This is a genomic window from Acinetobacter soli, from assembly GCF_000760595.1.
Classification (GTDB): domain Bacteria; phylum Pseudomonadota; class Gammaproteobacteria; order Pseudomonadales; family Moraxellaceae; genus Acinetobacter; species Acinetobacter soli.
Window position 1 is genome coordinate 288,357 of the sequence record NZ_BBNM01000003.1, and the last position, 43,994, is coordinate 332,350.

Sequence of the window (43,994 nt, forward strand, 5' to 3'; positions counted from 1 at the left end):
ATTTGCAACTCTCGGCACGTAAAAGACTTGAAACATAAAACCATTGCTTCATGCCTTTTATATTTTCTTTAAAATAGAACTCATACAATCCATAATAAATTGAGTCTATCGCCAAAAAGTCATATAGAACACCATTTGGCTTCTGTTCTTTAAAATTAGAACGAATAGCATCTATTCGTCTTGCTATTCTTCCATCTGCAACTTTATTGCCATTTTGAACGATGTTTTTTTTATTAATATCTATTATCATTTTACATTATTCCCTAAATTAATTGTTAAAGCATACTCTTTACTTACAGTAGCTACGACTTCATTAATTTATTTATTCAGATAAAAAATTATTTTTCAGCAAAACATATAGTTCATGTTTCAAATTATCAAATTCTTCATTTTCATTATATGGTATCTCTCCATTTTTTTGAAGAACAAGATCATTGAGTGACCCCATACCCGCATACCAAGATAGTAAATTATCTCTTACATCAATTGGATTTAATTGAATTTCTTTTGCTGCTTTTTCAAATATTATTGATTCATCTTTATAATCAAATAATCTCATCAATTCAGCCATTCTCTTTAATATTGCTTGGACATTTTTCATTTTAAACTACTCGACTCAACAACTTTTACATCCTTTATGGTCCAAGGTTTAGGAACGACAATTTGTTGCGTTCCCCCTAAATAAAAATCACGTTGTGTACCAACATCACCAACATATATTTTAGTACCTGCAGGAATCTTAATTGAATAACTTGTATCTAAAGGAGATTTAGCTCCATTTGGCCATTCAGGTAGAATTGCCTTATCAATTCTTGTTTGAATAACTGATTTTGGTTTTTCAAGACTAAAGAATTGCCCTAACGGCTGTCCCTCAATACCAGCCCTATATAATATAGTATCTTTGTCTAAAGTAATTACAGCATATTTACCACCTGCAAAAGTTTCAGCTAGATTATTTGCCAATGGACCTGAACTAATCGCAGAATATTTCCCTTCAATTTTACCTAAATTTAGTTTTTCTATTTCTTTTACAAAATCATAATTCTTACTATTTGCTAATTTATCAATCGCAGCACCGCCATATTTTGTAACAACCTTTCCTCCAACTATTGCAAGTGCTGCCTCTCCTGCTGTTACTGCTAAATCTATTCCATCTTGCGTCAGTGCTGAATTGCTATCTGTTCTATTCGGGTTGTATGAATCTAAAACTTTTTTACCTTCGTTAGATTCATAAGTACCTAATACTCCTTTAACTCCATCCACTGCTTGTTTTGCAGATAAACCAGTACCTGCACCTGTTACTACTGCCCCAGCACAGGCTATTCCTGTTCCTGGACATGCCAAAGCCAAACTGCCAGTAGCAAGAGCTCCTCCAACTGTTCCTACTGCGCCTATCACTGCTTGTCCAGCATTTTTTCCTTTACTCACAATTTTATCGTTATTTGTCCGAAAATCATTTGCTATATCCCAGTCCGAATAGGTAAATAGCCCAGTTGCTTTTAAAGCATTTTTCTCTTTTGTGTAGGTTTCGCCTAATGCTTCAAATGCTTTTAAACTTTTATAATTCACATCACTTTCTGGAACACCTTCTGAACATTTGACTAGTGCGCAAGCCGCTGCCCTTAGTCGGTCCTGCTCTTGTTTGCTTTTCCCTTCTGTTAATTTCTTCAGTACCTTAGCTTCATCAACATGTAACTGTCGATTATTTGAATCCACATTGATGGCTGTTGCTGTACTGCCTGTATTTAAACCTGCTGCAACTCCTGCACTTGCAAGGGTCAAACTGGTTACACCACTTGCAACAGCTTCCGCTGCTTTTTCACTCATACCCGTATGAGTTAAAGCCTGAGCTACACTGTTTTGGAAATCATTTATTTTAGGTGCTGAAGCTGCAACCGTGCCTGTCGTAATCGCACCTTCAAGTGTACCCGTACCTAGTGCTCCCAAGGCGGTATGCATCGCGATACGATATACACCTCCCTCTTTCCATTTCTCTGCTTCTTCTAAATTACCTTGCGCTTGTAGTTTTAGTACTTGTTGCTGGGCATAATCGGCAACAGCTTTTGGTGCATTTTCACCAAATTTTTGAGTCACTGAAACTTGAGTATTAATCTCTTTTAGAACTCTATCTTTATCAAAGTTGTTTTGCAGTGCTCCACTATTCTCACGTGCGGTATCTGTTGTTACAGACGTCAATATCTCAGATTTAATCTTTCCGGCAGTTTTACCTGTTAAGGCTTGCTGGCCTTGTTCATCTCGAATTGTAATGTTTTGAGTATTCACACCACTCTTGGTCACACTACTGTCTTTATCACTGTCTAGACCGAACCCAACAGATTTACTTACCCCTACTGTAGTTGAAGCGTGTTGATCAATTTTGTTTGGCGTCGAAAGTACCGTGTCAGGTTCTTTGTTACCTGCCGTACCACTTTTTCCGGCATTAAAACCACCACCTACAGAAATGCCCTTAGCATCATATTCAGTCACGTTTTGAATGTTAGAAGATTTTAAAGTGCCTGTACTGAGGCTGTTTTTATTCAAGGTTTCCGCAAGTGGGTTTGAGGTGATGATCGCGCCTTTTAAATCGGTATTGTTTTTCACATTGATCTGATAGCCGTCATCGCCTGCATATATCCCTGCCTGATCTTGTACCGAAGCATAGTTAGCATTGATATTGGTTTTATTCGCACTTCCTGAGGCCGATGCGCCTCCAAAGCCGACCGTAACTTGGCCTTCTATTTTTTGTTGTGTGCTGTTGTAGTTGGCTGTGTTTTGCAGGCTTTCGATATTCAGTTCTTTAGCATCGACTTGTACGCCTTTGCCTTGCACCTGTCCACCAATGATGTTTGTGGTATTACCACTCTGAATAGTGGTCTGGCTGTCTTTTTTTAGTTAGTACTCTAATAACTTTTATTGGTACTAAATTACTTTTAATATTCCCATAAGTTAATAAAATTATTAAAATATAAGAAACTCTAATACTCTATACCTATGAACGAAAAAGCAATTAGCCAATATTTAAGTTTTATTCTAAGACACAAACCAGAAGAAATTGATCTGATATTAGATCGTGAAGGTTGGGCAAATATTGAAGAATTAATTTCAAAGTCACAACCAATTAAAAATGTGGCTTTAGATGAAGAAATTATTAAGAACATTGTGAATAATAGCGATAAAAAACGCTTCCAAATTTCTGATGATGGTAAATTTATTCGCGCTGTACAAGGCCATTCAACTGTAAGTGTCGACATCACACTTAAAAAGCTTGTGCCACCAATTTCTCTTTATCATGGTACGGCCCAAAGATTTGTAGAGTCCATTAAAGAACAAGGTCTAATCTCTAAAGAGCGTCAATATGTCCATCTAACAGAAAGCAAAAACACTGCCCTATCTGTGGGAACACGTTATGGTAAACCACATATTTTAGTGATTCGTGCTTTAGAAATGCATAAGAGTGGATTCGAATTTTTCCAAGCTGAAAATGAAGTCTGGTTAGTTAAACATGTACCGATAGAATTTATTAGTTTTTTAGTAGAATGAAAATTTTGCTTCCACTCATAGGTGGAAGCCTTATTCAATAATTAAAAAAATTAAAATCAGATAAAATAAATTATCTCAATCATATTAATACAATAATTAGATTTCACTAATGATGAATTTTAACCATTCATCAAAATTCTTTTTCTCATAATGATTTTCTCTATTTCCAAGGGTGTACAAGAAAACTTTAGGATTACCACATAATCTGTTGTATCAAAACAAGCTGTCCTGTAACTATCTATAGATCGTGTAAATCGACTATTTTTTTAATAAAATTAGTGGGAATTTTTATAATCTGTAATTCGTGTACTTATGTAATACAATTTTCAAAGTTTGAAAAACTATTTAAAAATATGTTAGAATATTTATCACTTATATTTTTTAAATTAAAAAATGACTATATCTAATAATCAAATTAGGGCTTACTATACTGATGAAACTATCCGTATATATCAAGCCTACTCAGATATGATTGCTGACTCTGCTTTAGAAAATGGTACTTTCGTTTCACCGCCGTTCAAAACTGATAGAATGACTTGGATAAAACCTTCTTTTTTATGGATGATGTACCGCTCAGGTTGGGCTCAAAAAGATGCTAATCAAAAAAGAATATTAGCTATTGATATTAAGATAGAAGGTTTAAAATGGGCTTTGATGAATAGCTGTTTGAGTCATAAACCTAAACATTTAGATAACGAAGAATGGAAAATCAATAAGATTAAATATCCTGTTAGAATTCAATGGGATCCTGAAAGAGATATATTTTTACAATCATTACCCTATAGAACTATTCAAATAGGCTTAAGTGACAAGGCTGTATTAAAATACATAAATGAATGGATTGTTACTATTAACGATATTACTAATGATGCTCTCATGATTAAAAATTTAATAGATAAGGATGATATAGAAAAAGCAAAAAAAATGATTCCTGTTGAGAAAATTTTTCCTTATTACTTTAATTAAAAATAATAATTAATAAATTAAAAAACACCCCAATTTCACTATAAAAAATGGGGTGCTTGAGTAACATTTAAAAATCAATTAAAACCACTAAAAATACCGTATACAACTTTACCATTTTTAATTTCTTTTTCAAATTCTGATTGACTTAACATCTGATTTGATAGAGATTTATATTGCTCTTTAATATGTGATTGCCAACTAGTAACAGGCATCTCGTACACAGGAGATTCAATTTCATCCAAATATATTCCATCATTTTTAAACTGATTCAAAATTTTATTTACAGCTTCTTCATAGGAGGAAGCGTTAATATAACAATTTACGAAAGCTTTACTCATGGTTAAAGGCATGATTGTTTCAGCTACAGCATGAACTTTGCATAATATTATAAAAACTTTCATTTTTTAGGTACCTTGTTGGGGTCTAGAGGAATTAAACGTACGCTCTTAGGATCTAAAGCCTCTCTGAACATTTGAATCTGTTCAGGTGTTCTTAGTCCATATTGATCAATTGCTTTATTAACGTCTACTACAATTGGAGCAGTAGGACTTAATTTAGCTGCATCACTCTTATAATATATGGATGTCTGTCTAAGCTTTTCTAACAGTTTTTGATCTACATCAACTGCTGTAATAGTAGCTTCACCTTTTCTGTTTATTATTGCAAATTCATGAGCTCTTGATTCATCACCAAAATTTAAAAATAAAGCACGCTCATTCCCACTTTTAGTAGTAACAACAGACACTTCACCATCTAAATTAATCCTAGGATTGAATTGACTGTCATCAACTCTAAATACTGTTATTTTCTCCTCAGGATTGATTTTACCAAACCACTCTTTTACCGAACCAACTAATTTAGACCAAGCGCCTGAGTCCTTGGCAACTACAACGATTGGCTCTAATAATTTTGCTGCTCCCCATGAAGCTGCAGCTGTTGCTACCGCTTCACCTCCTTTTTCTAATATCTCTTCTTGAGTTGCATAACGCTCACCTTCTCTTAGTGCACATGAAAATCCTGCAACTTTTACACAGACAATAAAATCTCCATCAGCATTAATTTTATAAGTATTATTATCTTTAATAGCCTGTAACTGATCTTTTGCATATTGACCATTCTGATCTTTTTTAATTTCATCAATTTCATGGGGTAATAACACATTTTCTAGTGCATTATTCTCCACCGCATTCTGCGCAACCTGCCCACTTTGTACTTTACTTACGACATCACCCGTCGTAGCACCCAATGCTGTGCCTGCCAAACCGACAATAGAACTGATCGTAGATTTCTGCTCTGCTGTAAGGTCTTTGGCTTCTTTTCCATACAGGAAACTCGATAATACTGGTGCCGCTGCCTCTGCTCCTCCTGCTGAAAGTCCTGCAGTCAACGCATTATTTCCACCCGCTGCGGCAACTGCTGCGCCAAGTACCGTATGCGCTAACTCCTGCACTTGCAAGGGTCAAACTGGTTACACCACTTGCAACAGCTTCCGCTGCTTTTTCACTCGTACCCGTATGAGTTAAAGCCTGAGCTACACTGTTTTGGAAATCATTTATTTTAGGTGCTTAAGCTGCGACAGTACCTGTAGTATTGAATTATTTATTAACTTGGGTAACTATCAGATCGGGTTTGAGCTGGTACATTTTATGCAAAAAAGCCCTTTCGATATGCAAGTTATTCTTCATAACTCTCTAATTTACTATTCAGTAGAGATAAGAGAATCATATATTCCTTCTAATTAAAAGCTGCATTCTCAATTTCATAAACTATCTTTTCTAATTCATTTTTCTTAATAAAGCACTCATTTATTTTATACTGTTCTAAATCTTTTAGAGAGAAATATGTATTAGCTATTTTATAAGAAATTAACCTTATCTCATCTTTATATCCAATACAAAATAAATCATATCTATCCTCTCCAAACGAACTACTTTCTAAATTGGCACTATATACAAATTCATTATAACCATAATTAATCCAATCCTTATCATTGTATTCACCTTCACTTTCAGCTATAAAATTTAAATAGCGATATAAAAGCATAGATTTAAAACATTCATCCAAATCCATATGGTAATAGTCACTATTATCAACAATATGATTTAAAGCTCCTTCTATAATAGATTGCCTTTGAACATTAAACATTACAGACACTTCAGAAATATAATCATTATCATTTATAAAAAAACCACAAAGACAATCATAATCATTCACTCCTTTTATATAACTAATTGGATTCATGACTAGAGCTAATTTTTCTTTATTACCAAAAATCATTATTTATTTACCTTCTTAGGATTAATACCAAAATGTTGAAATACTTCATTTGGAATCTTATTTACTTTCATTATCTGCTGAGGGTTTTGATCTATCCCTGTTCGTCCTGCCCAATGATAAATATTAGAACCGGTTCCTTAATAAGTAAATTGATGAATATTTCCTTTTGAATCAACAGAATAACGCTTATTAGAATCTCCAGAAACAGGAATTGATTTATTAAATAATGCTAGAGAATTTTTTGGCTCAATTCCTGCATTTAGTCGATTTCCTTCCCCGCCCAGGGTATGTTTAGGATTGGATTTATAGATTAAACCATTATTAGCAACTGTCGGTGTTGAAACAGGTAATCTTTTATCAACATTAGCTGATACTTTTCCTTTAATAATTTTACCACCAATACCAATACCCGAAGCAACTGATACTAAATAAGTTGCCTGTTCATCGGTAAGATTAAATTTTTCTTTAAATTGATGCGCTAACTCCGTGTTCCATACCATTCCTTCGGCATCTATTTGCTGTTTAAGTAAACCTTGGGAATATATTGCAGGTAGGTTATTAGCTTGATCCAATACTTTTTTAATATCATTTCTAGAAGTAACAATAAATCCATACTTCTCTTTGCAAAGAACAGTATTCATAGAACATACTGCTGCCATTACTGCTTGTTGTTCTATAGATAAATCTTTATATTTCTTCTCAACTTGCTCGCAATTATTATTCTTTTTACAATCCACCATTTCCTTGTTAAATTTAAGTATTTGTACTCTAGTTAAATAATTATTCTCCACTGCATTCTGCCCAACCACACCTGCAAGCTGCGCATTAAACGATGAATCTCCTACCGTACCTCCAACTACTGCGGTCAAATCCCTGATCTGAGTCTTCACATCTTCGGGAAGAAGATTTGGAACAAATTCACCCTTTTCATTTTGGTAAGCTGGATCAGGATGATCTTTATAGTATTGATTGGTCAAATACGTTGCCGCCGCTTCACTCACAACTGCTGCACTTCCTCCTGCCGTTGGGTTGCCATTATTCACATACGCCAGTGTTGCACCTAAGATCGCATGGTTCGTCATTTGTGCTGCGGTGTTTTTATCTTCACCGTGTCCAAACTTCTCACCAATCTGCTGTGCTGCGTATGGTGCAAATGTATTCACTGCAACTTGTAAGTCAGTTTGTCCTCCCAATGCATCTGTCACTGCCATGGTCACTGCATTTAAGGCACGGCTCTTGTCTCCTCCCATGGCCCATTGTGATGTCACTGTCTTTTCTTTTGTTAAGGCGGCATCATACACTGCACTTTCTGCGAAGTATTGATTCTTTTACTATCCAATGCTGGCATTAATATTACCAATTTGGGTTTAATCCATGTTTTTTGTTGCTAATAATGCTGATACTGACTTGTGCAACTTCAGCAAGATTGCTTACATTACTCCCAGCATCTTTTATGTTCGACTTTGTTGCACAAGCTTAGTATTAAAGCTTATTCTTTTTCTTTCATAAGAAGTTAATAAATACTTGTACACTTCTCATAGGCTAAGCGTACCGCTTGCCCTAATTCTTCATCCGTTGCATCATTTGGAAGCATAATTTCATTATCTTTGATTAAACCTGAAAAACTATAATCTAACCCATCTTGATGTGAGGGTGAAATTTTATAGGTATCATTGATATATGTTATGCCAACATTTCTCATATATTTGAATAATGCTTTTTTTGATTTGTATCCAAAATCTGCCATTAATTTTTTTATCTCTTTCTTTCATTAGTTTATCTAACTCTGGAGAGAATAAAATACCTTTAACATCTTCGGGCGGAATACTTTTTCCCGCATTTAAAGCAATTATAATTGACTGACCCAATACCTTATTAGACACATCTAAGGACAATATTACACGTTCAAAATCTAAATTTAAAAGCCCACTTCCTTGATGCCATGATTCAACTTCAAGATATTGATCATTAAAATTTACTGCTGCCATCTTCATTTTATTTCACCTTAGTTACGTCTATTCTGATACCTTTACTATTCGCATATTCAATTGATTTTTGAATAGCATCTTTATAAAGTGTTTCGTCAAATTTGTGGACAACCCCAGACTTGTCCACATATCTCAAGAATAATAACTAAAAGTAATCTATAAATTAATAAATACTTGTACACTTCTCATAAGCTAAGCGTACCGCTTGCCCTAGTTCTTCGTTCGTTGCATCATTTGGAAGAATAATTTCATCATCTTTACTTAAGCCTGTGAAACTATAATCTAGTCCATCTTGATGTGATGGTGAAATATTAACTTTACTGTCCAATTCAATATCGACAGATCTCATATTCTTAAATAGAGCTTTTTTTGATTTATAACCAAAATTCTCCATTATTTTCTTATTTCTTTCTTTCATAAAATCAGCTAATTCTGATGAAAATAAAAATTCTTTAATACCCTCAGGAGGGATATTAGATCCAGCAGATAATGCTTTCATGATCGCCTCACCTAAAATATGGTTATCAATTTCAATTTCAAAAATCAAAGGAATGAAATTTATATTAAATACAGACATTCCACCATAATTCCATGAAATGACTTCAATATATTTATTATTGAAGTATACTGTTGCTCGTTTCATATCACTTAACCTTTGTTACCTTAATTTTAATACCTTTACTATTTGCATAATCAATTGACTTTTGAATAGCACCCAATTGGCTTTTACTTGTGTTAGCAGAAATAGCCAATTGCATTTCTTTTGATTTTATATCACTATTTTTTATTTGTAATGTCTCTCTACCATCTTTAGTAAAATTAGCCATTTGATCAACATACTTATTAATCTGAGACGTAATTTTTTTAGGGTCTTGATAAGTCTTGGCCGCTGTATTTAAAGTTTTATCACTTGTAGCCAAACCTGTTGCAGGATCCCAGTGATCAAATGCCTTAAAATTTGACTTAATCGAATTTAAATCAATTGTTGTTGCAGACGACGTAGATTGAATATAATTTTCCTACGGTTTCCCCTGTTCATTAATACCTTTCCCCCACGTCATCCCCACAGTATCTGAACTAAGGACTTTACTATCCTTTAAGAATACCACTCCCGGTAAAACACTGCTTACCCCATCAACCGCTGATAATACCCTTTGACCAGTGGATAGTTGAGTACCACTTAATAACGTTTGTCCTGTTGCTGCTCCATAAATCCCTAATACCGAGTTAGCCCCAGGACTAAAGAATGACATATCTTCAATTGACTTTGAAAGCTCCTGTTTATGCGTTACGTAGTAATAAACTTGATCAGCGGCAGGTAAAATTTCTGCTTTAAGCACACCATTTTTATTTACTACAATATACTTAAGGCCCGATCCATCAGATTTTGGGTCAGGGTTAGATATGATATCTCCAGGTTTATAATTTTTACCATTTAATATGAGTTCTTTTTGCGCATATTTCATGGCATCCAATGCATTTTCAGTTAGTACAGTTTTTAAACACTGTACATTACCTTTACATGCAAATTCTCTTTGGAAATATTCATTATTCTTTTGAGGCTGTCCTTTAACTCCAAATATATTATTCTCTACCGCATTCTGCGCAACTTGCCCACTCTGAACTGTAGAACCAATATCACCAGTCGTTGATCCAACTGCACTACCCGCTAAACCTACAATAGAACTAATTGTAGATTTCTGATCTGCTGTGAGGTCTTTGGCATCTTTTCCATACAAGAAACTCGATAATATTGGTGCCGCTGCCTCTGCTCCTCCAGCTGAAAGTCCCGCAGTCAACGCATTATTTCCACCCGCCGCCACAACTGCTGCACCAAGAACAGTATGTGCCAATATATGCACTATACTTCCTTCGGCATCTTTTCCTTTAAAATACTGACCGATCTCATAACTGATTTTTGGACTCAATGTGGATGCTGCAATGCCAGCATCAGTAACATACTATCTCAAGCACAAATCATACAAATCACTTCTTAATGTTGAAAGTTTTTCGTTTTTATCAAAAGGATAGACTCCATTCTTTGTTAAAAAAATATCATTAAACGATCCCATACCGCCATAATTTCTAAGGATATCAAATTTTACTTTCTCTAGATTTACCTCAATATTTTCTAGAAATCGATTAAATACTTTCGACCAATCGAATAATTGAAACTCATCAAATAATTTTATCAACTCAATAATGATAAATTTTATAGATTTAAGTTCATTGATTTTAAAGAACTCTCGCTAATTACTTTTACCCCAGGAATTTTCCACGGTTCAACGACAACAATCTGCTGTGTTCCTCCAAGATAGAAACCATTTTGTGTACCAACCTCGCCAGAATAAATTTTTGTACCCTTTGGAATTAATATACCATAAGTTGTATTTAATGAAGATTTAGCACCATTTTTCATTATATTTTCATTTAATCTTTATTCATCTTTTCCAAAAAAGTTAAAAACATTAGGATAAGAGACAAAATAAATCCAATTGATAAACATATAAAAATACCAAACTGAATGTTATCAAAATCAAGATATCCTAAATTAAAATAAATTTTAGTAGCTATTAATAGAAAAGCAACTAAGCCAGCAATAATACCTTTAATAAAACTAATTAAATAAGGATGATTCTTAGCCTCAAAATTTGCAATAAAAAAAGAAATAATAATCTCTATAAATGCGGTTAACATTATTTTCTCTCCTGTTGCTTTTGATTTTCATTTGAAGTTAAATTTTTAACAATCTTTCCACCAGCTTGGTTTAGTATTTGTTGATTTCCAAAAATAACTAGACCTCCCACATTTTTTAAATTAGTAGGAAGATTTAAGAAACCGACTTGTGTAACTCCTGCTGAGGAAGCCAATCCAGCACCATATAGTCCAGTTACAGCACTTGAAAAACCAATTCCTATATTTTGTTGATAATTGAATGAACAAGTTGGACAGGTCCAAATTTGGTTAGCAGCATCCATACCACTTCCTATAATTCCACTTTTAACAGCAACCTGACTAACTGGTGAGATAATTTGATAGGTTGCAGCTCCCTCAGCAACTAAATAGGGTGCTGTAGAAATAGCAGCTCCAGAAATAGTTATTTTTCGCAAATTACCTTGTTGCTTTAATGCATCTGCTTGATTTTTATCCTTAACAAAATTACTAATAGTTGTTGGAATCATCAACTCTAAAAGTCCATTCTCCTCCACCGCATTCTGCGCCACCTGCCCACTTTGTACTGTAGTTGCGACATTACCCGTCGTAGCGCCCAATGCTGTGCCTGCCAAACCAACAATAGAACTGATCGTAGATTTCTGCTCTGCTGTGAGGTCTTTGGCCTCTTTTCCATATAAGAAACTCGATAGTACTGGTGCCGCTGCCTCTGCTCCTCCTGCTGAAAGTCCCGCAGTCAACGCATTATTTCCACCAGCCACGGCAACTGCTGCGCCAAGTACCGTATGCGCTAGAATATGTGCCGCTTCTTGACCACTCGTCAGTTGCCCATTTGGATTATTATTCGCTTGTTCTTTGAAATATTGACCAATCTTATAACTTGCCGCTGGGCTGAGTGTCGCGGTTGCTATTCCTAGACCTGAACTTGTCGGAGCGGATAAGCCTGAGGTCACTGTATCGATCAGCAGGCCTAAGTTTTTGTAATTTTCCCGTTTGGCTTGATATTGTGCTTCTGTAATCTCACCCTTTTCATATTGTTCTTTGGCTGCATCCGATAAAGTATTAACTTCTTGTTTGGCTGCCTGTCTATTTTCGTCAAACCGCTTCGTCACTGCGATCTGTGTGCCGATCTCTTTTTGTACTTTGTCCTTGTCAAAGTTATTCGCAATTGCTCCGCTGTTCTCCTTCGCATTTTCTGTACTGGTTGTGGTGTAGATATCTGCTTTGACTTGTTCTACTGTTTTGCCTGTCAGTGCCTGCTGGGTAATGGTTTCTGTTATGGTGATATTTTGAGTATTAACACCACTCTTGGTCACGCTGCTGTCTTTGTCACTGTCTAATCCAAAGCCCACTGATTTGTTGACGCTATTGCTTGGTCGTCCTTCTTTATTTTTTCCACTTCCATCCCATCCACCTTTCACATTTACGCCGCCACTTACTCCTAGGCCTTTGGCATCGTATTCGGTCTGGTTGTGAATATCTGTATAGGTGAGCGTGCCTGTGCTTAAACTATTTTTATTCAAGGTTTCCGCAAGTGGGTTTGAGGTGATGATTGCGCCCTTTAAATCGGTATTGTTTTTCACATTGATCTGATAGCCGTCATCGCCTGCATATATCCCTGCCTGATCTTGTACCGAAGCATAGTTAGCATTGATATTGGTTTTATTCGCACTTCCTGACGCAGCTACTCCTGTTCCAATACCGACCGTAACTTGGCCTTCTATGTTTTGTTGTGTGCTGTTGTAGTTGGCTGTGTTTTGTAAACTTTCGATATTCAGTTCTTTAGCATCGACTTTTACGCCTTTGCCTTGCACCTGTCCACCAATGATGTTTGTGGTATTACCACTTTGAATAGTGGTCTGGCTGTCTTTGCTTCCTATTTGGCTGGTGAGATAGCTGGTTTCACTGCCACTACTTTTACCCTTGCCAACATTACCTCCTGCCGTCACGCCAGCCGCACCTCCTTGTGGCCCGTAACTTGCTGCGACGCCCACATTCCAGCCTTTACTCTGGTTTTTACTTTCTTCTGTGCGGGTTTGTTGCGCTGCTTGAATATTGACGTTGTTTTGCGCTATGAGCTGTGTGCCTTGTTGCCCGATAACGTCTGAGCCAATAATATTAATATTGGATTGATCCCCTGCGCCTGTCGCGTTCAGGTTCACTTTACCACCTGCATGGATCTGGCTGGCGCTGGCGTTGGTACTCTGAACTTGGGTTTGATCGGTATTCTTTTGTTCTCCGTAGGTAATGCTAGCACTGACCTGTGCAGCCTCTGCAAGATTGCCTGCACTGCTCGCCGCATCTTTCAGTTTGGATAGGGCTTGTCCTGCTTTATAGCTATCAAATGCACTATTGGCTGCTGCCATGGCATTCACACGATCATTCTTGCTCTGACCCACTTGCTTGGTCGACTCAACCGCACTTTGTACCGCAGTCACTACGGGTACATTCACCGCAATGGTCAGACCTTTCTGCTGCATCTCATGTTTGTATAGGCTGTCTTGTTGTTCTTTGGCCGCTTCTACATTGATTTGCTGTGCCTGTACATTTACATCACCTTTTTGCGATGAAACTGTACTGCCTGTTTGTTGATAGGTCTTACCTGCAATAATATTGGTATTGCCATTTAAGCTGCCCACCTGAGAGGCACTATTGGTAAGTTGTTGGCCGGTCTGTAAAGTGGTGTCTTGCTTTTTACCTAAACTAAAACCAATACCGCCTGTAGACATAAAACCTGATTTTTTAACAACACTATTGGTTTCACTGTTGTACTGGTTTTGTGCACCTTCAATCGTCACATTTTCTTTGGCTTGTATCTGGGTCAACTCATCAGACACTATATTGCTGCCACGGACATTGATATTTTCTGCATCCAATAGCACTTTTTTGCCTTCAACAATACTGCCCACCGCAATATCTGAACTACGATGGCTAAAGTCGCTGGTCGTAGAGCTGCTCAGTTTACCTTTCTTGGTAAAGCTTGACTGATCTTGTTGATCAAGTTTGTTTCGACCCTCTTCAATCTGGAGTTGCTCTTTAGCTTGTAACGCGGTTAGGCCTTCTGAACTACTGATTTGTGAACCATGAATCTGGATATTATTGCCTTGTAAGCTTAAATCGCCTTGGCTCTTAATTTGGCTGCCGACCTCAACTTGTCGTGTATCTAAATGATAAGCTTTTGAGCTACCCACCACATTGTTGGTCACTTGCGTATTCAGGCTACCGACTTTAAGGTCACCGCCTGTACGAATAATCGTTTGTCCACCGCTATTATTTTGGATATTTGCCGCCAATATACGAGTGTCACCCCCAACGTTCATCACTAAGCTTGGCTGATCATTCAACGCTTGCTGTTGTGCTGAACCGACGTAAAGACCCGCAATTCGATCTATTCCTGTCCAGCTATAGTTGCTCTGGCCTAATGCATTTTGGCTGCTCTGTGTGGTGGACTGAATATTCAGGTTACCTTTTACCTGCAAATTCATGGCTTGATCGGCCTGAATCATACCACCAATATTATTTAAATCTTTTTCTGTACCCAGACTAACTACGCCACCACGGATGTTTCCAGCAAGGTTGTTTAAATTCTGGCTATTAATTTGAATAACTTGTCGTCCTGCAATGGTTCCTGCATTGGTCAAATCTTTACTTAAATTGAGCTGAATACTATCGGCACTAATTAAAGTGCCATCGCCTTTTAAATCACCCACACGCGCTTTAACATACACCTGTGGCACTAAAGCTTTGGTTTTTGTACCATCTGGTAGGGTAGTTTCTTTTTCGACCAACCACACAATATCACTGCTTAACTGCGCCATTTGTTCTGGCGTGAGTGCAATACCGGGGCGTAAGTTGTACTGTTTTGCATAACTCAGCCCATTGTTCATGAGCGCTTTATACTGTTCCTCATCGGAAGCATATCCTTGTAAGAAACGGTAGCCAGTGAGTTGAGCAACTTGGTCCTGTACCATACGTTGTTCATAGTAACCATCACCTAATCTTTTTTGTTGAAGTGCTGGATCAAGCCCTAATGCATTCAACATATAATCTGAAGATAGCCAGTTGCGATAGTTACTAAACGCTGGGTCTGTTTCCACAAGGTACTGAGCACGGCTGTCTGGATTTTTACTATATAACGCATTATTTGGAACTTTAACGTTGGCATTGTTGGTACGAATTTCAAAACCACTGCCATCAATCTGTGCTGTTTGCCCCTCAACAGATGTCGCTTTTGTCTGATTGTTTTGAATTTGATCGACTGCGCTACTATTCAAGGCTTTATGATCGGTCGTGTTTGCCCCGACTACGCCTTCAAGCTGTGCCTGTCCTGTTTTCACTTCATTTGATTGAATACGATCAGATTGAGCTGTCGTTTGTTGAACTGCTGCGGTTTGATTCGTCTGTGTAGTTTGCTGATCAATCACATTGGCATTATGGTTTTGACTCAGCGCCTGTTCAGTCAAATTATCTTTGTTGACTTGCTGGGTTTGGTCTTGCACTTTAACAGGCGTCGCAGTGGTCGGATTTTCATAGATAAATAAATCTACCCCTTTGGTCACATCTGCTGGGTTATAAGCCTGTTCACCAGAAGCCCAGACACGATCGTGCCCCTTGCCGTCATAACTGCCCGAACTCGGCGTTACCGTTCCTTCTTCATGCGTAATTTTGGTGCCTTTGGCATCGACATTGTGAATTGCTTTGGCATCTCCAATCAGCTTTTGACCTACCATAATTTGGCTTTTGTCATTATTGATTGTGCCTGTGAAACTTAAATTGCCTCCAGCACTGATCACAGCAGGCGCTGACTCATCTGCTACCGTCGTCGTGGTCGTTTGAGTACTTTTCACATGTTCATAGTGGTCAGTACTGTAAAGTTGTCCGTTGTAAACCACATAACCTTTAAACATATTGCCAGCCGAACTGTCTCCACTGTTACTGACAATAAAGAAGCGGCCTTCTGGACGGCTTAAATAATCCTCCATCGTGGCATTATAGTATTGTGTTACGGTTGGGTCTGTGGCCTGTAACTTGCTAAACAGATCTGGATTCTGGCTATAAATTTCCTGCGTAATTAAGAACTGATAACCAGGGTTATACCTTCCGGCACGCGAATCTGAAATATACATATTCCAGTAATCAAGTTGCGCTGTAGTCTGCTGTTGTTTGGTTGTAAAAAAGACATTCTGGTTATTCACCGTATCAACATTCAAGTCGATATTGCCATTGGCATTAATCACAGAACTTCGGTTATTGACTTGCTGCGCAGTTCCTTGCGCATGCCACTGAGAGTCAAGCGAACCTCCTATACGCAAGTCTCCCATGGCAATAATTTGCGACCCACTTTGATGATTAAGGTTATTTTCCAGATTGTTTAAAACCTGTACCCCCAGATCCAGATCACCTCTTGAGGCAATGACTGGCGCTAAACCATTGAGGCTTTGGTTATTTAAAGTATTCGCCTGAATTGCAATATGGTCACCATAAATACGTCCAGCAATATTATTGAGTTGGCCTGCCTGAACATATGTATTTGCACCATTAATGAGTCCATAGTTATTGAGTACGCCTACAGCTTTAAGTTGAGTTTGCTGGCTTTCCAAACTGCCATCTACAGCGTTTTCAATTGTATTTGCTGAAATAGATAACTGTCCGTTGCTTTTGATCGCGCCATGATTGCTCACTTTACCTTTAGAGCGCAGGTTTAAATTTCCCTGTGCCTGCAACTGACCTTGAGCATCTTGTACATAATCATCATTGAGCTGAAGATTGAGCTGTCCCTGACTTAAGACCTTACCGTCGCCTGTTAAACCTTTGGCTAGAATATTTAAACCTGCAGTTGATGAGCCTTCTTCACCTGCAATAATCATCCCTTGCTGATTGTTTACAATTAGACGGTTATTGTCTTGCTGACCTTGTATTGTTAGTTGATCAAGACTACTAATTAAGCCTTTGGTATTATTTAAATTATCCGAAATATTTAAATTCAGTTGCTGCTCAGCAGAGATGCGCCCAGCACTATTATTTAAACTACTTGCAGCTATTTCTACTTGCCCTGCCTGAATACCGTAATTCTGGTCATTGTCTGAATTATCAATATTTTGACTCGCAATTTTGACTTGCTTTGCCGCACTAATCAGGCCCTGCTGACTATTATCGAGTTGGCTTCCAGCCATCAGGCCTGTATTGAGGCTAATGTTTTGATTCGCACTGATTTTGCCTTTCTGATTATTAATCGTACCTGCTTGTCCAACACTATCGATCAGTAAGTTTTGTCCACTGGCGAATAAGCCCGCATTACTGTTATTCACCTGAGGCGCTTGAATGGTTAATCCATTACCAGCAATAACCTGACCTTGTTCATTATTTAATTCTGAAGTTTGTAATAAGACTTGCCCTAAAGATTGAACACCTTGAGCCAACTCTGTCTGGGTGGAATTTGAATTAGTTTTACGGTTATCAATGAGTTGCACGGCGTTTATACCAAGATCACCCTGTGCAGTGATGAGACCTTGCTGATTGTTCAGACTATCGGTACTAATCTGTAAGGTATTCCCGCTGTTCATATGCCCATTTTGGTTATTCAGGCTCTGCTGGTGAGTATCAATCTGAATGTTGCTTTGGTCACCTTTAGTACTACTAATCAAGCCTTGCTGGCTATTATCAAGCCCCTGTACATCGAGTTTAATCGCTTGATTCGCCTGAATCTTACCACTTTGATTATTCAGTGCTTGCTGAGTCGTCTGGATCGATATGCCCGCATCGACCGACCCAATTTGACCCGCTTGGTTATTTAAGGCGGCACTTTGAATCATTAATTGTTGTTGTGCTGCGATTAATCCCGCTTGGTTACTTAAGGTGTTTTGGCTATTTAGCTGAGCATTTTTTGCAGCAAGAATTTGTCCCTGATCATTCAAAATATCTTGTGCATTTAGATTGAGATCACCACTCGAATGAATATTTCCAGACTGGTTATCGAGTTGTGATGCTGTATTGAGATTAAGACCTGCTGTACCTGCGGTGACAATACTGCCCGCATTGTTTTTTAACGCACCAGCCTGAATTTCAAGATTATGATTGGTCTGAATCTTGCCATTACTATTATTTAGAAGATTTTTAACAATGAATTGATTAACAATATTGTCTGGTGTTCCAGCCTCAACAATTTGACCCGCTTGATTGCTAAGCTGCTGTGTATTGATGTTAAAGCCATTGAAGCTAAGTAGCGTTCCAGCGTCATTGTTTAACCCGGAACTTTTGGTTTGCAAACGACCAGCAGTTTTGATATTGCCCTGATTATTATTGAGCGTATTGGCAATTGCGAGTATTAGTTGGCTGTCTGCTGTGCCAGACTGGATCAGACCATTCTGGTTATTTAAATGATTGGCATTGATCTGTAGTTTTTGGCCTAGACTGTCAATTTGCCCGTTTTGATTATTTAAATCACCTGTCAACGAAATTTGAGTATCATCTAAACCTGTTTGCTGGATATGTCCTGACTGGTTATTTAAGTCTTTAGCATTAATTTGAACTTTATTTGCCTTTAAGTTGGCGTGTTGGGTATCTAGCGTATCTGGAGTGGTTAAATTAAGTTGCTCTGCGGCCTGAATCGAACTCTGTTGAGCGCTCAATTGACCAGATTTACTGCCAAGCGAAATATTTTTTGCTTGAACAAGGCTTTGATTTAACACATGGCTCGCGGCCTGACTCTTCAAATCACCGCCCGCGATGAGTTGCCCCTGCGCATTTATAGCACCTGTAGCATCGATGCCAAGATTACCCTGATTTGCTAATGCGCCCTCTGATGTTAAACCAGCAATCATGCTCCCTGCAGAAGTCTGGGTCAGTGTAGCCGTCTGTATATTTAAGTTATTTTGAGCAGCGACCTGTCCAGCATTGTTAAGATTTTGAGCAACTTTGAGTTGTTGATTTTGGCCAGCGTAAATCAGACCACTATTGTCTAATCGCCCAGTCTGCACATCTATATTTTGTGCTGCCTGAATAATACCAGCCGACTTAGCTTGCTCAACACGACCATTATTGAGTTCATTATTAATATTGAGTGATACATCACCCGTTTTAGCCGCAATGACTCCTGAACGATTATCTAAGTTTGATGCAGAGAGCTTAATCTCCTTCGCTTGTATCTGCCCTGACTGGTTATTAATTAACTGATCTGTTTTAAGCTCAAGCGCATTCGAACTAACGATACTACCCTGTTGGTTGCTTAATCCCTTTCCAGCTTTTAGTGTAAGCTGGCCTTCACTCACAATATTACCCAGATCATTTTGAATATCATTTTGGCTGACAATATTGAGCTGAACAGGTTGTGAAGATGAATCATTTTGAGTGACCAGAATGGTTCCGTTTTGGTTATTCAGCGAACCTGCTTGAATGTCTAAGTTGTGATGACTTTGTAATACACTGCCTTGATGTTGATAGTCACTATTTACACGAATTGAACTTTGGCCATTTGCAGCACTCAACAGCATTTCACCATTACGGTCAGTCAATTGGTTGGCTTGAATATTGGCTTGAGTAGCAGACACTTTTGATTGATCTAATCGTGCTTGATTGGTCGTAAGTTTGAGTGCGCCGTTCGTTCTCAATTCAGCCTTTTGCGCCTGAATATTTTGTATATCCATAGTTAAGCCGGCTTGGCCAGAATGCAAAATCACACCAGAGTCACTATTGAGTCCCTGTGATTGAATATTGAACTGATTTGCATTGGTGAGAATACGGCCTTGCTGGTTATTAATAATTCCCTGAACAGTTAAATTCAGGTCATCTGTTGCGGTGTGCTGAATCAAACCCTGTTGGTTATTAATGTCTTTCCCAATGTTCAGATTCAGTTTTTTCGCAAGAATCTGACCGCTTTGGTTAATTAAACTTTGCTCGTTTTGTACTGCAATGAATTGAATAGCATCAGCCTGCAATACACCCGACTGGTTATTTATATCTCCATCACGCGCTGTAATCGTAATATTTTGAGCTGCTGCCGAGCCTTGCGATACATCTACATTTGCTCCATCTAAATCAATATTACGGCTTGCCAGTAATTTGCCGTGATGCTCAAGTGACTGTTCTGTTTTAATCTTTAAATCGGCTTGAGCATTTGGATCTTGCTCACCTTGAGCATTGATACCGACCGCGACCACACTTTTTTCGTCACCAACAAGACTCTGACTCGCTAAATCAATATTTCCATAGGCAGAAAGAATACCTCCTTGCTGCGTCATAACACCGGTATTGTTAATTTTTAACTGTTGATCAGCACGAATATAGCCCTGATTGGCAAGTTGCTGGCTGTCAATTTGCAGATTTTCATGACTCGATAACGTACCATTGACTGCATTATTTAAAGATCCAGTTTGAATTTTTAAACTTTGATCAGCATAAATCGTTCCAGCGCCGTTATTTAAAGTCTGATCTTGGTTTTGAATCGTAATATTTTTTGCAGAAATTTCACCTTGGTCGTTATCTAAACCTACAAGTGAACTATCCAAGTTATTGTTAGTGACTATTTTTCCTTTCTGGTTATTTAAATGACCTGAAAGACTCAATTTTAATAATTGTCCAGCCTCCAGATCACCCCCACTGTTATTTAGGCTCAATCCCTGTAAATAAAGTTCAGACGAACTCGCGATCTGCCCTGCTTGATTGAGAATATTTCCACTTGAGATCAGACGAATATTATTCAAGGCATTCATTTTACCGCCCTGATTATCAACCGACTGGCTATTCACATCTAAAGATGTGAGTGATTGTAGTAATCCTTGCTGATTACTAAAACTACTGGTCTGAATCTCTGCCTGCTTAACGGTCAATTGCCCCTGATCATTGTTAAAGCGCTCGCCCTGTATTTTCACATGACCCAAATTGAGCTGACCGCCTTGGTTATCTAACCCATTTTGGCTCTCGACATCTACACCGCCATTGGCAATGATGGTTCCTTGATCATTATTCAGTTGGTCTTTAACATGAATATAACCTTGGTCATACGTTTTTGGCGTGGTGTCTATTGGGGTAGCAACTTCCAAACTTCCCCCATCTTGTGCAGGATTTGATGGAGCGGTCTCTGATCCTGTTCCACCTGTCGACCCGCCCGTACCGCTGCCTGTCGTGTTCTTAGCAATGCCGATTTTACCGCCAAGGTTGGTCATTGAACCTGACTTCAAATCCAGCCCTTGCATACCTGTTTGTTCGATAGATCCACTATTTTTTAAACTGGTCGCATCTATCACAACGCGAGCAGCGTTCAATGTGCCGCTATTATTTAAACGATTCTGTTGATTCAGATGCAACTCATCGGCACTACTGATTAAACCAGCATTGTCTAGATTTTGACTCTCAACAGAAATTTGTGATGTGGCACTACTCACGTTACCCGTATTTTGAACATTTTGAGCTTTCAGCTGTACCTGATCTTTATTCGCAATCACATTGCCTGTGTTGACCAAATCACCGTTGGCATTGAGGCTCAGCATACCTTGAGTGCTATTGATCGTGCCGGCGTTACGTACACCCAAGCCTTGCTCGGTTCCCACCAGAAAGATTTTCCCAGCATACATTCCGCCCAATTGGCCTACATCTAAAGCAAAGTTGGATATCGGTGCACTTGTAGCACCCGTCGTTGCAGTAATTTGAGGCGCTACTTGGTCTTTGACTTGAATATCATTTTGACCTAACACCGTGTTCAGCTCATTGGCATATAGGCATGCATTGACTTTTAAAGCACGTGTATAGATATCGGTAAACGGGGTTAGACTTCCATTTAAACCTTTACCGTCAATCGTCACTTGCCCCTCGCGAACACGGAACGATTCCAGATAACCCTGATTCATCACCGCCTGCCCTGTGGTCAGGGTAAAACGATCTGCATTAATCACACCACAGCCATCACAGACCAAACCAGACGGATTGGCAATGACCACTTGCGCCTGTTTTCCGGCAACTTCGATATAGCCTTTGAGTTGACTCGGATTACTCGAGTTGACTTCATTTAAAATGACTTTTGCTTCACCTTTTGCAAGCCAAGGATTGCCCTGTACCCAGCCACCGATTTGAGTTTGGGTGTTATTTCGTGAGTTATTTAAAATGGCGCCTTCTTGCCCTACATCAAACTGAGTATAAGTATTGCGTGACACACCACCGGCACTCGGCGTCTGGATATTCACCTGCGTGGTACCATTGGCACTGTTTAAGATGGTGGCTTGCTGCGACGTCGGTGCGCCTTTATCGGCAATAATTTGCGTATCTGCCACCGTACTCATGGGTAGGCTGATCACCAAAGCCCCCAAACACCCGATCACGGCAAAGTTAAGCGGATTGAGTTTTTTATAATGAATCGGCGAAACCGTGACTGCCACCGTATCTGCCGACGTTGAGGCGGAAGTTTGCCCAGCCTGTTTGGTTTGACTTTTGACAATTTCGGCCACGGCAATAAATAGACCACGGGCCTGACTAAAAATAACGCGGTAGCAATTCTTATTCATTTGTTTTACTCAATCTTCATTTCTATAAAAACACATGCACACCATTGGACGGTCGCTTTGATCGTCTAATGCTCAATAGCTCCAGTTCACACTAAAGCCCGTGGTGTAATGGTCTGTTCTAAAGTTATCTGGTTTTTTCAAGGGAGCGCCCACAAAGACGTCGTAACTCATGCGCAGTGGCGCGATCTGGCCACGTAAACCCACGACACTGCCCAGCAAGCTTGTACCTGGCAATGGATTCGGCTGATACGCTGTGCGTCCACCCACTTCACCGTAGTCAATACCGGCATACCAGTAATGCGGTTGACTTAAAATCGAACCGCTCAATTCATTTCTCACCAAAAAGCCGTTATCGGCCAGTAGGGTTTGTTCGCCATCAAAGCCACGTACGGTATAACGGTTACCAATCGAGAAACGGTCTTGTGGGGTTAAAGGTTTGTTACTTCGTTGCATACGCCATTCGGCGGTATATTGCAGATTCTGCGCGCCCACTTTAAATGGTACTTGCAAGCTGGCATTGGCCTGTAAAACTCCTACACGGGTATATGCTTCATCAAATGCTTCTTCGGGTGCACGCATGGCTCCCAGCCAGCCTGTGCCTCGTTTATAGGTCAGATTGGTTGCTAAAGTCGCATTAGAAAAATATTCAACATGATCCAGCATGGCTTTCCAGCCTGCAGTTTTTCGGCGTTGCACTTCAACTTCAACATCTTCAATATAATTTCGAGACTGACGCGACCAGCCTCCCACCCCGAGTGAGGTTTTTCTGTGCGCATCCCGATAGATCACACGAGAGAGATCGACACCCACCAATTCACTTTCGCCGCTATATTGATAGCTCTGGCTCGCACCTGCCACGGTCTGGTTATAATCCGATTTGCTGTAGCTACTGGTGAGCAACCAATAATCGAACGGGATGGTGTAACTCATATACACGCCATCGCTGCCGTGTTTTCCAGAACCTCCCCCCAAATCATGGTTGTAACTGACATAAAATAAGTCATTGAGTGTCAGTAAATGATCGAGCGATACGGTGGCCGTTCCCAGATAACGTCCAGTTGATTTAGCGCCTGAGTCATCAAGGCTTAAATTGATGCGGTAAGGTTTCGATTGCTGCCATGCAAGCATGACATCGCTATAACCCGGTGTATCGTTATTTTCGGCAGGTTGAATTTTAAAATCTGCTTCAACTGTTGGTACACGTTTAAAGTTTTCTAGGCCTTGTTCTAGATCACGTATATTGAGCACATCACCCGATTTAATCGGAAGCGCATTGATTTTGTGCGCGCGTACCGAGGTGCCTTGAGCAAACTTGACCTGATCGATTCGCCCAGGGATGACCACCATGCGAAGCTGACCTGAGGCAATATTTTGTGCAGGCAATAAAACCCGTGTCGTAACATAGCCATCTGCAATGATCCGGTTTTGCACCAGATTCAACACTTGATTTAAGCCTTGTACACCAAGGCATCTGCCGATGACATTATTTTGCCCATGCGTCACGTCTTTAAGTGTGTACTGAAATTGCTGAGCACCATCCCCCTCAAGCAAAATCGACTGAATGGCAAAGCACGGCGTTTCAGAATGTGATTGTAGGAACTGACGTTGATTCGCCGTGAGCGCGGGAGCGTTTTGCCCCAAATTAACGTTGACCGACGGCTGAATCTGTTTTTGTAAGGCCTCATCACGCTGTTGCTGCAAAATCTGATAGTTTGCCGCATCAATCTGCTGCTGCGGATTCGGTTCAGCAGCCATTGCTGCGCTATACGTACCCGTTAAAGCTAAGGCCAATACTGTTTTTTTTAAAGATATTTGAAGCTGAGCATTCATATTTTTCATTATTGTAAAATAAAAGTGAGAACCAGTTAACAAAATAATAGCAAGCTTTACATTTTTGTAAATATTTTTTAGACAGATTTGTCTTTATGATTTAAAAAAAAATAATAAAAGACCCAAATGATGAATTTGGGACTGGTTGTCATTGTTTCACTTTCTTAGATACTTATTATTTCCAAATTTTCATTTACAGTTTAATAGCGCATTAAAATGTATAACGATAATTGATCAGTAAGCGATGCTGATCCCAATCTTTTCGGGTCATTCCATTAATTTTTTCGCCTAACGCAGCATGCTCAAATTTGGAATCATAATGCAGATATGAATAACGAAAATCCAGATTCTTTATCCAAGGTACACTGTAGCTAAAGCCAATATCGTAATAACGTTCCTGACCTTCAATCTCGCTGCTGATGTTGCTCTGGTGCGCACCAAATCCATAAGCGTATTTAAATTCAGTCTTGAGGCCCTGAATCACATCCGACCAGTTATATCTAAAGCGAAGCGCAACCGCCGTCTCGTCATTGTTGGTAAAATCTGGCCCTATAGCAGAAGACGTCGGAAAAGGATTGGTTCCGTGATCCTGAGTCAGTCCCCCTGTACGATCTGAATGCGTCGAAAAGTTATCTTCAATCCAGAAACCATCAAATTTTGAGATTGCTGCACCTAGTTCGAAACGCTTGATCATCCAGTTAATATCAAAAAAATAGCCGTTCCCACGATTAGATATCTGTTGTCCTTTTATACAATCCAGATCCGCTTCTGCTGCGCACTTAAACAAATTTCCATCATCTCTTGAAAAGAATGCACCGCCTGTCAATAACCATGTACTGGACGCAAACGGCAATTTATATTGAACCATTGTGCCGTACTTTTCTAAATAATCCTTACTCTTTAAGTATTCGGTATTTAGCGTCCATTGCTGCGTTTGATATTTCGCACCCATCAAAGCCACATAAGGAATATGTTCGTTGTTATCTGTGACTAACTTTTCAAAGCTGTCCATACTACGTGGCTTCCAGCGGTCATAGTAGGACAGATAAGTATTGAGCTCGGGATTCAGCTTAAATTGAGCACTAACGCCTGAAAATGTATCGGGTACAGTTCGGGTATTGGTACTTTTTAATAATAGTGAATCTTGCAGCTGAGGACCGATTTTAATCTCGCTCCCCTCGCCCAATTTGGCTTTAACATAGAGCTGCCCCAAAACTGCAAAATTCTGTGCCAGTTTGCCATTATTTTCAACTTCAAGCAGCTGCGGCGTAGGTTTACCCGTATCAAACAGTTTCGATACCGCATATACAGAACCATCTATTCCCAACCAGTCATGCCAATATACCGAACGGTAATTTAGTTCCATCCCTAGCGCACTTTGCTCATAGCGGCTGGTCGTCGGGTTGGGATTGAGTAATGTTGGATGTGCAACGCCTTGATCATTCCAGTAACGGGTATTGAGTTTAAGTTCGAGTTGGCCATAGTTCTGAGGTATATCTGCATGGCAAAATGCAGTGTATTCCAAGCCAAATACGCTTAATAATAAGCCCTTATTCATTTTAAATATCCTTTTTTAAGCATGAATAAAAACACTGCCTAACCTTTCAGCTAGGCAATTTTTAGATATGTCATATAAAGTTAAGGAGAGAGTTTCTCTAAGACTTGGCCCTTGGTTTCGATGGCAAACCAGAACGTCACCAATCCACCAATTAGTGCCACGATTGCCAGTACGCTAAATACATACTGAATGCCATAGCCTCCAACAATTAATCCAACAATTACTGGCCCAATTGCAGATCCTGCACGTAACCAAGCGGTACTAAAGCCGATTCCCATCGCACGTAAACGTGTCGGATACAGCTCAGCAGCATAGAGATATAGAGAAAATGAGATGGTTTGTAAAATTGCATAACTGAGCGTAGCGAGTACCACAACCTGTATCGCAGATGTTGCGCCAAGCACAGACAGGCTCATTAAAGGAATAATCGCCAAAAAGAAAGCAGCACTATACCAAGGGCGGCGGCCCACTTTATCAATCATGAGCGCACAAATGATCGAAGCAATCACCCCGACTCCCGAGGTAATCCAGCCATAACCAAGGCTGGTCTGCAATGGTAAGCCAAAATGCTGTTTATATAGTGAAGGTAACCAGGTCACCATAGCGTTATTCACCATATATACGCAAAACCACATTCCCCACAAAGTGAAGGTACGTTTACGGTAGATTCCCTGAAATAGCTCACGCCAGTTGGTTTTCGCCATTGCCTGTGGATTGATGTCTTTCACGACAGGTTCAGGAAGTGCCTTACCTTGTTTTAACGCCCCCTGTTCGAAAATTTTCACAACCTTATCGGCTTCAGTAAAACGTCCCTTCGAGGCGAGCCAGCGTGGTGATTCAGGTAAGAAAAAACGTAATGGAATAACCAATAAAGATGGAACCAGCCCGACAATAAACATGACTTTCCAACCATAGATCGGCATCAGAAAATATGCAGCCATTCCTGCAAACATCAGTCCCATCGGAAAGAGCACTTCATAAAGCAAGAAAAATTTGCCACGTTTTTCTGCTCCAATAAACTCATTGATATAAGCACTCGCGACAGGAACCTCACCACCTGTACCTACACCTTGTAAAAACCTAAAAACCAGTAACGATAATCCGCTCCATGCAAATAAACATGCAATATCCATCATCACAAACAACATGATGGTAAAAAACAAGACCCGTAGCCGCCCAACTTTTTCAGCCAAAGAACCAAAAAAAATGGCACCTATGAGTTGGCCAACATAACCCGCTGCAATGATGGCACCCACGTAGGCTGGAGTTAAATGCCATTCTGTAATCAGCTGGGGTAAAGCAAAGGCAATTGCAAGTACGGTATAGGCATCAAAAAAAGTGGCTATTCCAATGGTGATTCGCATGAATTGCAATCGTTTAGTGACGGGTAGTCGCTCTAATCGTGCAATGATGTGTGCATTTTGTTGATGATGACGAATTGATTCTACATCCGCTAGATTGGTCATCTCCGTTCTCCTTATCAACTACATTCCTCGTAGTTTTGTTGTTTTATACCTAAACCGTTTGACTAAAAATCGCACGCATATTTTCTTGTTATTTTTAAATGACATGCCCGATTTTTGCCTCAGGCAGAGTAACCTAAAAAAAGGCTAGCGCATAGGCTAGCCTTTTTTCTTCAAGCGACTGCTTGAGCGAGATTGACCTTTCCAATACCAGCTTGGCGCATCGCTTCATGAATCTCCTGCTCTGCCCCTTCTGCCAGTGGAAGTAAAGGCGAACGAACAGTTGCATGATCTAGAATCCCGCGTGCAACCAAAGCATGTTTGAGTGCGACGGTGCCTTCCATATGCGATCCGCGGTGGTAAACATTACGTGTGACAGGAAGCAGCTGATCGTGCAATGCTCGTGCTTTCTCGTAATCTTTGGCTTTGCCTGCCTTGATCATTTCAATCAATAGCTCTGGAGCAATATTGCCATAGCCGACCAAAGCGCCATCTACATCAAACATGGTATGTAGAAGATATTCATCGTGGCAGGTCAATACCTGTAAATCAGGACGCTCACGGCGAATAATCGGAATTTCGACATCCCAACGACGCATGTTTCGTACACCATTTTTCATGGCAAATACGCCAGGCTGTGCAGAAATATCGAGTAAGGTATCTAAATCATAAGTGGCTTTAGTGGCATCTGGATATTGAAATAAAATTGAAGGTAAGCCACTCTCTTCATAAATTGCTTTATAACGATCTTGTGGAGCACCTTTTTGATATCCAAAACGTAGCCAGCCATGCGAAGGATAAATGAGTCCTGCCGATGCACCTGCACTGACTGCACGCTTTGCTTCTTCTGCCGCAACAGACGTACCTTCAAGCGTGATCCCTGCAATTACAGGAATTCGATCATCGACAGATTTGACAAAGCTTTCAATCACCTGCATCTGCTCTTTTTGTGAAAGAAATGTACCTTCACCTGCGTGGCCTAAAACCACTAGGCCTTTTACGCCATCGATACTACCTAACCAAGAACCTAAGCGCTGAATCGCGTCGTGATCTACCGCACCATCGCGTGTGAATGGTGTTACTGGTGCTGGGGTAAGTCCACGTAAATCTAAGCTCATAACCGTACTTCCTATACTATGTGATTTATCATTCTCATTCGCCCTTAAGCAGGGTTCATTTTTGATTTCAGAGAACATAAATGGAGTATAGAAAGAGTTCAGATATAGAGGAATTACTATTTCTTGCATTTCAGTTATACTGTTTTTGTATACCTTTTTTAAAAAGATTCAGGATTGATCGATGAATTACGCGTTATGGAAAACCTTTTTAGATGCAGTTGAATTAGGAAGCTTAAGTAAAGTCGCAACGCTACAAAATACCAATCAGCCGCAAATTAGCCGACAAATCAATGAACTTGAAGCCGTATGTGGAGGCCGGCTATTTAACCGGACAGGTCGAGGTGTCGAACTGACTGATTTGGGTCAGCATTTATTGCCCAAAATCTATGCATGGATCAATGTAACCGACCAGTTTAATAATGAGATTTTACACTCAACCGATACGCCTGTTGGCACAGTCAGGATTGCCAGCTTACCTTCTACCGCGCACCCATTACTCACCACGCTCTATAAAGTACTTCAGCAAAAATATCCGCGTATTAAGTTATCGGTTCGCGAGGGGCAAGGCGTACATTTGGAAAAATGGCTTGAAGAAGGTAATGTCGATCTCGCTCTACTGTATCGGTTTAGTCCAACCCCTAAACATGGTGATATTTATCTGGCCGAAGCGGATACCTATCTGGTCAGTTGCGCAAATGACCCTCTCACCCAAGCTAAAGAGATCGAGTTTAAAGCCATTGAGCATCTTCCTCTGGTTACCTTTTGCCGGCCAAGTAACTGGCGTAATTTTCTTGATCATATGGCTTATGAACACGGGCTAAATCTAAATATTGTATTTGAAGCAGATTCAATTAGCCTGCAGACACATCTGGTTGCTGAAAATGGGCTTTATAGCTTGTTGGGTCCTCAAGCATTAATCAAGGCATCTCAATATACGGCAGTGAACGCCGCAAAAATCGTAAATCCTGAGTTGAAACGTTATATTTCGCTATCGGTTTCAAAGCATGGTTATCTTACACCTGCCTGTAAAGCGGTGATGGAGGAGATCAAGCGTATCGCAGATCTTCTGTAAGTTTGCCTTAAAGCTTTTGAAGTTCGAGTAGTTTAATCGTGATCACGCTTTTTCATTTCATAAACTAACATGTGCAACAGCGTATTAGCAGCATTGCCCAATTGCCTGCCTAATCGAGTAATAATATGCGATTTTGTTTGCGCAAATGTCGGATGGTGCAACGGAAGTGCGATGAGATCAGGATATAAATGTGCGTGATGTTCGATGGTGAATTTCGGTAAAAGGGTAATTCCGCCATTTATCGCATAAGCTTTTAAAGTAGATAGATTGTTGCACTCCAAAGTTGGGGTTAACACGACACCTGTGAGATTTTCCACCTGAGAAATAATTTGTCGAATTCCGTGTGAAACATCCGTTAAGGCAAGTCGATATTGATTCAGTTGACTCAATTCAATTGGACTTATTTGTGCAAGCGGATGCTCTTTATGAAGAATAATAGACAACGGATGATCCATTGCTAAGTGACTACGAATTTTGGGATCTCTTGCCGGATTAAACACCAATCCTAGATGTGCCTCATCTTCCGTTACTTTTCGAATCACCTCGTTACTGCTACAAATCGATAAATGCAACTTAATCTCGGGAAATTGTGAAGAAAACTCACTGAGTAAGCCCGCAACATCGTCAATATATCCTTCACCCATTGCAATAAAGATGTGTCCCTTTTGCAATCCCTGTAAAGATTGAAGATTTTCTAATAGCAATTCCTGCTGAATTAAGTAGGCTTTGTAATATTTGAGAACTTCTTCGCCAGCTTCAGTGGCTTTTATCCCACGTCGATGTCGTTCAATTAATGTCACCGCAAGTTCTTGCTCAAGTTGGCTGATCTGTCGACTCACCGCAGAAGGTGCAACATCCAGCGCATCCGCAGCAGCACGGACACTCCCTTTATTCACCGCTTCAAAGAAAAATTTAATACGGTTTTCGTGCACATAGCTCATTCTTTTAACCTAACTTGTGTGTTGCGTTAAAAGCAACAAACTTTAAGAATCGTTGTTATTGATAACCAATTTGTCTGATATCTATACTCGTATTCGTAAATCTTGTAAAGCATATTTGACCGTTATAAAAGCTTAAACAGACCAAACCAATCGTGACTTGGTCAACATCTCAAACGCTTCTAAATACGCTTTGGCTTTGCACAGATCTTGATTTAAACCATCTTTAGCGCATTGAGCGTTACGAGTATCAAATATGAAAGTAGGTGTATTAGGGTTAGGTAATATGGGAGCGGGTATGGCCGCCACACTCGTTTCAAAAGATTTTGAGGTTTACGGATTTGACTTATCAACACAAGCAATTATCGAAGCGCAAAAGCATGGTGTACAGCCAGTAAAAAATTTAAAAGAACTTCTGGATCATATTGAGATTCTAATTATTTCATTACCCAAAGCTGAACATGTTGAAGCAGTTATTTTCGGTGAAAACGGTGTACTAACACGGGGTCACGCTGGCTTAATTATCGTCGATACAACCACCTCGACACCAGAAACGAGTCGCAAAGTTGCCGCAGCGCTTGCAGAAAAACAAATGTATTTTGCTGATACACCTGTATCTGGTGGGCCAAAAGGTGCTGCAACTGGCACGATGAGTATGGTGATTGGTGCAGAAGATGACGTCATGCATAAAATCAAACCTGTGCTGGAAGCAATGAGTACAACACAAGTGCATGTAGGTGGAGTTGGCGCAGGAAATATTACCAAAATTGCCAATAATCTTTTGGCAGCAGCACATTTAATTACCACCGCAGAGGCCATGAGCCTTGCTGTTCATTGCGGAATAGACCCAGAAAAACTGTTAGCGGGCATTAATGCAGGTTCAGGCCGAAGCGCAGCAAGCCAAGCCATGTTTCCACAGTGGGTACTCAATAAAGCCTATAACTCTGGATTTAGTATGGGGCTCATGCGCAAAGATGTAGGACTGGCCCAAGATATGGCTGATGCGCTTGAACTCGACTTACCTGTATCTAAAAAAATCGTGGCTTTGTGGCGTGAAGGCAGTAAGCCACAGCTCTCCGACACAGAGGATTTTACAGCGATTGTAAAACATACCGATCTCGAATTTTTTGGATAAGGACAAAGAACATCATGTTTCAAGAATTAAAAAATATTATCAAGTCTTACTTAGGTACAGAACAACTCGGAAGCTGGATTAATGGTGAACTCGTCATTGGAAAAGGCGAACTCATTGAAATGCATTCAGCACATGACAATCAGGTTACGTTTAGCTATCCAGATGCAGATGCGTCGATTGTTGCCTTAGCAAGTGATGCGGCAAAACAGGCACAAAAACAATGGTGGAAACTGACTGCTAAAGACCGTGGTCGAATCATGTACATGATAGGTGCCGAGATTAGAAAAGAAATTGATGGTTTAACACACATTGAATGTGTCACCTCAAATAAACCTTACAACGACGCACGCGGTGATGTGGTTCGTGTGGCAGAAATGTTTGAATACTATGCAGGTTGGGTTGATAAATTTCATGGTGAAGTTATTCCGGTACCGACCAGCCATTTGAACTATGTGCGTTATGAAGCCATGGGTACCATCATGCAGATTACCCCGTGGAATGCTCCCATGAATACGTGTGGCTGGCAGGTTGCTCCTGCCCTTGCTGCAGGCAATGCCGTCATTTTAAAACCATCCGAATTAACCCCGATTAGTTCGCTGGTTGTCGGCATTTTAATTGAGCGTGCAGGTGCACCTAAAGGTCTGGTCAATGTTATTTTGGGTTATGGCCACACAATTGGCCAAGAACTGATTGCCAAAGCAGATATTCGAAAAATTTGTTTTGTCGGTTCACCTGCAACGGGTAGTCATATTGCGATGGCAGCAGCAAAACGTTGTTTACCATGTGTCTTAGAGTTAGGTGGAAAATCTGCCAATATTGTCTTTGAAGATACCCATTGGGATCATGCCGTCAAAGGTGCAATCTCCGCAATTTTTGGTGGCGCAGGTCAGAGCTGTGTATCTGGGTCACGTCTTTTGGTCCAAGAAAGTATTTACGAAAAATTTGTATCTGATGTTGCCAAGGCAGCTCAAAAAATTCGTGTTGGTCATCCTGAAAGTAAAGATACAGAAGTGGGCCCAATCAACAATATCAAACAATATACCCATGTTTGTAATATGCTAGAAAAGGCAGCACAAGAAGGTGCAGAAGTAGTGGGCGATGTGATTTCAGTGCCTAAGACAGATGGCTTCTATATCAACCCAACGGTGCTTAAAGGCCATAATGACATGTATGTCGCGCGTGAAGAAATCTTTGGTCCAGTGGTCATTGCTATTCCATTTAAAGATGAAGAAGATGCTATCCGCATTGCCAATGACAGTCGTTTCGGTTTGGCAGGTGCAGTCTGGACCAATAATGTGGCACGCGCACATCGTGTAGCAGCGCAAATCAATGCGGGTACATTCTGGATTAATGGCTATAAAACCATTCATGTCAGTTCACCATTTGGGGGTTACGGTGACAGCGGTTATGGCCGATCTTCAGGAATTGATGTACTTCGAGAGTATAGTGAAGTAAAAAGTGTTTGGGTCGAAACATCTGATTCCCCCACTTTTAGTTTTAATTATGGTGCTGGAGAGGGATAAGCTATGAACATTTCTAAAGTCTTTATTGATGAAGTCATTACTTGGCGTCAACAATTCCATCGCTTCCCTGAAATCGGATTTCAGGAAATTCAAACTTCAAAACGTATCGCTGATTTGTTACGCTCGTTTGGCTTGGATGTGCTAGAAGGCATTGCTGGCACAGGTGTGGTGGCAACTTTAGAAAATGGCTCTGGCCCAGTAATTGGACTTCGTGCCGATATGGATGCTCTTCCCTTTACCGAGCTGGCAGATATTCCGCATAAGTCATGTCATCACGGTACCATGCATGCCTGTGGTCATGATGGACATACTGCAATACTTTTAGGGGCGGCCAAATACCTAAGTGAACACCGAAATTTTCATGGAAAAGTGCATTTCGTATTTCAGCCTGCCGAAGAAGGTTTAGGCGGTGCAACCAAAATGCTTGAAGAAGGTTTGTTAGATCAGTTTCCAATGTCTGCTATTTATGGTTTACATAACTGGCCAGGACTCCCTGCTGGCCATATTGCCGTCAATCCTGGCGCAATGATGGCATCTATGGATACCTTTGAAATCCAGCTTGAAGGTAAAAGCTGTCATGCTGCTATGCCGGAATTAGGGTTTGATCCAATTGTGGCAGCTGCCCAGCTCATTCTGTCGATTCAGACCATTAGCTCTAGACGATTGGCTGCTCAAGATTCTGCTGTACTCAGTATTACTCAAATTCAGGGAGGTGAAGCAATCAATATCATCCCTGAATATGTCACGATCAAAGGTACCTTTCGTTGTTTAGACCCTCAAGTTCGTCAACAGGTGAAACAACTCCTTCAAGATCAGGTTGAGGCGCTCCCTCCTGTACACGGCGTAAAAGGAAGTATCCAATTTTTTTCTGGTTATCCAGTGACAATGAATCATACAGATGCAGCCATCACCATTCGCGATGTCGCCCAAAAACTATTTGGAGATTCTAAAGTTCACTGGAATGTCAAACCTTCTATGGCATCAGAAGATTTTTCATATTTTTTAGAAAAATGTTCTGGTGCATATTTTTGGCTAGGCGTCGATGGAGTAGAACCATCCAAACCACTGCATAATGCTTATTATGATTTTAATGACAATGTCATTGAAACGGGTATAAAATTTTGGATCGGTTTGGTTGAAACCACCTTATCAAAATAATCATCAAAATAAATATTTAAAAAATCTCTTATAGCCTCTATAAGAGATTTTTTATTTCCATTAGTAAATTTAAAATGCACTTTTATTATGCAAATTTATTTTAATTTTAAAAAATATTTTGAAAACCTTATGTTCTAATTTAAGCAACAAAATTTTATGTTTTTAGCGCTCAACCATCCATCCAAAAATTCATAACAAGTTATTGAAAAATAAATAATTAAACATGAAATTTAGTGTTTTTATTTTGATGCACATCATTTGAGCATTGTATACATATTGCGTATTATAAAAACAGGAAATCATGGCATATATTTTGCAATTTTATTAATAAATAAATTATGCCCACTAAAAGGAAGAAGTAAAATGCGAGATAATGTTTTTAATATGAAAACCAACGCAAGAAATATAAATTATGGATACGGATATATAATATTATCTGCATTTCTCATCATTTGTATTGCCGAATCTATTGGTACAATTAATATCCCTTTAGGCTCCGGAAAAATTGCCTTACTTCCGATGGTATGGGCTCTGATTTTAGGTTGTACATTTGGCTTACTGAGTCAAAAACAATGGATGCCACTTAAAATAGATAAGCCTTTACAGATTAAAAGTGCACATATTCTTTACCCTGCACTGCTTGTTTTTATCGCCAAACAAGGGCTGATTGTAGGCTCATCGATTCCACTGATTATTCAATCGGGTTGGGCATTATTGTTTCAAGAGCTCGGGCATTTTGTCGGTACTATTTTATTTGCAATGCCAATTGCCTTGCTACTAGGTATCAAACGCGAATCAATTGGTGCAACATTTTCTGTCGGACGCGAACCTAGTCTAGCCATCATTACCGAAAAATATGGATTAAATTCTGCCGAAGGCCGTGGTGTTTTAGCTGAATACATAACGGGAACATTAATTGGTGCTTTATTTATTGCAATCGTTGCCGGTTTTATCGCGAGCTTGAATGTTTTTCATCCATTATCTTTAGCTATGGCCTCAGGTATTGGCTCTGGTAGTATGATGGCTGCAGCAGCGGGTGCTATTTCTGCTCAAGTCGATCCGGCTACGGCTGAACAAGTGATAGCTTTGGCTGCCGCTTCTAATTTATTAACCACAACACTTGGCACCTACTTTACTTTATTTATTTCACTCCCGTTGGCCATTTATGCTTATAAGATACTCGAACCAGTTTTAGGGCGTTTTTCTAAAAGAAATCAAGTAGAACAGCATGACAATGAGTTTCTTTATAGCACCGTAAAAGAATCTGAAGAGGAAAAAACCAAGTTAAGTTTAGCTGAAAAAGCCTTCACTTGGATTGCACTTATTGCATTAGCGACAACAGCAAATACCATTTTAACTGGAAAATTTAGCGCTACCGTGATCATTGCGGGTGTTATTTTAGTTTTAATCTCAATATTGGGAGATCTGATCTACCATCTTACTGGCAAGAAAGTTCCAACGGTTTGCTATGTATCGATTATCGCGATGTATATGGCTTCTCCATGGTTTCCTTGGCATGAAACAGTTACAGGAATTGTGGGTGAGATTCATATATTATCTGTAATTACCCCTATGCTGGCATTTGCAGGCCTTTCAATTGCAAAAGATATTCCTGCTTTTAGAAAACTGGGCTGGCGTATCGTGGTCGTTTCTTTATGCGCAAATTTTGGAACTTTTATTGCAGCGGCGTTTGTGGCTGAATTTTTTCACTAAAAATTGAATGAGTTATCCGATTTTTAAAAACATTAAAACAAAATAAAAAAAGCCCCGAATGATGAATTCAGGGCTTTTTCGAATTTTGGTGGAGATGGCGGGAGTTGAACAATAATAATAAGTATTTGAATTTATAATAACTTTATCACCGTATAACTTACTTGTATAACCCACGTATAACAATTAGTTTTGATTAAATATGATTAACAACAGAATATTTTTCGTTCAATTCCTACTTTAGGAGTTAAACTCAGAATCAACTAAATCTATTTTACACAACTCCAAGTTTGCTGTGTAAATTTAAAAGAGGTGCATATGTGTGCCAATTATGAACCAATAAAACGCTCTCAAGCCATACAACTGGGCTTACTTGAGCCCACATTTGAATATAAAGCCGATATTTTTCCAAGTTACGCTGGTCCTATAGTCTTTTCTAAACGCGGAAACGTGGAATGGAGATTGGCTCGATTCGGATTAGTGGCACCATGGATCGAGGATTTAAAGAAAGCCAGAAATACATACAATGCCCGTACAGAAACAGTTGCTGTTAAGCCAAGTTTTCGTAATGCTTGGAAAAAGAATCAGTTTTGTTTAATACCGGCACAAACCATCTTTGAACCGAAATACATTGATAACAAGCCTCATTGGTATGGAATCTATCGCAAAGACCACATGCCGTTTACGATCGCTGGAATATATGAATATGCTGTGGTGAATGGAGAAGAAGTGAGATCAATGTCTATGTTAACGATCAACTCGGACCATCACCCTTTCATGAAGCAGTTTCACGCACCTACTGACGAAAAGCGATCTGTAATCATTATTCCGCCGGATCTTAGAGAGTCATGGCTAAACTGTGATCATGAAGATGCCAAAGAATTCTTTTTCGATATGCCTATCGATGAATTCGATGCAATGCCTAAATCTGATATGAAGAATTTCCGACCAAATGAACTTTAAATGACGTCAATCTATGACTTGTTCTTGTTTCTTAATAGTTTTTAAAATTTGAATTCAAAACTTAAAACGTACTATCCTAAAAAGACCAAATTCTATTCCAAACACGCCTTGTAGCGTAGGAGTATCAAAATGTCTAAGAAGTTGCCTATCTACTTCTCTGACAACGCATGGGAATCACTTCAAGATCTCATGGGTTCAGAGGGTAAACCAAGTCCAACAATCAATACTGTTCTCGAGCAGATCGCGTTTCAGACTGAGCTTGTTGATAAGCTCGGGCTCACATCTGTTTTACCGAGAACAAAGCTTTCTGTGCCGGTTTCACTTGAACGTATCCCAGCGGGCCCAGCCTTTAGTACAAAGGATGAACAAGACAAGGCGCTCGATCTCAATGAATTTCTGATTCACAACCCCATTTCAACGTTTATTGCTTATGTTGATAGCGAATCAATGCTCGGTGCCGGGCTTGATGTGAATGATCCGATTATCATTGATCGTAGTATCGAAGCAAAGCATTGCGACATCGTCGTTGCCCTGATCGACAATAAAGACTCAACCATCAAACGATTGATGATTACGAGCAAAATGTCGAAATCAGAAATCAAAGAAATTTTCGGTGATGAAAACTATCCCTTACCTAAACTGTGGCTCAAAGCTGAGAATCCAGCATACAAGCACATTATCCCTTCAGATAATCAGACAGTCGTGATCTGGGGTGTGGTCACTTTCAACTTAAAGCGTATTTATCATCGCTCATAAGTCATAAGAAGAACAAAAATGAAAAGTGAAAACGAAATATTCGCGTTGGTTGACGTGAATAATTGCTATGTCTCATGTGAGCGTGTATTTAATCCATCTCTTAATGATCGTCCAGTTATCGTGCTCAGTAATAACGACGGCTGCGCAGTGGCCAGAAGTCAGGAATCTAAAGATTTAGGCATAAGAATGGGTGTGCCATTCTTTCAAATTAAAGAGTTGGTTCAGCAACACAATGTCCAGGTACTATCCAGCAATTATGCCCTATATGGCGAAATGTCACGTAGGTTCATGTTGCTACTCGGCCAATACGTCGCGCCAGATGAACAAGAAATTTATAGTATTGATGAATGCTTCCTGAAACTGACGGCATATGGCCAAAACTATAATTTGACTCAGTACGCTAAAGACATGCGTGAGAAAGCAATGCACTGGCTCGGTCTTCCCTGCTGTGTGGGAATTGGAAGATCTAAAACTGAGGCTAAAATTGCTAATCATCTTGCGAAGAAAAATAAGTATTTCGACGGCGTTTGTAATCTAGTTGAGATGGATCCTTGCTCTGCTGAATATATCCTAGCGAGCATCGATGTATCCGAAGTCTGGGGAGTTGGGCGTCAGAATTGCAAAAAGCTCAATACGATGGGCATCAATACAGTTTTAGATCTCATTAATGCGAATCCCAAAGAGATTAAGAAAAACTTTAGCGTCGTCATGGAAAAAACAGTCAGAGAACTTCAAGGCATTTCATGCATTGATCTTGAAAATGACGAGGTCGCCAAGAAGCAAATCATCAGCAGCCGGTCCTATGGCAGTCCAGTCTATCAGATCGATGATATCAAGTCTTCAGTAAGGCTTTATGTAGCACGTGCAGTGAAGCGTATGCGTGAAGATGAATCTCTATGCAAAATGATTGGCGTGTTTATACAAACCGGGCGTTTTGACAAGACAGAGAGATATTCACCTTACATCGTGGTTCAAATGCATGAGCATACTGATGATTTGCTTTACATCACGAAAGCAGCCATGAAAGGTATCGATCAGATCTATAAGAGAGGTTTCAAATATAAGAAAGCCGGGATTGTACTCTTAGAGATCATCGACAAGTCAAAGTTTGTGCCTGATATGTTCACTGATCACACACAACGCTCTGAGCGAGAGAACTTATCGAATGCCATTGAAGCGATCAGTGAACGTTTTGGAAAAAACTTGGTCACAGTCGGTATCGCAAATAATCAAAAAGCCGATTGGCACATGAATCAAAATTTAAGATCACCATTGTATTTAACAAGATGGTCGGATCTCTTTCGAGTAGGATAAAACAATGCACTTATTTAAACTGACAGATGAGCAATTGGCACAACTACTTATCCCTAAGCGTTTTGTCCCACCCACTCCCCCAGAGTTGATGGGTAAGAAAATGGAATATGTATTTGATAGTGATGATAAATTTGAGTTGACTTATGATGAGCTTGTCGAGATTATCAGCAAAGCCAGATTGGCGGGGCCCAAGTTGATACCGGTGTTGGGGACTGTGGGGGATTAGCTCTATAGTTATAATAATTTCAATTAGAATTTAGTGAGATATAAATGAGCAATGAATTTAATAAACATGGTCTCTCAAGAAATATACCATCAGACATAAAGGCTAAAATAAGACAAAATGATGGTTATGGCTGTGTAAAATGTGGAAATATTTTTATACAGTATGAGCATATTGAACCTTTATTTTGTGATGCTAAGATTCATGATCCAGATAAGATAACTTTGTTATGTGCTGGTTGTCATAATGAATCTACAGGAAAAAGACTCCCAAAAAGAATCATAAATTTACTTAAAAATGATCCATACTGTAAGAGATCTGGTTTCACAAAAAGTAGTAAGTTTTATCCAAATCCAGAGCAAATGATAATAAAAATTGGTAATTCAACTTTTTCAAATACCGATATTGCAATCACAGTTCATGGGAAACCGATTATTTGGGTTACAAAAGATTATTCTGATCCATACTCACCATTACTATATAATGCAATCTTTATGGATTCAAATGGTAAAAAAATTGGCTACCTAAATAATAATGAGTTTATTGGAATAGTAGGAAGTTGTGACTTTCAAGCTATTTCCAATAGAATTGAAGTTCGATCAAAAAAAGGGGAAATAAATTTAATTTTAGAAATTGAGGGCGATGGTTTCGTAAATATTAAAAGACTTTTTTTTAAATATAATAATAATACAATCAAATTAAGTAAAGATGGTGATATTCAAATTGGTGAAAATCAAACTATTGGAAGAATTAATACTAATAACTGTTTTAGTCCTTTAGGTTTTATGAATTCACCGAGTATAAGAAATTCACTTAATGTTCTGAGTGCTTCTATTTTATTTACAAGAGCAATGAAATTTTCTGATATTTTTGGTAATTATCGTGGCTATATATATGATTCAAAGGTATTCGATCTCACGTTTAATTGTGTAGGTCTAGTAAAGCAAAATGAAATCTATAATTTATTTGATGAGTATATAGGAAATATTTTCAAAAATAATAACTCTTATACTCATATTGTTATGGAAAAGTTTGAATATCCAGATCAAGAACCTATCTGGATATCACCAAGAAATAAGAAAATTTTTTTCTTTCAACAGCAAATTTTAATTGATACTAGTTATAGACTTTTTGATCTTAGAAAGCTTAATTAAAAATTTCTAGGGCCATGCTTTTATCAATCGCTCTGCATCAGCCGTGTGCTCATCAGCTTTTTGTGCCATAAATCGATATTCTGTGATGCAGCTTTCGAGTACGTCACCTGAGGAATCGGCGTATTCAATGATGGTTTCTCGGGAAGCCGAGGACATACGTTGCTTTGCGCTGGCAAGTTGCTTTGACAAGCTGTCAGCACTGGAACGAGCAGAATCAGCATCAGATTGTATTTGTTTAACTTTAGCATTGTAGTTTTGCTCCGCTTGAGTGATTTGCTCTGCCCAGACTTTTTCTTGTTGAGCAGCTTGAACTTTGGCTTTTTCAGCAGCAAGTTTCTGTTGAGTGATGTAGTCAGCGTGTTGCTGCTTAAGGTTTTTAATTTGACCGGCTTGATTGTTCACTTGGCATGATTGAAATAAGCAGCAAATCAACAAAATGATGATTAATGTCCAACGCTTATTTTCCAAAATCCATTTCACGCAGACGTAAAAAAAGCGCTTAATCGCGCTCAGTATTGATAACCAGGTCATAAATTAGTTCCCATACATTTGCTGTGTCTTTCCAGTTGTCGCGTCCACACACCAGCACACCGTTTATTACCTGGTGTGCTGCAATCAAAACCACCTGAATATTTATATTTGAGCAATGCATCACAAGCAGCTTTGTATTTTCCCATTTTCAAGTTTTTCAGCATTGACGAACTGGACCAATTACCAATACCGAATTGATAAACAAAATCAGTGTAGGCATCGTATTCGTGCTGATAGATCGGAACATTTAAAATCGTTTTGTTAAAGCGCTGCGCTTCTTTATCCATATGCTTTCGTAAAAAGATCATTCCCTGCTCTCGTGTAACCGCTGGATCTGTCATTTTTACTTTAGTACCATCTGGATAGACCGTGGTACCAAACGCAATCGTTGGAACGTCATTCTTTGTTGGAATGATGGGCGATGGCGTAAAGCCTTCTTGTTGAGCTGTTGATTGCAACTGTGTTTCACTAGGACCATAAATAAAAACGCCGCTGGTTATGGCAGCGGCGATTGTTGAACCTATTACAAATAATCTAGTCTTGTTTGACACGACATTCCCCTCTCAAATTTGCCATACGCTGTTTATGCTCGATCTCGCGCAACTCAGCATCTCTTTTTTCACGTTTATTTTTGGCAATCGCAAAGTAAAGCTGAATAAGCAAGCCGAGTGCTGCAATAGCTAAACCACCCCACGCGATTACATCTACATTTGCTACAAATCCCAAAAATGAAGCACTCCCGCTGGTAACTGTGACTTTGCTTGTAAGCGTTGCTGCACTTGCTTCAATTACTGATTGTTCTGACATGCCAACCTCCAGATCGTGGCAATAAAAAAGCACCCGTTTGGGTGCCATGTTTTAGTTAAAATTAAGCCTCTAAAGTCGCCTGTGTCACTCTCGCCGAGTAGTTCCACGATGTTGGCTTCCAGACATCACGCGCCGCAACCCTAATGTAATAGGTCGTGGTCGAATCCAGATTTCCAATTGTGCAGGCATTCTCAGTACCGGTCCAATTCGCGGCCAGCGTTTCCGGATCAAAGCTGGCATTTTTACTGATCCACACTTGGTAATCTTTCAGATCCGGAACTTCACTTGGTATCCACGTTACCGTGATTGAGTTTGATGTAGCCGATGTATAGACGTTTGCCAAGATCGATGGCACTGGATTGCTGATATTCAGGTCCGTAAATGTGCTGGTACCATTTTCTGATTTGCTCGCAACACGGATTGTATAGTTACGCTGCAGTCCATCCACTTTAGCCTCTTCCATCGAATAGGTGTACTCAGCACTGGTCGTTTCAATCGTTCTAAGCAGTGTGCTTCCAGACAAGACCTGCACAATATACCCCTGTGCACCAGCAGCAAACTGCCATTGCGCTTTAAATGACGTTCCAACAAATGGCGACTGTAGCGATAAGCCCCTAACACCTGAAGGACGTCCACCGTTTAGCGTGTGGCTGTAAGCTGTGACTTCATCTAAAGTTTGTTCTTTCTGCTGCAGGCCATTGAAGCTTGTGAATTTCAAATAGATGGTTTTATCAATCAGATTCGAATTGAATTCATGCTGAAAGATGGCTTTATCTATTCGCACAAAGGATTCACCGGCATTATGCGCCAAAGCATCATCAAACCGTCCACGTAACACACCACCAAGCGTATAAAGCCCTGAACCATTCAGTGTGGCATCAACATAGCTGACATATTCATCACCGACTCTGCAGAGCGTTGTATTCACCTGAGCATCTTCAGACGTTCCACTAAAAATCTGACTAGATGTGTTTAGCTGGACTTGCATTGCAGTTGCACTGGAATTAATTGCAGTAACCAACTGGCCATAGCGTGCAGATCCGTAAATCGTACCGATCATTTCATATGTTGTATTGTCCAGACTTGCCCAGACATTACAGCCGCCCCAGTTACTTCCGCCTGATGCTGCTACCCATACCTGATTTTTACCATCGGTTAGATCGAGCGGCGGTTCAAAGATTACCGGCGCATTAACATTACCTGGTTCCTCGTTACCTCCCTGATAGCCATTTGACGCTTGCAAGTCGTATTCAACTGCTGAGCGTGAACCTAAGGCCAGTTCTTCTGCAGTCACTGTGAGCAATCCGTCCTGATCCTCCTCGATGCGCGTGATACGCACGGGAAATCGATCTAAACCCAAAGACTCATCTGTGAGCGTCACGATATCCATCGGCTCGAGTCGGCAGTACTTCCAGCCCAGATCAAACTCATACTCATTACGCACGTAAAGTTTGCGCTGCAGCAATAATTGCACAGCATGTCGGGCAATCTTCGGCTCACAGAAAAAGTCATACTTGACTGGATCCTGAGTACGTAGTCCAAACATTTCAATGTTTGCTTGGTCTTTCGCTTCGACCGTCTCGGTGTTGTACTGATTGAAGCGATTCACGTACTCAATCTGACAGTGATTAAATGCATCCGTATCACGGCTACGCTTTACACGAACGGGCTGATCATCACCAATGAAGTCATCATCTGTTAAATGATAGGCTGCTGTCAGATCCGGTGTAAACGTGACTCCATTTCCTGATACTGCAGTGTCACCATAGGACCGAATTTTTAAGCCGTCAGGACTGGGTACAATC

The 43,994-nt window shown here is 39.8% G+C and carries 31 protein-coding genes and 4 pseudogenes (1 of these 35 only partly in view); 12 read left to right on the forward strand and 23 right to left on the reverse strand.

Features of this window, described 5'->3' with window-relative positions; all coding sequences use genetic code 11:
* From Aso01_RS05775 to Aso01_RS16135, 3 genes and pseudogenes are all read right to left on the reverse strand, one after another.
* On the reverse strand, nucleotides 1-250 hold the 5' portion of the coding sequence (locus tag Aso01_RS05775; protein ID WP_004935764.1) for an immunity 49 family protein. Its footprint begins 596 nt before the window's first position; 250 of the gene's 846 nt are visible here — the first part of the coding sequence; it begins with the start codon at nucleotides 248-250; the stop codon falls past the left edge of the window.
* Between the two features lie 72 nt (nucleotides 251-322).
* Nucleotides 323-601 carry a DUF6966 domain-containing protein gene (locus Aso01_RS05780; protein ID WP_004935761.1) on the reverse strand — a complete coding sequence of 93 codons (279 nt, stop codon included), beginning with the start codon at nucleotides 599-601 and terminating at the stop codon, nucleotides 323-325.
* A 1,448-nt stretch (nucleotides 602-2,049) separates the two neighbouring features.
* Nucleotides 2,050-2,886: pseudogene (locus tag Aso01_RS16135) on the reverse strand (hemagglutinin repeat-containing protein); the annotation flags it as partial.
* A 105-nt stretch (nucleotides 2,887-2,991) separates the two neighbouring features.
* On the opposite strand from Aso01_RS16135, the gene Aso01_RS05790 reads away from it, so the two are divergent.
* Both Aso01_RS05790 and Aso01_RS05795 read left to right on the forward strand, forming a co-directional pair.
* Nucleotides 2,992-3,540 carry an RNA 2'-phosphotransferase gene (locus Aso01_RS05790; RefSeq protein WP_004935754.1) on the forward strand — a complete coding sequence of 183 codons (549 nt, stop codon included), beginning with the start codon at nucleotides 2,992-2,994 and terminating at the stop codon, nucleotides 3,538-3,540.
* 393 nt (nucleotides 3,541-3,933) lie between these two features.
* A complete protein-coding gene (locus tag Aso01_RS05795; protein WP_004935751.1) occupies nucleotides 3,934-4,506 on the forward strand; it encodes a DUF4291 domain-containing protein in 573 nt (190 codons plus the stop codon).
* 74 nt (nucleotides 4,507-4,580) lie between these two features.
* On the opposite strand, the gene Aso01_RS05800 is transcribed toward Aso01_RS05795, so the two are convergent.
* The 15 genes and pseudogenes from Aso01_RS05800 to Aso01_RS05870 all read right to left on the reverse strand — a co-directional run bounded on the left by Aso01_RS05800 (nucleotide 4,581) and on the right by Aso01_RS05870 (nucleotide 28,905).
* The gene (locus Aso01_RS05800) at nucleotides 4,581-4,907 is read right to left on the reverse strand and encodes a hypothetical protein (RefSeq protein WP_004935749.1); all 327 of its coding nucleotides are present in this window, start codon (nucleotides 4,905-4,907) and stop codon (nucleotides 4,581-4,583) included.
* 764 nt (nucleotides 4,908-5,671) lie between these two features.
* Nucleotides 5,672-5,947 (reverse strand): annotated as a pseudogene (locus Aso01_RS16140) (VENN motif pre-toxin domain-containing protein); the annotation flags it as partial.
* 293 nt (nucleotides 5,948-6,240) lie between these two features.
* Entirely contained in the window at nucleotides 6,241-6,783 is a 543-nt protein-coding gene (locus Aso01_RS05810) for an Imm42 family immunity protein (RefSeq protein ID WP_004935743.1), read from the reverse strand.
* Between the two features lie 137 nt (nucleotides 6,784-6,920).
* A complete protein-coding gene (locus Aso01_RS15990; protein ID WP_004935740.1) occupies nucleotides 6,921-8,084 on the reverse strand; it encodes a VENN motif pre-toxin domain-containing protein in 1,164 nt (387 codons plus the stop codon).
* Between the two features lie 212 nt (nucleotides 8,085-8,296).
* Nucleotides 8,297-8,777: pseudogene (locus tag Aso01_RS05820) on the reverse strand (contact-dependent growth inhibition system immunity protein).
* A 157-nt stretch (nucleotides 8,778-8,934) separates the two neighbouring features.
* Nucleotides 8,935-9,414 (reverse strand): contact-dependent growth inhibition system immunity protein, encoded by a 480-nt coding sequence (locus tag Aso01_RS05825; protein ID WP_004935732.1) that lies wholly within the window; start codon nucleotides 9,412-9,414, stop codon nucleotides 8,935-8,937.
* Between the two features lies 1 nt (nucleotide 9,415).
* Nucleotides 9,416-10,717, reverse strand: a pseudogene (locus Aso01_RS15910) (endonuclease toxin domain-containing protein); the annotation flags it as partial.
* 15 nt (nucleotides 10,718-10,732) lie between these two features.
* Nucleotides 10,733-10,966, reverse strand: coding sequence for a DUF6966 domain-containing protein (locus tag Aso01_RS16145; protein WP_039909860.1), 234 nt, complete (start codon nucleotides 10,964-10,966; stop codon nucleotides 10,733-10,735).
* A gap of 17 nt (nucleotides 10,967-10,983) precedes the next feature.
* Nucleotides 10,984-11,190, reverse strand: coding sequence for a hypothetical protein (locus Aso01_RS05840; RefSeq protein ID WP_004935726.1), 207 nt, complete (start codon nucleotides 11,188-11,190; stop codon nucleotides 10,984-10,986).
* Between the two features lie 11 nt (nucleotides 11,191-11,201).
* Nucleotides 11,202-11,468: a hypothetical protein gene (locus tag Aso01_RS05845; RefSeq protein ID WP_004935723.1), complete on the reverse strand. Its 267-nt coding sequence runs from the start codon at nucleotides 11,466-11,468 to the stop codon at nucleotides 11,202-11,204.
* Complete coding sequence (locus Aso01_RS05850) at nucleotides 11,468-22,936, reverse strand: two-partner secretion domain-containing protein (protein WP_255210186.1); 11,469 nt, start codon at nucleotides 22,934-22,936, stop codon at nucleotides 11,468-11,470. The genes Aso01_RS05845 and Aso01_RS05850 overlap by 1 nt, the downstream gene beginning before the upstream one ends.
* Nucleotides 22,937-23,008: 72 nt before the next feature.
* Nucleotides 23,009-24,775: a ShlB/FhaC/HecB family hemolysin secretion/activation protein gene (locus tag Aso01_RS05855; protein ID WP_039909859.1), complete on the reverse strand. Its 1,767-nt coding sequence runs from the start codon at nucleotides 24,773-24,775 to the stop codon at nucleotides 23,009-23,011.
* A gap of 202 nt (nucleotides 24,776-24,977) precedes the next feature.
* Nucleotides 24,978-26,324, reverse strand: a complete 1,347-nt coding sequence (locus tag Aso01_RS05860) for an OprD family outer membrane porin (protein ID WP_004935714.1) — start codon at nucleotides 26,322-26,324, stop codon at nucleotides 24,978-24,980.
* An 80-nt stretch (nucleotides 26,325-26,404) separates the two neighbouring features.
* On the reverse strand, nucleotides 26,405-27,790 hold the full coding sequence (locus Aso01_RS05865) for an MFS transporter (RefSeq protein WP_004935711.1): 1,386 nt from the start codon (nucleotides 27,788-27,790) through the stop codon (nucleotides 26,405-26,407).
* 170 nt (nucleotides 27,791-27,960) lie between these two features.
* Nucleotides 27,961-28,905 carry a dihydrodipicolinate synthase family protein gene (locus tag Aso01_RS05870; RefSeq protein ID WP_004935709.1) on the reverse strand — a complete coding sequence of 315 codons (945 nt, stop codon included), beginning with the start codon at nucleotides 28,903-28,905 and terminating at the stop codon, nucleotides 27,961-27,963.
* 181 nt (nucleotides 28,906-29,086) lie between these two features.
* Between Aso01_RS05870 and Aso01_RS05875 the strand changes: the two genes are divergently transcribed.
* The gene (locus Aso01_RS05875) at nucleotides 29,087-29,977 is read left to right on the forward strand and encodes a LysR family transcriptional regulator (RefSeq protein ID WP_004935706.1); all 891 of its coding nucleotides are present in this window, start codon (nucleotides 29,087-29,089) and stop codon (nucleotides 29,975-29,977) included.
* A 32-nt stretch (nucleotides 29,978-30,009) separates the two neighbouring features.
* Here the strand turns inward: Aso01_RS05875 and Aso01_RS05880 are convergent, their stop codons facing one another.
* Complete coding sequence (locus Aso01_RS05880) at nucleotides 30,010-30,918, reverse strand: LysR family transcriptional regulator (RefSeq protein WP_004935703.1); 909 nt, start codon at nucleotides 30,916-30,918, stop codon at nucleotides 30,010-30,012.
* Between the two features lie 253 nt (nucleotides 30,919-31,171).
* Between Aso01_RS05880 and Aso01_RS05885 the strand changes: the two genes are divergently transcribed.
* From Aso01_RS05885 to Aso01_RS05925, 9 genes are all read left to right on the forward strand, one after another.
* Nucleotides 31,172-32,050: an NAD(P)-dependent oxidoreductase gene (locus Aso01_RS05885; protein WP_004935700.1), complete on the forward strand. Its 879-nt coding sequence runs from the start codon at nucleotides 31,172-31,174 to the stop codon at nucleotides 32,048-32,050.
* A gap of 14 nt (nucleotides 32,051-32,064) precedes the next feature.
* Nucleotides 32,065-33,573: an aldehyde dehydrogenase family protein gene (locus Aso01_RS05890; RefSeq protein WP_004935698.1), complete on the forward strand. Its 1,509-nt coding sequence runs from the start codon at nucleotides 32,065-32,067 to the stop codon at nucleotides 33,571-33,573.
* 3 nt (nucleotides 33,574-33,576) lie between these two features.
* Nucleotides 33,577-34,731 carry a M20 aminoacylase family protein gene (locus Aso01_RS05895; protein ID WP_004935694.1) on the forward strand — a complete coding sequence of 385 codons (1,155 nt, stop codon included), beginning with the start codon at nucleotides 33,577-33,579 and terminating at the stop codon, nucleotides 34,729-34,731.
* 363 nt (nucleotides 34,732-35,094) lie between these two features.
* Nucleotides 35,095-36,444, forward strand: a complete 1,350-nt coding sequence (locus tag Aso01_RS05900) for a DUF3100 domain-containing protein (RefSeq protein ID WP_004935691.1) — start codon at nucleotides 35,095-35,097, stop codon at nucleotides 36,442-36,444.
* Between the two features lie 315 nt (nucleotides 36,445-36,759).
* Nucleotides 36,760-37,404, forward strand: coding sequence for an SOS response-associated peptidase (locus tag Aso01_RS05905; protein ID WP_004935688.1), 645 nt, complete (start codon nucleotides 36,760-36,762; stop codon nucleotides 37,402-37,404).
* 129 nt (nucleotides 37,405-37,533) lie between these two features.
* Nucleotides 37,534-38,160, forward strand: a complete 627-nt coding sequence (locus Aso01_RS05910; RefSeq protein WP_004935685.1) for a LexA family protein — start codon at nucleotides 37,534-37,536, stop codon at nucleotides 38,158-38,160.
* A gap of 18 nt (nucleotides 38,161-38,178) precedes the next feature.
* Nucleotides 38,179-39,474 carry a Y-family DNA polymerase gene (locus Aso01_RS05915; RefSeq protein WP_004935683.1) on the forward strand — a complete coding sequence of 432 codons (1,296 nt, stop codon included), beginning with the start codon at nucleotides 38,179-38,181 and terminating at the stop codon, nucleotides 39,472-39,474.
* Between the two features lie 4 nt (nucleotides 39,475-39,478).
* Entirely contained in the window at nucleotides 39,479-39,700 is a 222-nt protein-coding gene (locus Aso01_RS05920; RefSeq protein WP_004935681.1) for a hypothetical protein, read from the forward strand.
* A 44-nt stretch (nucleotides 39,701-39,744) separates the two neighbouring features.
* A complete protein-coding gene (locus tag Aso01_RS05925) occupies nucleotides 39,745-40,851 on the forward strand; it encodes an HNH endonuclease (protein WP_004935679.1) in 1,107 nt (368 codons plus the stop codon).
* A gap of 6 nt (nucleotides 40,852-40,857) precedes the next feature.
* Here the strand turns inward: Aso01_RS05925 and Aso01_RS05930 are convergent, their stop codons facing one another.
* The 4 genes from Aso01_RS05930 to Aso01_RS05945 all read right to left on the reverse strand — a co-directional run.
* Nucleotides 40,858-41,382, reverse strand: a complete 525-nt coding sequence (locus tag Aso01_RS05930; protein ID WP_004935677.1) for a hypothetical protein — start codon at nucleotides 41,380-41,382, stop codon at nucleotides 40,858-40,860.
* Nucleotides 41,379-41,933 carry a glycoside hydrolase family protein gene (locus tag Aso01_RS05935; protein WP_004935675.1) on the reverse strand — a complete coding sequence of 185 codons (555 nt, stop codon included), beginning with the start codon at nucleotides 41,931-41,933 and terminating at the stop codon, nucleotides 41,379-41,381. Before Aso01_RS05935 ends, Aso01_RS05930 begins: the two co-directional genes overlap by 4 nt.
* Complete coding sequence (locus Aso01_RS05940; protein ID WP_004935673.1) at nucleotides 41,917-42,189, reverse strand: holin; 273 nt, start codon at nucleotides 42,187-42,189, stop codon at nucleotides 41,917-41,919. Before Aso01_RS05940 ends, Aso01_RS05935 begins: the two co-directional genes overlap by 17 nt.
* A 61-nt stretch (nucleotides 42,190-42,250) precedes the next feature.
* Nucleotides 42,251-43,994, reverse strand: a 1,744-nt coding sequence (locus Aso01_RS05945; protein WP_042065227.1) for a phage tail protein, incomplete at its 5' end; no start/stop codon positions are given.

What these genes read in the sequence shown, in the direction of transcription:
- Aso01_RS05910 (WP_004935685.1), top strand. Translation starts at nt 37,534, where the DNA reads ATGTCTAAGAAGTTGCCTATCTACTTCTCTGACAACGCATGGGAATCA.
- Aso01_RS05860 (WP_004935714.1), bottom strand. Translation starts at nt 26,324, where the DNA reads ATGAATAAGGGCTTATTATTAAGCGTATTTGGCTTGGAATACACTGCA.
- Aso01_RS05930 (WP_004935677.1), bottom strand. Translation starts at nt 41,382, where the DNA reads ATGACCTGGTTATCAATACTGAGCGCGATTAAGCGCTTTTTTTACGTC.
- Aso01_RS05845 (WP_004935723.1), bottom strand. Translation starts at nt 11,468, where the DNA reads ATGTTAACCGCATTTATAGAGATTATTATTTCTTTTTTTATTGCAAAT.
- Aso01_RS05880 (WP_004935703.1), bottom strand. Translation starts at nt 30,918, where the DNA reads ATGAGCTATGTGCACGAAAACCGTATTAAATTTTTCTTTGAAGCGGTG.
- Aso01_RS05840 (WP_004935726.1), bottom strand. Translation starts at nt 11,190, where the DNA reads ATGAAAAATGGTGCTAAATCTTCATTAAATACAACTTATGGTATATTA.
- Aso01_RS05780 (WP_004935761.1), bottom strand. Translation starts at nt 601, where the DNA reads ATGAAAAATGTCCAAGCAATATTAAAGAGAATGGCTGAATTGATGAGA.
- Aso01_RS05905 (WP_004935688.1), top strand. Translation starts at nt 36,760, where the DNA reads ATGTGTGCCAATTATGAACCAATAAAACGCTCTCAAGCCATACAACTG.
- Aso01_RS05870 (WP_004935709.1), bottom strand. Translation starts at nt 28,905, where the DNA reads ATGAGCTTAGATTTACGTGGACTTACCCCAGCACCAGTAACACCATTC.
- Aso01_RS05795 (WP_004935751.1), top strand. Translation starts at nt 3,934, where the DNA reads ATGACTATATCTAATAATCAAATTAGGGCTTACTATACTGATGAAACT.
- Aso01_RS05940 (WP_004935673.1), bottom strand. Translation starts at nt 42,189, where the DNA reads ATGTCAGAACAATCAGTAATTGAAGCAAGTGCAGCAACGCTTACAAGC.
- Aso01_RS05915 (WP_004935683.1), top strand. Translation starts at nt 38,179, where the DNA reads ATGAAAAGTGAAAACGAAATATTCGCGTTGGTTGACGTGAATAATTGC.
- Aso01_RS05865 (WP_004935711.1), bottom strand. Translation starts at nt 27,790, where the DNA reads ATGACCAATCTAGCGGATGTAGAATCAATTCGTCATCATCAACAAAAT.
- Aso01_RS05855 (WP_039909859.1), bottom strand. Translation starts at nt 24,775, where the DNA reads ATGAAAAATATGAATGCTCAGCTTCAAATATCTTTAAAAAAAACAGTA.
- Aso01_RS05800 (WP_004935749.1), bottom strand. Translation starts at nt 4,907, where the DNA reads ATGAAAGTTTTTATAATATTATGCAAAGTTCATGCTGTAGCTGAAACA.
- Aso01_RS05790 (WP_004935754.1), top strand. Translation starts at nt 2,992, where the DNA reads ATGAACGAAAAAGCAATTAGCCAATATTTAAGTTTTATTCTAAGACAC.
- Aso01_RS05925 (WP_004935679.1), top strand. Translation starts at nt 39,745, where the DNA reads ATGAGCAATGAATTTAATAAACATGGTCTCTCAAGAAATATACCATCA.
- Aso01_RS05885 (WP_004935700.1), top strand. Translation starts at nt 31,172, where the DNA reads ATGAAAGTAGGTGTATTAGGGTTAGGTAATATGGGAGCGGGTATGGCC.
- Aso01_RS05890 (WP_004935698.1), top strand. Translation starts at nt 32,065, where the DNA reads ATGTTTCAAGAATTAAAAAATATTATCAAGTCTTACTTAGGTACAGAA.
- Aso01_RS05875 (WP_004935706.1), top strand. Translation starts at nt 29,087, where the DNA reads ATGAATTACGCGTTATGGAAAACCTTTTTAGATGCAGTTGAATTAGGA.
- Aso01_RS05825 (WP_004935732.1), bottom strand. Translation starts at nt 9,414, where the DNA reads ATGAAACGAGCAACAGTATACTTCAATAATAAATATATTGAAGTCATT.
- Aso01_RS05920 (WP_004935681.1), top strand. Translation starts at nt 39,479, where the DNA reads ATGCACTTATTTAAACTGACAGATGAGCAATTGGCACAACTACTTATC.
- Aso01_RS05895 (WP_004935694.1), top strand. Translation starts at nt 33,577, where the DNA reads ATGAACATTTCTAAAGTCTTTATTGATGAAGTCATTACTTGGCGTCAA.
- Aso01_RS05850 (WP_255210186.1), bottom strand. Translation starts at nt 22,936, where the DNA reads ATGAATAAGAATTGCTACCGCGTTATTTTTAGTCAGGCCCGTGGTCTA.
- Aso01_RS05900 (WP_004935691.1), top strand. Translation starts at nt 35,095, where the DNA reads ATGCGAGATAATGTTTTTAATATGAAAACCAACGCAAGAAATATAAAT.
- Aso01_RS05810 (WP_004935743.1), bottom strand. Translation starts at nt 6,783, where the DNA reads ATGATTTTTGGTAATAAAGAAAAATTAGCTCTAGTCATGAATCCAATT.